The organism is Rhodopseudomonas rhenobacensis, from assembly GCF_014203125.1.
Taxonomy (GTDB): Bacteria; Pseudomonadota; Alphaproteobacteria; order Rhizobiales; family Xanthobacteraceae; genus Rhodopseudomonas_A; species Rhodopseudomonas_A rhenobacensis.
Map to the genome: position 1 here is coordinate 1 of NZ_JACHIH010000037.1, position 47,887 is coordinate 47,887.

Below are 47,887 nucleotides of genomic sequence, written 5' to 3' on the forward strand. Positions count from 1 at the left end.
GGGCGTCATCGCCGCGCGCGTGGGCCGGTGGCCACCGGCCAACGCGCTAAGCCGCTTCCATCGCACATTTTGCTCAATGGGCAGATACAAGGGGGCTCCTCAACAAGGCCGCCCTCGGTGAAAGGCCCCCTCACCCGGATCATCGCTTCGCGATGACCCGACCTCTCCCCGCAAGCGGGGAGAGGTGAGGCCGTGCCTGATGGTCGGCCACTCCTCTCGTCTTACGCCGCCGCCAGCTTCTTTGGCGGGAAGCGGCCGTAGAAGGTCTCGCCGGTCTTCGCCATGTCTTCGAGCAGCTTCGGCGGGGTGAAGCGCGAGCCGTATTTGGCCTCGAGCTTGTGGCACAGCGCCACGAACTCTTTGGTGCCCATGAAGTCGATATAGCTCAGCGTGCCGCCGGTGAACGGCGCGAAGCCGAAGCCGAGGATCGAGCCGACGTCGGCCTCGCGCGGATCGGTGATGACATGATCCTCCACGGTGCGCGCGGCTTCCACCGCCTGCACCACCAGGAAGCGCTGCTTCAATTCCTCGATGTCGACCGTATCGGGATCGAGATGCTTCGGCTGCAGGGCGGCGATGCCCTGCCACAGGCTCTTCTGGCCCTTGCCCTTTTCCGGGTAGTCGTAGAACCCCTTGGCGTTCTTGCGGCCGAACCGGCCCTGCTTCTCGACCAGTTCGATCATCAGCTTCTTCTGCTGCTGATCGACCGCCTGTTCGCCGAGATCGGCCTCGGTGGCTTTCATGATCTTCAGCACCAGATCGAGCGCCACTTCGTCGGCGAGCGACAGCGGGCCGACAGGCATGCCGGCCATCTTGGCGACGTTCTCGATCATCGCCGGCGGGATGCCTTCCATCAGCATCTCCAGGCCCTCGGCGGTGAAGCGCAGCACGCAGCGGTTGGCGAAGAAGCCGCGACTGTCGTTGACCACGATCGGGGTCTTGCTGATCTGGCGCACGTAATCCAGCGCGGTGGCCAGCGCCACGTCGCCGGTGTTCTTGCCGACGATGATCTCCACCAGCATCATCTTCTCGACCGGCGAGAAGAAATGGATGCCGATGAATTTCGACTGGTCCTGGAATTCCTCGGCCAGCGAATTGATCGGCAGCGTCGAGGTGTTGGAGGCGAAGATCGCGCCTTCTTTCAAGAGCGGCTGCGCCTTGGCGTAGGTCTCGGCCTTGACCTTGCGATCCTCGAACACCGCTTCGATGACGAGGTCGCAATCCTTGATCGCATTGTAGTCCGGGGTCGCGGTGATGCGGCCCAGAATCGCGTCGCGGTCGGCCTCCTTGGCGCGGCCCTTGGCGATCAGCCCGTCGATCACGCTCTTGCAATGCGCCTTTCCCTTGTCGGCGCTCTCCTGATCGCGGTCGATCAGCACCACCTCGATGCCGCCCTTGGCCGAGACGTAGCCGACGCTGGCGCCCATGAAGCCGGCGCCGATGATGGCGAGCTTTTTCACCTTGGTCGGCGGCACGTTTTGCGGCCGCCGCGCGCCCTTGTTCAACTCCTGCATCGAGATGAACAGGCTGCGGATCATCGCCGCGGCTTCTTTGCTCTGCAGGATATGGGCGAAGTAGCGCGATTCGACGCGCAACGCGGCGTCGATCGGCAGCAGCAGGCCCTCATAGGCGCAGCTCATGATGGCGCGCGCCGCCGGATAGTTGTCGTAGGTCTCGCGGCGATAGATCGCGTTGCCGGCCGGGAAGATCATCATGCCCTGCTTGGAAAACACCGGACCGCCGGGCAGCTTGAAGCCCTTCTCGTCCCATGGCGCCACCGCCTTGCCGCCGCCCTTGATCCAGTCCTTGGCGGCCTGGATCAAATCCGCCGCCGGCACGATGGCGTCGACGATCTTCGAGGCTTTCGCTTTGGCAAGATTGACCTGCTCGCCCTTCAGCAGCATCTGCATGGCGTCGGCCGGCTGCAGGATGCGCGGCAGCCGCTGCGTGCCGCCGCCGCCCGGGAACAGCCCGACTTTGATCTCCGGCAGGCCGAGCTTGGTCTTCGGATTGTCGGCGGCGATGCGGTGATGGCAGGCCAGCGTGACTTCGAAGCCGCCGCCGAGCGCGAGGCCGTTGATCGCGGCGACCCATGGCTTGCCGGAGGTCTCCAGCTTGCGCAGGATCTGCGACAGCTTGCGGCTCTCGTCGAACAGCATCTGCTGCGCGGCGTCTTCGCCCTTGGACTTGCGCAGCTCGGCGAAGGTCTTGTTGAGGCCTTCCAGCATCGACAGGTCGGCGCCGGCGCAGAACGCGTCCTTGCCCGAGGTGATCACCACGCCCTTGACCGCGGCGTCGGCGGTGGTCTGCTCGACGATGGCGCCGAGTTCTTCGATGCTGGTGACGTCCAGCACGTTCATCGAACGGCCGGGACTATCCCAGGTCAGCAGCGCAATGCCGTCGGCGTCGGTCTCGATCGTGAAATTCTTGAAGGCCATGTGATTAGCTCCTTCGATGCCAGCAGCTCTGCGGCGCGGCGGTTGTTTCGGTTGTAGGGTGGGCAAAGGCGCCACTTGGCGCCGTGCCCACCATCAAAGGCTTGGCATAAGGCGGTGGGCACGCTTCGCTTTGCCCACCCTACGGATTAAACCCGTTCGATAATCGTCGCGGTGCCCATGCCGCCGCCGATGCACAGCGTGACGAGAGCGGTCGACTTGTCGGTGCGCTCCAATTCGTCGAGCACGGTGCCCAGGATCATCGCGCCGGTGGCGCCGAGCGGATGGCCCAGCGCGATCGCGCCGCCATTGACGTTGATCTTGTCGTTGTCGATCTCGAACGCCTGGATGAAGCGCAGCACCACCGAGGCGAAGGCTTCGTTGAGTTCGAACAGGTCGATGTCGGCCTTGGTCATGCCGGAGCGGGCGAACAGCTTGTTGGTGACGTCGACCGGGCCGGTCAGCATCATCGCCGGCTCCGAGCCGATATTGACGAAGGCGCGGATTTTCGCGCGAGCCTTGAGGCCGTATTTCGCCCCGGCGTCCTTGCTGCCGAGCAGCACCGCGCCGGCGCCGTCGACGATCCCCGACGAGTTGCCGGCGTGGTGCACGTAGTTGATCTTCTCGATTTCCGGATGCGACTGGATCGCCACCGCGTCGAAGCCGCCCATCACGCCCATCTGCACGAAGGACGGCTGCAACTGCCCGAGCGACTGCATCGTCGTGGTCGGACGCATGTGCTCGTCTTTGGCAAGAATAGTGAGGCCGTTGATGTCCTTGACCGGCACCACCGACTTGTCGAAACGGCCTTCCTCCCAGGACTTCGCGGCGCGCTGCTGGCTCTGCACCGCGTACGCATCCACATCATCGCGGGAAAAACCGTATTTGGTGGCGATCAGATCGGCGGAGACGCCCTGCGGCATGAAGTAGGAGGGGATCGCCATTGACGGATCCATCGGCCAGGCGCCGCCCGAGGCGCCGATCCCGACGCGGCTCATCGATTCGGCGCCGCCGCCGATCACCAGCTCGTGCTGTCCGCTCATGATCTGCGCGGCGGCGAAATTCACCGCGTCGAGACCGGAGGCGCAGAACCGGCTGATCTGCACGCCCGGCACCGCTTCGCCCAGGCCCGCCTTCAAGGCTGCGAAGCGCGCGATATCGGAGCCGGCTTCGCCGACCGGATCGACCACGCCGAGGATCACGTCGTCGACGGTGTCGACTTGCAGGTTGTTGCGTTCCTTCAGCGCCTTGAGCGGCACGGTGGCGAGCGCCAGCGCGGTCACCTCGTGCAGCGCGCCGTCCGGCTTGCCGCGGCCGCGGGGGGTGCGAACGTGATCGTAGATATAGGCCTCGGGCATTGTTTTTCTCCCGTTTCGGTCGCAGCCCCGATTGAGCCCGACGAATTGCAGTTCAGTGAACTCAAGTAGCTGTCATCGCGAGTCTGGTACCGGCCTCAGCCCGAGCCGAGTGGAAGAAGGTTGCGCTGACCGCGGTGTCGAATTTGACCGAAGCGGCGCGGCATCTGCCCCTCTCCCCGCAAGCGGGGAGAGGTGAAGTCCGTGCGCGCATCGAGCGTTCGGTCGCAACTTGCATCAGTAACTCTCTAAAATGCCCGGCAGGACGTGTTACGCGTGACGCGATCAGAACGCCTCCGCGGGCAATTCCATGATGGTGGCGCAGCCGCTTTCGATCCGCGTCAGATGCAGCGCGGTTTCCGGCAGCATCCGCTCCATGAAGAACCGGCCGGTGGTGAGCTTGCTGGTCAGATAGGGCGTGGCGCCGCTCTGGGCAATCTTGTCCTGCGTCACTTTGATCATCTTCGCCCACATGTAGGCGAAGCCGACCAGGCCGAACAATTTCATGTAATCGGTGGCGCCGGCGCCGGCGTTGTCGGGCTGCGCCATCGCGTTCATCATCAGCCAGGTGGTGGCCTTCTGCAGATCGCCGAGCGCGCGCGACAGCGGCGCGACGAACGGCTGCATCGCCTCGTCGCCACCGTGCTCTTTGGCGAAGGCGGCGACCTCGGCGAAGAACGCCATCGCCGCGCGGCCGCCGTCGCGCGGCAGCTTGCGGCCGACCAGGTCGAGCGCCTGGATGCCGTTGGCGCCCTCGTAGATCATCGCGATGCGGGCGTCGCGGACGAACTGCTCCATGCCGTTGTCGGCGATATAGCCGTGGCCGCCCCAGACCTGCTGCGCCGACACCGCATTGGCAAAGCCGACGTCGGTCAACACGCCCTTCAGCACCGGCGTCATCAGGCCCATATGGTCGTCGGCGGCCTGCCGCTCCTTGGGGTCCTCGGAGCGATGCGCGACGTCGCCCTTCAGCGCGGTCCACACCACCATGGCGCGGGCGGCTTCGTTGAAGGCGCGGATGGTGAGCAGCGTGCGCCGGATGTCGGGATGCACGATGATCGGATCGGCCGGCTTGTCGGTGGCCTTCGCCCCGGTGAGCGAGCGGCCTTGCAGCCGCTCCTGGGCGTAGATCACGGCGTTCTGATACGCCACTTCGGACTGCGCCAGGCCCTGCACCGCGACGCCGAGCCGGGCCTCGTTCATCATCACGAACATGCCCTGCATGCCCTTGTTCTCTTCGCCGATCAGCCAGCCGGTGGCGTCGTCGTAGTTCATCACGCAGGTGGCATTGCCGTGAATGCCCATCTTGTGCTCGATCGCGCCGCAGGTGACGCCGTTGCGGCCGCCGAGCGAGCCGTCGGCATTGACCAGAATCTTCGGCACCACGAACAGCGAGACGCCCTTGATGCCGGCCGGCGCGCCTTCGATCCGCGCCAGCACCAGGTGGATGATGTTCTCCGACAGATCGTGTTCGCCGGCGGAGATGAAGATCTTGGTGCCGGTGATCTTGTAGCTGCCGTCGGCCTGCTTGATCGCCTTGGTGCGCAACAGCCCGAGATCGGTGCCGCATTGCGGCTCGGTCAGGTTCATGGTGCCGGTCCATTCGCCGGTCACCATCTTCGGAATGAAGATCGCCTTCTGCTCCGGGCGGCCGTGCACCAAGAGCGCCGCGGTCGCCCCCATGGTGAGGCCGTGATACATCGAGAACGCCATGTTGGCGGAGGTCAGGAATTCGGCGACGGTATGCGACAACGTCGATGGCAAGCCCTGGCCGCCAAATTCCTCGGGCGCCGACAGGCCGAGCCAGCCGCCTTCCGAGACCTGCTTGTAAGCCTCCTTGAATCCGGTCGGCGTGGTGACGCGGCCGTCATCGTGGCGGGTGCAGCCTTCCTTGTCGCCGACGCGGTTCAGGGGCTGCAGCACCTGTTCGCTGAGCTTGGCCGCCTCGTTCAGAATGGCGTCGCGGACGTCGGCCGATGCATCGCTGAACCCCGGAAGATTGTCGTAGCGGTCGATCTGAAACACGTCGTTGAGCAGGAACCCGACGTCTTCAAGCGGGGCTTTGTAGCTCGGCATGGCGTTCTCCCGGCTGGCTTGCCAACCCCTATCGGGGCTCATGCAGCACAGCGCTCGTTGCGTTCCAATGAGGGACCTTACCGGTTTCCGGAGGCCGCGTAACGCGCAAGGACGCGCCTCCTGCTGTGTGCAAATGGCACAGGCCGGGAGATGCCGTCTTGCGTTGATATGCACATTGACGCATATGCATGCTTATGCATAAAGTCAAGCCGCGGTGTGTAGCAGTGAGGGCGGGTGAATGGCGCTTGGCGACGCAATCCTCGCATGCCTGACCGAATGTCCGATGACGGGCTATGAGCTCGCCAAGACCTTCGATGCGTCGATCGGATTCTTCTGGAAGGCCGACCATCAGCAGATCTATCGCGAGCTGTCGCGGCTGCGCGACCGCGGCCATGTCCAGGGCCGCGAGGTGGTGCAGTCCGGCAAGCCCAACAAGCTGGTCTATACGCTGACGCCGGAGGGCCGCGCCGCGCTGCGGCATTGGGCCGCGCGGCCGAGCAGCCCGGCCTCGATGAAGGACGACCTGTTGGTCCGGCTCTACGCGCTCGACAGCGTCGACATCGAGCCGTTGCGCGACGACCTGATGGCGCGGATGGAGCATCACCGCGACCGCGCCGGCCGCTACGAGCGGATCCTCACCAAGCGTTTCCCGCACGACACCGCAGCGCCCGCCGATACCGGCAAATTGCTGTTGCTGCGGATGGGGCTGCGCCACGAGCGGATGGTCTCGGATTGGTGCGAAGAGGCGCTGGCGGCGCTGTCCGCGGTGTCCAGCCGCAGTAACGTCGTGCCGATCGAGGACAGCCCGCGCGACGGCAACGGCCAGACATAACTTATAACGTGAACCCATAAGTATCTGCGCGCGGTCGCCTTGTATCGCGGCACCTTCCGGGCTCGCCGGCAAAGTGTTAGCAATTTGTTAAAGCGGTCGGACCGTGATCCGGCCCGCGATTGCGGCGCGTAGCGCGGCCGAAAAGCGACCATCGGGTTAACTTTATGGCAGCGCGGCCGCATCCTTAACCGGTTCTTTACCCTAACACGAAAAAGTCCGTCCCAGGGGCAGTCAGTCCGCGTCGATTTCAGTTGTCTCGTCATGGGACGCGCGGGGAGGGCTGCAGGGCGCGGTTGAGCGCCGGTGCCGGAAGCGGATGTGAGCATGAATTCGCGCGTATCGTGGAGTGTCGAGGGGATCGAACCGTCAGTGCGCGAACGGGCGGAAGCCGCCGCGCGCCGGGCCGGGCTCTCGCTCGGCGACTGGATCAGCGCCCAGGTCGGCGACGTTCCCCCGCAGCTTCGGCCGCAGAACGCCGCGCAGCCGGCGCCGGCGTTGCCCGAGAAGGACGCCCAGGAGGTCGCCGAAATCCACCAGCGGCTGGATTCCATCACCCGGCAGATCGAACAGATTTCGCGGCCCGCCGGCCGCGGCGAACCCGGCGTGGCGCGGCAGCTCAACGACGCCATCTCGCGGCTCGACGCCCGGTTGTCGCAGATCACCGACCCGGCCCGCCGCGCCGAGCCGCAGCCGCAGCCGCAGCTCGACCGCGTCGAGCGCGCCGCGGCGGATGTCTATCGCGCCTCGCCGCCGCTCAGCCCGGCCTCGCTGGATTCCGCGATCGCCGAGATCGCCGCGCGGCAGACCCAACTCGATGCCGCCGCCAATGAGCTGACGCCGCGCCGCGCCGCGCCGCCGCTCGCGCCGGCGATGCCGACCGGACCGGCGATGGCGCCGGCGATGCCGGCCGCGCCGGATATGTCGGGGCTGGAGCGCCAGCTGCACAAGATCACCACGCAGATCGACGCCTTGACGCGGCCCGATGCGATCGAGCAGTCGATCGCCGCGTTCCGCGGCGAATTGGCCGAGATCCGCCAGACCATCACCGAGGCGATGCCGCGCCGCGCCATCGAGTCGTTGGAGAGCGAGATCCGCTCGCTGGCCAAGCGCATCGACGACAGCCGGCACAACGGCATCGACCACAATGCGCTGGCCGGGGTCGAGCGCGCGCTGGCAGAAATCCGCGACGTGCTGCGCTCGCTGACCCCGGCCGAACAGCTCGCCGGTTTCGACGAGGCGATCCGCAATCTCGGCGGCAAGATCGACATGATCGTGCGCTCGAGCGGCGATCCCTCGACGCTGCAGCAGCTCGAAGGCGCGATCGCAGCACTGCGCGCCATCGTCGCCAACGTTGCCTCCAACGAAGCGCTGGCGCGGCTCAGCGACGACGTGCAGACGCTGTCCAGCAAGGTCGACCAGCTCGCCCGCGCCGACAGCCACAGCGATTCCTTCGCCGCACTCGAGCAGCGCATCGCCGCGCTGACGCTGACGCTGGAGAACCGCGAACGCCCGGTGCAGAGCGATCCTTCCGCGCAGCTCGAAACCGCGCTACTGGCGCTGTCGGATCGGCTCGACCGGCTGCCGGTCGGCAATGACGGCGCCGCCACCTTCGCGCATCTCGAACAGCGGGTGACGTATCTGCTGGAGCGCCTCGAAGCCTCGGCCGAAACGCGCTCGCCCAATCTCGGGCGGGTGGAAGAGGGCTTGCAGGACGTGCTGCGCCAGCTCGAGCGCCAGCAGGACACCTTTGCGGCGCTGACCGCGGTCAGCCGCACCACGCCGCCCGACAACGGCCTGGCCGATACCTTGAAGCGCGAAATCTCCGATCTGCGGTTCACCCAGACGGAAGCCGACCGCCACACCCAGGATTCGCTGGAGGCGGTGCATAATACGCTCGGCCATGTGGTCGACCGCTTGGCGATGATCGAAGGCGATCTGCGTAGCGCGCGCCCGGCGCCGCCGTCGCAGCCCGCGATGCCGGCCGCCGCCCGGCTGCCGGTCGAGCCGCCGGCGCCGCAAGTGGTGCTGCCGCCGCGGCCGGAATTGCCGAACCCCGCCGCCGCCGCCGCGCATTTCGACGCCGCGCCCCGACAATTCGCCGCCGCGCCGCCGGCTGCCGAGCCCGCGGCGCCGACTCCTGCCAAGACCATCAAGGAGATTCTCAGCCCGAAGCCCGCGCGCGACAGCGCCGCGGTGGCGCCGGCGCCCGAGAAGGCCGAGCCGCCGCAGGGCGTGTCGCGGCTGTCGATCGGTCAAGAACTGCCGCCGGATCATCCGCTGGAGCCGGGCACCCGGCCGCTGCGGGCCTCGCCGTCCGAGCGGATCGCGGCGTCTGAAAGCGCGATCAGCGAAATCCCGGCGCAATCCCGCGAACAGACCAGCTCGTCGAACTTCATCGCCGCGGCCCGCCGCGCGGCGCAGGCCGCCGCGGCCGCCACGCAGACGCCCGACAAGGCGAAGCCCGCCGCCAAAGCCGCCAAAGCGCCGAAGCCGGCCAAACCCGCAACGTCGGGCGCAGCCGCGCCGGCCGAGGGCGCCTCGACGCTGGGCGCAAAAATCCGCTCGCTGCTGGTCGGCGCCAGCGTCGTGGTGATCGTGCTCGGCACCTTCAAGATGGCGATGAACCTGCTGGACGGTGGCGCACCGCAGCCCGCCGCGATCGAAAGCGCGGAGCCCGCGCCGACGCCGGCGCCGAGCTCCAGCGAAACCGCGCCGGCACCGGCCGCGCCCGCCAACCCGTCGATGACCTCGCCGACGCCGATCGGCCGGCAATCGCTGTTCGGTCCGGCGCCCGCCGCGCCGACCGACAGCCGCAGCGCCGACGCCGACATCACCGGCACGATTCCGACGCCGCCGCCGGCGATCCCGACCGCGCCGCCGAGCGGCCGCGCGGCGTCGCTGGTCGCGATCCCCGCGAACGAGAAATTGCCCGACGCGATCGGCGGACCGCAGCTGCGGATCGCCGCGCTGAAGGGCGATCCCGCCGCGGCCTACGAGATCGGCGTGCGCTACGCCGAGGGCAAGACCGTGCCGGCGAATATCGACGAGGCCGCGAAATGGTATGAGCGCGCGGCGCAAGCCGGCATCGTGCCGGCGATCTTCCGGGTCGGCACGCTGTACGAAAAGGGTCTCAGCGTGAAGCGCGATCTCGGCGCCGCGCGACGCTACTACATCCTCGCCGCCGAGCGCGGCAACGCCAAGGCGATGCACAATCTCGCGGTGCTGGAAGCCGACGGCGGCTCGCAGGGCGCCAACTACAAGAGCGCCTCGCAATGGTTCCGCAAGGCCGCCGAGCGCGGCGTCGCCGACAGCCAGTTCAACCTCGGCATCCTCTATGCCCGCGGTATCGGCGTCGAACAGAACCTCGCCGAATCCTACAAGTGGTTCAGCCTCGCCGCCGCCCAGGGCGATGCCGACGCCGGCCGCAAGCGCGACGACATCGCCAAGCGCCTCGACCCGCAATCGCTGTCGGCCGCCAAGCTGGCGATCCAGACCTTCATGCCGGAACCGCAGCCCGACGACGCGATCAACGTCGCGAGCCCGCCCGGCGGCTGGGACGGCGCCGGCAGCGCCGCCGCCAAGCCCGCGGCGGCGGCCAAGCGCGCCGCGCGTTAATCTCGTTCATTCACCAACATGAACGATGCATGAGCGGCGGGGGCGAAAAACCGCGGTCGGTCGCGCATTCTTTAATACCGCCGCCGACGAATTCGGATATGCAAAGACGCAGCGATTTCTCGCGTCAGCCACCCCTGTCCGAAGCGAACCCGCGTGCAGCTTTACCTTCCGATCGCCGACATCCCGGTCAATGTTCTGCTCATCCTGGCGATGGGCGCCGCCGTGGGTTTCGTGTCGGGCATGTTCGGGATCGGCGGCGGCTTCCTGATGACGCCGCTGTTGATCTTTGTCGGCATTTCGCCCGCGGTCGCGGTCGCCTCGGTGACCAGCCACATGGCGGCGTCGTCGCTGTCCGGCGCATTGTCATACTGGCGGCGTCGCGCCATCGATCCGGCGCTGGCCGGGGTGCTGCTGTGCGGCGGCCTGATCGGCACCGGGCTCGGGGTCTGGTTCTTCACCTTGATGCGCTCGCTCGGCCAGCTCGACCTGGTGATCGCGCTGTCCTACGTGGTGCTGTTGACCGCGGTCGGCGGGCTGATGGTGTGGGAAGGGCTTCGCGCCATCCTGCGCACCCGGCAAGGCCAGACCGTGCTGGCGACCCGCTCCGGTAGCCGCAACTGGATCCACGCGCTGCCGTTGAAGATGCGGTTCAAGCGCTCGAAAATGTATCTGTCGGTGATCCCGGTGGTGGTGATCGGGCTGGTGATCGGCTTCATCGGCGCGGTGATGGGGGTCGGCGGCGGCTTCATCCTGGTGCCGATCCTGATCTATCTGTTGCGGGTGCCGACCTCGACGGTGATCGGCACCTCGATGGTGCTGACGCTGTTCACCATGCTGATCGCCACCGTGCTGCATGCCGTCACCAACCACCAGGTCGACGCGGTGCTGGCGCTGATCCTGATGATCGGCGGCGTCACCGGCGCGCAATTCGGCGCCCGCGCCGGGCAGCGCATCCGCGGCGAACAGCTGCGGCTGCTGCTCGGGCTGCTGATCCTCGCGGTGGGCGTGCGGTTTGCGATCGAGCTCGGGATCCAGCCGCAGGACCTGTTCACCATTCGCGAAACCGGGGGCGGCGCATGACCCGGGCGGGCGCGGCGCTGATCGGGCTTGGCCTGCTGCTCGGCGTGGCGAGCATCGGCCCCGCCCGCGCCGAACAACTGATCGTGTCGATTTCCAACACCCGCATCACCGTGACGCCGAATTATGCCGGCGGCGAACTGGTGCTGTTCGGATCGATCGAGAAGGACGTCGATACGCCGGCCGACCGCGGCGTCTACGATCTGGTGGTCACGGTCTCTGGCCCGCGCGCCGACATGGTGACGCGGCGCAAGGAGCGCACGCTGGGGATCTGGGTCAACGCCGATTCCCGCGAATTCCTCATGGTGCCGGGCTATCTCGCGGTGTTCGCCAACAAGCCGCTGGAGGCGATCGCCGCGCCGGAAGTGCTGCGCCGCCAGCAGCTCGGGCTCAACAACATTCTGCTGACGCAGCGGGTCGGCCCGGATTATGCCGACGTGGTGCCCAACGACGCGTTCCGCAGCGCCTTCGTGCGGCTGCGCTCCGAACGCGGGCTGTACCGCGAGGAAACCTCGGCGGTGACGTTCCTGACGCCGACGCTGTTCCGCACCGGCATTCCGCTGCCGGCCGCGGTGCCGATCGGCAACTACAAGGTCGAGATCAAGGTGTTTGCCGACGGCGCGCTGGTGACCAAGACCGAAAGCTCGTTCGAGATCGTCAAGGTCGGCTTCGAGCAATTCGTCGCCTCCACCGCGCGGCACGACGGCCTCGCCTATGGCCTGGTCACCGCGCTGATGGCGCTGTTGACCGGCTGGATGGCCTCGGTGGTGTTCCGGCGGGATTGAGGCCTCGGCCAGACAAGGCGCGAATATCCAATCGATCCTCACGCTCTGAATCGTCATCCTGAGGTGCGAGCCCTCTTGGGCGAGCCTCGAAGGATGCGGAAACGCGTGCCGGCGGCCCATCCTTCGAGGCCCGGCTTCGCGCTTTGCGCTACGCCGGGCGCCTCGGGATGACGTGGTACTTAGATGAAATACCCCACCGCCATCGCCAGCACGCTCAGCGTCATTGCCGCGGTGGAGAGCCAGCCCAGCCAATACAGCGGCCCGCGGATCACGAAGCGCTGCATGATTTCCTTGCGGCGCGACATCAGCATCAGCAGCACCATCACCGGCACCGCCAGCACGCCGTTGATCACCGCGCTCCAGTACAGCGCCGAGATCGGATTGATCGGGGTGAAGTTCAGCGCGATGCCGACGATTCCCGCCAGCGCCAGCACGCTGTAGAACGCCACCGCCTCTTTCGGCTTGCGCGCGAGGCCGACCTTCCAGCGGCGGCCTTCGCCGATCGCGTAGGCGGCGGAGCCGGCGAGCACCGGAATCGCCAACAGCCCGGTGCCGACGATGCCGAGCGCGAAGATCGCCTCGGCGAAGGCGCCGGCGATCGGCTTCAGCGCCTCGGCCGCCTCCGCCGAAGTCTGGATGTCGGTCTTGCCGGTGGCGTGCAGCGTCGCCGCGGCGGTGATGATGATCGAGAGCGCGATCAGGTTGGAGAACGCCATGCCGATGATGGTGTCGGCGCGGATCCGCTGGAATTCGCTGCGGGCGTCGCCGGGGGTCTTGACCAGCGGCTTCTTGTCGGGATCGATGCGTTCTTCCTCGGCTTCCTGCGAGGCCTGCCAGAAGAACAGATAGGGCGAGATCGTGGTGCCGAGGATCGCCACGATGGTGGTGAGATAGTCGCGGCTCCAGGTGACGCTCGGCAGCACGATGCCCTTCAGCGCCTCGCCCCACGACACGTTGGCCACCGCCAGCGCCGCCACATAGGCGAACAGGCACAGCGTCAGCCATTTCAGCACCGCGACGTAGCGCTTGTAGTCGAAGAAGATCTGCGCTGCGACCGAGATCACCCCGAAGCCGACCACATAGGCGATGCCGGGGCCGCCGATCAAAAGCTTGGTGGCGTCCGCCATGGCGCCGAGATCGGCGGCGATGTTGATGGTGTTGGCGATGAACAACAGCATCACCACGACGCCGAGCATTTTCGACGAGTAGTAGCGGCAGACATTGCCGGCGATGCCGCGCCCGGTGACGCGGCCGACCCGGCCGGAGATTTCCTGGATCGCCACCATCAGCGGGAAGGTCAGCAGCATGGTCCAGCCGATGCCGTAGCCGAGCTGGGCGCCGGCCTGGCTGTAGGTGCCGATGCCGGAGGGATCGTCGTCCGACGCGCCGGTGATCAGCCCGGGGCCGAGCGTCTTGAAGAAGTTGCGAAAGCGGAATGTGCTGGGCTTCTGCTGGTCGAGGTTGCGCTCGAGGTCGGACTTCGCTTCGATCGTCATGCACGCTCCCAACGGCCTCAAGGCCGGTTGCTAACGTGCTGATTGCGCTCTGGTTCCGGGCCGGAAACAGGCCGAGCCGCCGCGGCCCGTCGCGCTATCGCGCGGCCGGGACTGCGCATTCTTGGGGACGTCATCGGGTTTGTCGTCGCAGCGAGATCGCCGGCGGAATCTCTTACTCTGCGGCTGCGATTTTTGCCTGCGCGAGGGGCACGGCCGCTGGCCGCGTCACCAGATAGATTCCGATCGCGACCGGGATGATCCCCAGAAGGTCGCCGGCATCGAGATGTTCGCCGAGCACGATCCAGGCGAACAGCATCGCCAAGGGCGGCATTATGAAATGCCAGGCGCTGGCCGCGGTCGCGCCGCAGACATGCAGCAGATGAAACCACAGGAAATACGCGAAGATCGATCCGCCCAGCACCAGGAAGCCGAACGCCCAGAACAGTCGCGCGCTCGGGACGATGTCGCCGACATTCGCCAGCGTGGCGGCGAACGGAATCAGCACCAGCCCGCCGGCGAGATTCTGGATGCCGTTGCCGATCCACAGGCTGCCCTTCGGCGCCAGCAGCTTGAACAGAATGGTGCCGCCGACGATCGCGGCTAGCCCAGCGAAAGTGAACAGGATGCCGCGCAGGCTGTCGGTGCCGATCGCCATCCGATGCGAGACGATGAAGCCGACGCCGACGATGCCGAGCAGCAGCCCCGCGACCTTGCGCCAGGTCAACGGCTCATTGAGCAATAGCGCCGCCAGCACCGCGGTGAACACCGGGTTGGAGCTGACGATCAGCCCGCCGAGCCCGGCGGAGGTGTTTTGCAGCCCGGTGTAACCGAGCCCCAGATACAGCGCGTTGTTGGCGATGCCGAGCACGGCGCAGACCGCGACGTCGCGCCACGATAACGTCCACGCCTCGCCGCGCAGCCGCGAAAAGCCCAGGATCAAAATCCCCGCCAGCGAGAACCGCGCCGCCAGCAGGATCAGCGGCGGACAATCGGTCACCGCGACCTTGCCGGCGATGAAGGCAAAGCTCCACAGCACGCAGAACGCCGCGATGGTCAGCGGCAGCAGGTTGAAGGCCGGGCGGGCGACGACGGGCGTGATGGACATCGGGCTCTCCTCCGGCTTGGGTCGTAACCTGCCGGATTGTCATTTGGAAATTAAACGATAGAATGGTGATCAGTGGAAAATCGAATGATGCTCCCGATGCTCGATCTCGAACTGTTGCGCAGCTTCGTCGCGGTGGTCGATGCCGGCGGCTTCACCCGCGCCGGCGAACGCGTGCACCGGACGCAATCGACGGTGAGTCAGCAGATCAAGCGGCTGGAGGACGACCTCGGCCAGCAATTGCTCGACCGATCCGGCAAGGACGTGACGCCGACCGACGCCGGCGAGCGGCTGTTGTCGTATGCGCGGCGGCTGTTGTCGCTGGCGGAGGAAGCCCGTGACGTGCTGGGGCGGCCGAGCAGCGAGGGCGCGGTGCGGCTCGGCATCAACGAGGACTTTGCCGCCTACCGGCTGACCAAATTGCTGGCGAGTTTTGCCCGGGCGCGGCCCGGGCTGCGGCTCGACGTCCGTGCCGATCAGAGCATCTATCTGCGGCGCGATCTGGAGCGCGGCGAACTCGATCTGGCCTTGTTGAAGCGCGCTGCCGGCGGCAAGGATGGCATCGGGGTTTGGCCGGAGCGGGTGCATTGGGTCGACAGCAGGAGCCATCCCTGCAACGCCAAGGCGGACTCGGTGCCGCTGATTTTCTTTCCGACCGGCTGCCTGTATCGCACCCGCGCAATCCACGCGATCGAGGCCGCCGGCCGGCGTTGGCACATGGCCTATACCAGTTCGAGCCTCGCCGGCATCCAGGCCGCGGTCGCCGCCGGCCTCGGCCTCAGCATCCTGCCGGAAATCGCGATTCAGGCCGATCATCGCACGCTCTCCGCGCGCGACGGTTTTGCTCCGATTGACAAGACCGAAGTGGCGCTGGTGGCCTCGCCCAACGCCAACCCCGCGACGCTGCGCCTCGCGCAACGGCTCGCCGAATTTTGCGACGCGCTGCAGGCCAAGGCGGCGTAAAACTGCACGCGACCTCCTTTCCTTCGATTTGAAGTCCCGCGACATCGGCAGCGCGCTCCCTCTCCCCGCTCGCGGGGAGAGGGTCGGGGTGAGGGGGCGCTCCAGTAGAAAACGAAGTTGATAGTAGGGAACAGAATTCAGCGTTTATTCCGCCGAGACGCCCCCTCACCCGGCGCTACGCGCCGACCTCTCCCCGCTTGCGGGGAGAGGTTAAGGCGGCGCAGTCAGCAGCAGCGCGAGGCGGCGATGGCGTGCAGCTTGCGGTCGCCGAGCAGATGCGCGACGAAGCCCAGCGGCGTGAAGATCTTCGCAAATGCCTCGTGGCGGATGTTGAGGCCGCCCGCATAGGCGCCGAACGCCGGCATCACCATGCGGTGGCCGTCGCTGGCAAAGCAGCGCCGCTCCATCGCCCGGCCGCGCGCCGAGACCCGCGCTTTCGGATGCAGATGGCCAGCGATTTCGCCGTCGGCGCCGCTCGGCTCGTGGCGAAACACGATCGTTCCGATGCCGACGTCGCTGGCGACCATGCCACCGAGATCGTTCGGCAGCGCGGGATCGTGATTGCCCGCGATCCAGATCCAGTCGCGCCCCGCCTGCAGCGCGCCGAGGATGTCGCGGTTGGCGTCGGACAATCGATCATGCGCGTCGCGATCGTGGAAGCTGTCGCCGAGCGCGATCACCGTCTTGGGATCGTAGCGCGCGATCACCGCGCCGAGCCGGCCGAGCGTCGCGATGGTGTCGTAAGGCGGCAGCATCACGCCGCGCATCGCAAAGCTCGAGCCTTTTTCCAGATGCAGGTCGGAGACGATCAGCAGCCGCTCATCGGCCCAGTACAACGCTCCGGACAGATCGGCGATGAGCGTGGCGTCGGCGATCGCGACGCACTGTTCGCCTTCGCTTTGCGGGGAGAGGGGTGCGGTAGCAAGATGCATCAATCGTCTTCCCGTTCAGCCCCGATCGTCTGGATTCGTAGGATGGGTTGAGCATCGCGAAACCCATCGCAAGATTCAGTGCGTCTGATGGGTTTCGCTCCGCGCAACCCATCCTACTCGCTTTTCAATTGAACGACGTGCCCCGTGGCACCCCCCACCCCGACCCTCCCCCGCAAGGGGGGAGGGAGAAGAAACTAGCCCATCGCCTCGCGCACCAGATCCTCGGCGGCTTCGGCCAGCAATTCGTCGGAGGCCTCGCCGTACACCGCTTCGCGGCCGATTTCCAGCATCACCGGCACCGCCAGCGGCGACACCCGGTCGAGTTCCTTGTGGACGATGCGGCCCTTGATTCGCTTGAGCATATCACTGAGCCGGCGGATATCGAGCAGGCCGGTCGCCGCATCGGCGCGCGCCGCGCGTAAGAGCAGATGATCCGGCTGATGCTTGCGCAGCACGTCGTAGACCAGATCGGTGGAGAACAGCACCTGCCGCTTGCTCTTTTCCTCGCCGGTGAAGCGCCGCGGGATCAGCCCGGAGATCACCGCGCAGGTCCGGAACGTGCGTTTCATCAAAGCAGATTCCGCCAGCCAGGCTTCGAGGTCGTCGCCCAGCATGTCGGGATCGAACAGCGCGTCGAGATCGAGTTGGCCGCGTCGCACCATCTGCGACAGGTCGCCGAGGCACCACACCGCCAGCGCGTATTCATTGGCGACGAAGCCGAGCGGTTTCGCGCGACTGCGTTCCAAGCGGCGGGTCAGCAACATCCCGAGCGTCTGATGCGCCAGCCGGCCCTCGAACGGGTAGCAGACCAGATAATGCTTGCCCGCGCGCGGAAAGGTCTCCACCACCAGCTCACTGACGCCGGGTACCAGCGACAACCCGGCCTGCAGCGACAGCCAGTCGTGCACCTGATCGGGCAGGCCGCTCCAGGCGCGCTTGTCGGCGAGCAGCTTGCGCACGCGTTCAGCCAGATAGGTCGAGAGCGGAAACTTGCCGCCCATGTAGGACGGCACGCGGGCGTCCTTGTCGTGCGCGCGGGAGACGTAGGCCACGTCCTCGACCAGCGACTCGTAGCGCACCACCTCGCCGCCGAACACGAAGGTGTCGCCGATCAGCAATTGCTCGATGAAATATTCCTCGATCTGGCCGAGCATCCGTCCGCCGCGGCCGAGCGCGCCGGTGTGGCCGCCGCCGCCGCGCGACGAGCGCACCAGCTTCACCTTCAGCATGGTGTCCTCGACGATGGTGCCGACGTTGAGGCGATACATCTGCCGCACCCGCGGATTGGTGACGCGCCAGCGGCCCTCTTTGTCCTGCTTGATGCGGGCGAAGCGCTCGTAGATCTTCAGCGCATAGCCGCCGGTTGCTACGAAATCGATGGTGTCGTCGAAATCGGCGCGGGCGAGCTCGGCATAGGGCGCGGCGCTGCGCACTTCTTCGTACAGCTCGTCGGCGAGGAACGGCTCGCCGCAGGCGCAGCCCAAGAGGTGCTGCGCCAGCACGTCGAGCGCGCCTAAGCGCAGCGGCGGGGTGTCCTGCGCGTTCTCGGCGACCGCGTCGATCGCCACCCGGCATTCCAGCACTTCGAAGCGATTGGCCGGCACCAGCACCGCGCGCGAGGCTTCGTTGAGGCGGTGATTGGCGCGGCCGATCCGCTGCATCAGCCGTGACGAACCCTTCGGCGCGCCGACATTGATCACCAGATCGACGTCGCCCCAGTCGACCCCGAGATCGAGCGACGAGGTGCAGACCACGCCGCGTAGTTTGCCGGCGGACATCGCGTCCTCGACCTTGCGGCGCTGCGCGACGTCGAGCGAGCCGTGATGCAGCGCGATCGCCAGATTGTCGTCGTTCATGCGCCAGAGTTCCTGGAACAGCATCTCGGCCTGGCTGCGGGTGTTGACGAACACCAGCGTGGTGGTGTTGCGCCCGATCAGATCGTAGATCTCAGCCAGCGCGTGGCGCGCCGAATGCCCGGCCCATGGCAGCCGCTCCTTGGTGTCGAGCATCTCGACGATCGGCTGCGCCGCGCCGCCGGCGATCACGATGTCGGCGGCGGCGGTTTCGCCGGGCGGCTGCGGCACCAGGAAGCGGGCGAGCTGGTCCGGCTCGGCCACCGTCGCCGACAGCCCGATGGCGCGCAGCTGCGGCGCGATCCGCCACAGCCGGGCGAGGCCGAGCGATAAGAGATCGCCGCGCTTCGAGGTCACCAGCGCGTGCAATTCGTCGAGCACGATGCGCTGCAGTGCGCCGAACAGGAACGGCGCGTCGTCCGAGGCGAGCAGCAGCGCCAGCTGCTCCGGCGTGGTCAACAGAATGTCCGGCGGATATTTGCGCTGCCTGGCGCGCCGCGACACCGGGGTGTCGCCGGTGCGGGTCTCGACCTTGATCGGCAGCCCCATCTGGGCGATCGGCGCTTCCAGGTTGCGGGCGATGTCGACCGCCAGCGCCTTCAACGGCGAGATGTAGAGGGTGTGCAGGCCGTTGCTTCCCTCGCCCCGCGCGTTCTTCCCCTCGCCCCGCTTGCGGGGAGAGGGTGGCGTCGCAAGCGCAGCTTGCGGCGCCGGGTGAGGGGGCGTCTCGTCACGTTGAGACGCCCCCTCACCCGGATGACCCGCTTCGCGCGTCATCCGACCTCTCCCCGCAAGCGGGGAGAGGTGAGGAGAAGGGCCGCTCAATTCCACCAGGGTCGGCAAAAACCCCGCCAGCGTCTTGCCGGCGCCGGTCGGCGCGATCAGCAGGGCGGAGCGCTTCGCGCGGGCCTTCTCGAGCAGCTCCAGCTGATGCGGCCGCGGCGACCAGCCGCGCGCTGCGAACCAGCGCTCAAATCGCTCGGGCAGCGAATCCGGGGAAACGGGGGCATCGGGCGGCACCACGCGAAGCTAGGCATTCGCATCGGCCAGGTCGAGGGCCGCCGAAGGCCGCCGCGCTGCGCGGTCGGAAACGGTTGAGCTTGTTGCGCAATTCGCGGCCTGCGGGAACCGATCCGCTTGAATTTGCGACGGAAAACGCCGCCGCCAGCCCTCTGCAAGGCCGCCCGGCACCCCGATTCCACGCGCCTGATCAGTCCCTTATGTCGGATTCCCGAGCGGTGTGGCTGCGCGGGCACAGACAGCGCCGGGGCGCTCGGCTAGGGTTCGGGTTCAATTCAATTGGGGTGGACCATGAAACGTATTCTCGCTGGCGTCGCGCTTATCGGAACGGCCGTGAGCGCCCAGGCAGCCGACCTGGCCACCAAGGCCCCGTATTACAAGGCGCCGATCGTCCAGGTGTACGACTGGACCGGCTTCTACGTCGGCGTCAACGCCGGCGTTGGGCTCGGCCGCGACCGCGCCATCCATGACATCGCGCCCGGCTTGACCAATACCTCCTACCTGCAGCCGTTCGGCGCGCTCGGCGGCGGCCAGATCGGCTACAACTACCAGACCAATTCGCTGTTCGGACCGCTGGTGATCGGCCTCGAAGGCGACTTCCAGGGCGCCGACCTCAGCGACAATCGCACCTCGGTGCTTGGTGGCGCGGTGAGCTACAGCCAGAAGCTGGATTGGTTCGCCACCGCCCGCGGCCGCATCGGTATCGCCCGCGGTCCGGTGCTGAACTACTTCACCGGCGGCTTCGCGGCCGGCGACGTCCGCACCACCGTGACCGAGGGCTTCACGGCGTTCGACAGCGGCAAGCGCACGCTGACCGGCTGGACCATCGGCAGCGGCGTTGAAGCGGCGCTGGGCGGCAACTGGACCGGCAAGATCGAATATCTCTACCTCGATCTCGGCAACAAGACCGACAGCTTCCTCGGCCAGACCCTGCAGACCAACGTGCGGGAGAACATCTTCCGCGTCGGCCTGAACTATCGCATCGGCGGCAACGGCCTGTACGCGCCGGCACCGGTCGCGAACTGGACCGGCTTCTATCTCGGCGGCAATTTCGGCAGCGCCTCCGCGCGCAACCGCAGCACCGCAGGCGTCGGCCCCTTCAGCGAACAGTTCAATCTCGCCCTCGACGGCTTCGTCGGCGGTGGTCAGGTCGGCTACAACTGGCAGGCCTCGAACTGGGTGTACGGCCTGGAGGCCGACTTCCAGGGTTCGACCCAGCGCGACAACGACACCGCGGTGTTCGGTGGCTTGGTTGCCTACGACGCCAAGCTGCCCTGGTTCGGCACCGTGCGCGGCCGGCTCGGCTACTCGGTCGGCTCGACCCTGTTCTACGGCACCGGCGGCTACGCCTACGGCAACGTGAAGACCACCATCGTGTCGCCGTTCGGCAGCGAATCGATCTCGAAGACCGCGAGCGGCTGGACCGCCGGCGCCGGCATCGAAACCCCGTTCACGCTGCTCGGCCTGGTCGGTCCGAACTGGACCTCGAAGACCGAATATCTCTACCTCGACCTCGGCTCGACCAGCAGCGACTTCGCGGCCGGTACGTTCCCCAACACCACCAAGGTCACCGAGCACATCTTCCGCACCGGCATCAACTATCACTTCAATTCGCCGGTGGTCGCCAAGTACTGAGCGACAGGTACTAATCGCCAAGTACTGATCGGCAATGCTGATCGCCAAGTACTGATCGCAGCGACCAACTGATCTGCAAAACCCCGGCCTCGCGGCCGGGGTTTTTGTTTGCGCCGCGCTCGTCGGCGGCGGCGCGCGCGCATTTTCGTTTGCGATGAAAGCATCCAAGCCAAATACAGTCGTCATTCCGGGGCGCGAGGCCTTTAGAGCACTTTCAGTTGGGATTGAAGCACCCAACACAAATGCTGTCGTCATTCCGGATTGCGAGTTCGTTAGAACGAGCAAGTCCGGAATCCAGTATTCCAGGGCGGTGAGCACTGGCTCCCGGGCTCACGCGCAGCTTCGCTGCTCGTGTCCCGGGATGACGGGCTGAGACTCTTCAAGCTCCTCACGCGTATTCGAAAGTCTCTATTGTTTCGCCGCGACGATCACCAGCCCCGGCACCGGCGCCCCGGCTTCGCTGCGCGCCGACGCCCGCTCCAGCTGCTTCACGACCAAGCCCGCGGCTTCGATCGCCGCGTGCAGCGTCCCGGCGGCGTGGGCGTAGCGCAGGCCGGCGCCGAGCACGACGCCGTCGCCGTCATGGGTCTCGGCGGTCAGCGCCAACAATCCGCCCGGTGCCAGCACGCGAAATACTTCGGCCAATAGCGGCGCGACGTCGTGCAGGTAGATCACCACGTCGGCGGCGAGGATCAGATCGGCGCTGCCGGCCCGCTGCCGCCGCAGCGCGTCGACGATCTCCGCCACCTCGAGCGCGGCGTAGAGCCCGGTGGCGCGCGCCCGCTCGATCATGCCCGGCGACAGATCGAAGCCGATGATGGCGTCGGTCTGCGTGGCGAAGGCACGCGCCGCGAGCCCGGTGCCGCAACCGAGATCGATGGCGCGGCGGAAATAGGCGGGCCGGCGCGTCGCGGCGCGGGTCGCCAGCACCGCCTTGAGCAACAGTGACGGGCCGCGATAGCCGAGTTCCTCGACCAGCGCCGCTTCGAAGCGTGGCGCGTATTGATCGAACAGCGTGCGCAGATAGGTGGTCGGCATCGGCGCAGGCGCGGCGGCGCCGAGCCGGATCAGCCGCAGCCCGGCGCCGTGACGGTCGGCCGGGTCGCAGTCTTGCGCTTGGCGGAACGCCGCGATCGCGCCATCGCGGTCGCCGAGCCGTTCGCGGACCTCGCCCAACGTGAACCACGCGGTGATGAAGCGCGGCGCCAGATCGGTCGCCTGGACGTAGAGGTGCTCGGCCGCCGCGAGCTCGCCGCGCAGCTCGAGATCGCGCGCGAAGTCGAACCGCCGGTCGGCGATCATGTCGCCCGATGAAATGAAGATCCGCGTCGGCATTGCAAGGAACCCATCTGCACGCCTCGAATGAGCCCGACGCCGGCCTATATAACTGGAATGCGCCCACAAGACATCCTGCTGCCGGTCGCCGCCGGCCTGTGCTGCAAGCCCGGCGGTTTCCATATCGATCCGGTGCGGCCGGTCGAGCGCGCGGTGATCACCCATGGCCATTCCGATCATGCGCGGCCGGGCCACGGCGCGGTGCTGGCGACGCACGAAACCCTCGACATGATGCGGCTGCGCTACGGCGAGAACTTTGCCGGTTCCACGCAGGCCATCCGCTACGGCGAAGAGCTCAGGCTCGGCGACGTCACGGTGACATTCCATCCCGCCGGCCACGTGCTGGGCTCGGCGCAGATCGCGGTGAGTTGCGGCGGCACCTGCATCGTGGCGTCCGGCGACTACAAGGACGCTCATGATCCGACCTGCACGCCGTTCGAGCTGGTTCCCTGTGACGTGTTCATCACCGAGGCGACCTTCGGGCTGCCGGTGTTCCGCCATGGCGACGCCGCCGGCGAAGTCGACAAGCTGCTGGCCTCGGTGAAACTGTTTCCGGAGCGCGCGCATCTGGTCGGCGCCTATTCGCTCGGCAAGGCGCAGCGCCTGATCGCGCTGCTACGCGAAGTCGGCTATGACGCGCCGATCTATCTGCACGGCGCGATGGAGAAGATCACCAATTACTACGTCGGGCGCGGCGTGCCGCTTGGCGAGCTGCGCGCGGTGAAGGGCGTCAAGAAGGCCGATCTCGCCGGCACCATCACGCTGGCGCCGCCGTCCGCCACCTCGGATATCTGGACGCGGCGGTTTCCCGATCCGGTCACCGCCTTTGCGTCGGGCTGGATGAGGGTGAGGGCGCGCGCGCGGCAGCGCGGCGTCGAACTGCCGCTGGTGATTTCCGACCATGCCGACTGGGATGGCCTCACGAAGACGATCAAGGCCACCGGCGCCGGCGAGGTCTGGGTCACCCACGGGCAGGAAGACGCCTTGGTGCATTGGTGCACCGCGCAGGGGCTGCGGGCGCGGCCGCTTGATCTGGTGGGCTATGGCGACGAGGACGGCGATGCGGCGTTGGCGTCGAGCGAGGCCGCCGAGGCATGAACCGCTTCGCCGAACTGCTCGACCGTCTGTCCTATGAGCCCGGCCGCAACAACAAGCTGCGGCTGATCACCAGCTATCTGCATCGCGCCGAGGATCCCGACCGCGGCTTCGCGCTGGCGGCGCTGACCGGCGCGCTGTCGTTCAAGCACGCCAAGCCGGGATTGATCCGCGAACTGATCGCCGCCCGCAGCGACCCGGTGCTGTTCGCATTGTCGTATGATTACGTCGGCGATCTGTCGGAAACGGTGGCGCTGATGTGGCCTTCGTCTTTACCTCTCCCCTCCGGGGAGAGGTCGACCGGCGTAGCGCAGCGAAGCCGGTCGGGTGAGGGGGACTTGCCAGATCGCACAGAGTTAACCCCCTCACCCGGCTCGCGCCTTGCGGCGCAAGCCGACCTCTCCCCGGAGGGGAGAGGTGAAGAACGCCGCCGCAACGACCCCACCCCAACCCTGACCGACGTCGTCACCACGCTCGCCACACTCGGCAAGGCCGAGCTGCCGGCACAGTTGGCGCGCTGGCTCGACGAGCTCGACGAGACCGGGCGCTGGGCGCTCTTGAAGCTCGTCACCGGCAGCCTGCGGATCGGCGTCTCGGCGCGGCTGGCGAAGACCGCGGCTGCGGCACTCGGCGACAAGGATCCGCACGACGTCGAGCTGATCTGGCCCGGCCTCGCGCCGCCCTATCTCGAACTATTCGCCTGGCTGGAAGGCCGCGCCGACAAGCCGGTCAACCGCGATCCGGCGCCGTTCCGGCCGGTGATGCTGGCGCACGCCATCGCGGACGCCGACTTCGGCAATCTCGACGCCGCCGACTACATCGCCGAATGGAAATGGGACGGCATCCGGATTCAGGCGGTCAGCGGCGCCGACCAGCACGGCCAGATCGTCTCGCGGCTGTATTCGCGGACCGGCGAGGACATCACCAACAGCTTCCCGGATCTGCTGCCGTCGCTGCGGCGGCCGGGCGCGATCGACGGCGAGCTCTTAGTATTGCGCGAGGGCCGGGTGCAGACCTTCAACGTGCTGCAGCAGCGGCTCAACCGCAAGACCGTGACGTCAAAGCTCCTCAAGGAATATCCGATCCATCTGCGCGCCTACGACCTTTTGAGCGACGGCGAAAACGATCTGCGCACGCTGCCGTTCGAAGCGCGGCGCGGGAAACTCGAAGCCTTCATCGCAGAGCTTGACGATCCGCGCATCGACCTGTCGGCGACGATCCCGTTCGACGATTGGGAGAGGCTAAGCGCCGCGCGAAAAGATCCGGTCAGCGCCGGCGCCGGGCTTGACGCCGACGCGGTCGAGGGCGTGATGTTGAAGCGCCGCGACGCGCTTTATCTGCCGGGCCGGCCGAAGGGCCAATGGTGGAAGTGGAAGCACGACCCGCACATCATCGACGCCGTGCTGATGTATGCGCAGCGCGGCCACGGCAAGCGCTCGTCGTTCTATTCCGACTACACCTTCGGGGTGTGGACGGACGGCGAGGGCGGCGACGTGCTGGTGCCGGTCGGCAAGGCGTATTTCGGCTTCACCGACGAAGAGCTGCTGCAGATCGACCGCTTCGTCCGCCGCAACACCGCGGAGAAATTCGGACCCGTCCGCCATGTGGTGCACGCGCCCGATCAGGGCCTGGTGCTGGAAGTGGCGTTCGAGGGCTTGGCGCGCTCGCCGCGGCACAAATCCGGCGTGGCGATGCGGTTTCCGCGGATCAGCCGGCTGCGCTGGGACAAGCCGCCGCGCGACGCTGACCGGCTGGAGACGCTGCAGCGGCTGCTGGATTGAGCCGCGTCTTGAGTGGGTCGCGAACGCCAACGCGATTCGCGGCGCGTTCTCCCCTCCCCTTGCGGGGAGGGAGCGGGGGTGGGGGTGCCACGATGGCAGCGCTTCCGTTGCAGACCCCCACCCCAGCCCTCCCCGCAAGGGGGAGGGAGCGTGCCGTGCTCGGGGAGGGGGCGCACCGCGCTCGACCCGAGAGCGCACCGCCCTCGGCGCGACGGCTCATCGTGTTCGCCGTGCTCGGCGCATCGTGCTCGCCGCGACGGCACGCCGGCCATTGACGCCGCCCCTCAGGTTCCCCATCTGCGTTTCACTTGTTATGATGCGCGGGTTCAGCTGCGCGCGGGAGGATCGATGCCAAACGACATGAGAGATTTGCCGGCGCGCGACGACGGGCTGACCCGGTTTCTCGGCGGCTCGCCGCTCGCGGTGGCGGGCCGGTTGGCGCTGATGTCGCTGTTGGTCGGCGTCGTGCTGGCGGCGATCGGCTTCGATCCCTGGAACATCATCACCAGCATCCGGCTGTTGTTCGTCCGCATCTGGGACCTCGGCTTCGACGCCGTCAACGGACTGTGGCGCTACTTCCTGCTCGGCGCCGTGGTGGTGATCCCGATCTGGCTGTTATCGCGATTGTTCGGCTCGCCGCGCGCTTAAGGTCGGCGCGTGTCGCCGGGCGTCAGCGTCAGCCACCGGCGGGTGTTCGCCATCGCCGGTCCGGCGATGCTGGCCAATCTCACCACGCCGCTCTTAGGCATCGTCTCCACCGCCGCGATCGGGCGGCTCGGCGATCCGCATCTGCTCGGCGGCGTCGCTTTGGCGTCGGCGGCGTTCGATTGCCTGTTCTGGCTGTTCGGCTTCCTCCGCATGGCGACGGTGGCGTTCACCGCGCAGGCGCTCGGCGCCGGCGACCGCGACGAAGTCCGCGCGGTGGGGCTGCGCGCGTTGCTGCTCGGCGGCGCCATTGGCGTCACGCTGGTCGCCTTGCAGGTGCCGCTGGCCGCGGTGATCTTCAGCCTGATGGGCGGCAGCGAGGCGGTGACCACCGCGGCGCGCGAATACTTCTTCATCCGGCTGTGGTCGGCGCCGATGATCATGGGCAACTACGTCGTGCTCGGCTGGCTGATCGGCCAGGCGCGGCCGCGGCTGGCGCTGGCGGTTCAGGTCGGCATCAACCTCGTCAATATCGGCTTCACGCTGTTCCTGGTACTTGGGATCGGCAAGGGCATCGCCGGCGCCGCGATCGCCACCGTGATCGCGGAATCCTGCGGCCTGGTCGCCGGGCTGATCATCGCCTGGTCGATCCTGGGCGGCCGGATCGGCGTGAAGCGCGAGCTGTTGTTCGATCGCGCCCGGCTGTCGCGAATGCTGGTGGTCAACCGCGACATCCTGATCCGCACCGCGGCCTTGATCGCGGCGTTCCTGTTCTTCACTTCGCAGAGCGCCCATGCCGGCGATCTCACGCTCGCCGCCAATGCGGTGCTGTACAATTTCCTGATGATCGGCTCGTTCTTCCTCGACGGCCTCGCCAACGCCGCCGAGCAGCTCTGCGGCCAGAGTTTCGGCGCCCGCGACCGCTTGGCCTTCGGCAAGGCGGTGAAGCTGGTGCTCGGCTGGAGCACGCTGTTCGGCATCGCGGTCTCCGCGCTGTTCGCGCTCACCGGCAATGCGCTGATCGACATCGTCACCACCAGCCCGGAGGTGCGCAGCGCGGCGCGGCAGTTCATGCTGCTGGCGGCGTTGGCGCCGGCCTGCGGCGTGCTGGCCTATTGCTATGACGGGATCTATATCGGCGCCTCCTGGGCGCGCGAGATGCGCAACCTGATGCTGGCGGCGTTCGCGGCGTACCTCGCCGCCTGGTATCTGCTGATCCCGCTCGGCAATGCCGGGCTGTGGATCGCCTTCCTGTTGTTCCTGCTGATCCGCGGCCTGCTGCAGGCCTGGCGTTATCCGGCTATGGTACGGGTATCGTTTCCGCCGGGAAAACCCTAGGCTGACGCCCCGGCGGTCAGGGATCAGCGGATAACCCGATGCAACTGCGTTTTGTCGGCTGCGGCGATGCGTTCGGCTCCGGCGGCCGGCTCAATACCTGTTTTCACGTCAGCGGCGAGCAGGTCAATTTCCTGATCGACTGCGGCGCCTCGTCGCTGCCGGCGCTGAAGCGCTACGGCATCCTGCGCGACGACATCGACCTCGTCCTGATCACGCATTTCCACGCCGACCATTTCGGCGGGGTGCCGTTCCTGCTGCTGGAGGCGCAGTTCGGCAAACGCAAACGGCCGCTGGTGATCGCCGGTCCGCCCGGCATCGAGCTGCGGCTGACAAGGCTGATGGAGGCGATGTTCGAGAACTCCTCCTCGACCAAGCAGCATTTCGAGCTGTCGGTGGCGGCCATTGAGCCGAACGAGACCCGCGAATTCGGCGCCGTGAAGGTCACGGCGTTTCCGGTGGTGCACGGCGATTCCGGCGGCCCGTTCCACGCCTATCGGATCGAGGCCGGGGGGCGCACGCTGGCCTATAGCGGCGACACCCAATGGACCGACACGCTGGTCGCCGCCGGCCACGACGCCGACCTGTTCATCGCCGAGGCCTATACCTACGACCGGCCGGTGAAGAACCACCTCAGCCTGAAGGTGCTGGAAACCCACCTGCCGGAAATCAATCCGCGGCGGCTGATCCTCACCCACATGAGCGACGAGATGCTGCGCAAGCTCGACACGGTGCAACACACCGCCGCCAGCGACGGCTTGATCGTCGAGCTGTAGTCCGCCTCATGGCCTGACTCGTCATCCCGAGACGCTTTTCAGCAGCGCGGATGCGCTGCGGAAAAGCCTCGAAGGATGACGCCGCGAAACGCCGAAACGTTACGCCACGCCGGCGCGCAACAAATCGTGCAGATGCACGATGCCGACCGGCTTCTTGGCTTCGGTGACGATCAGCGCGGTGATCTTCGAGGAGTTGAGGATCTCCAAGGTCTCGCTGGCCAGCAGCGACGGGCTGATGGTCTTCGGGTTCTTGGTCATCACCTCGTCGACCAGCGCGGTCATCAGGTCGGCGCGCATGTGCCGGCGCAAATCGCCGTCGGTGACGATGCCGACCACCTGGCCGCGCGGATCGGTGATGCCGACGCAGCCGAAGCCCTTCGACGACATCTCCACCAGCGCGTCCGACATCTTGGTGCCGAGCGGCTTCAGCGGGATCGCCTCGCCGCTGTGCATCAGGTCGCGGGCAAATTTCAGCATCGCGCCGAGCTTGCCGCCAGGATGCAGCACGCTGAAATCGATCGAGGTGAAGCCGCGGCCTTCCAAGAGAGCGATCGCCAGCGCGTCGCCGAGCGAAAGCAGCATCACCGAGGAGGTGGTCGGCGCCAGATTGTGCGGGCAGGCCTCGCGCGCCTTCGGCAGAATCAGCGAGACGTCGGCGGCCTGGCCGAGCGTGGACTCGCCGTCCGCCGACATCGCGATCAGCGCGATCTTGAAGCGCTTGGCGTAGGTGATCAGGTTCTTCATTTCCGGCTGCTCGCCGGACCACGACATCGCCAGGATGACGTCGTCGGCGGTGATCATGCCGAGATCGCCGTGGCTGGCCTCGGCGGCGTGGACGAAGAACGCCGGGGTGCCGGTGGAGGCGAAAGTGGCGGCGACCTTGCGGCCGATATGGCCGGACTTGCCGAGCCCGGTGACGATCAACCGGCCCTTGGCGTTGTTGATCAGATTGACGGCGGCGATGAAGGCGGGGCCGAGATCGGATTTCAGCGCCGCGGCGAGCGCGTTGACGCCGCTCTCTTCGGCCTCGAGCGTGCGCAACGCCGAGGCGATGGCGTCGGTCGCCTGATCGGTCATGGAGGACTTCGCACTCCGGGGTTTCGACATGGACATAATGCGTTCCCAGGACTGAAGCAGAAGCGCTTCGGGCGCCTGTCTAGCACGCCGCGGTCGCCGAAGCGAAACCGCGGCCTCCGGCTCTCAACCTGTCATTAACCATAATTGTTTTAACTGCCTTAACGATGCCGGTCGGAGGGGCGTGGCGAAATCCCCGCGCCAGACCCGCAAAGCATTGATCTGGTGGAGTTTTATGGTGAAGCCGGGGCCAGCAAAGGGCCGCCTGAGGTGCGCGAGAGGATGGCGCACGGCCTCGGCATGCCTGCTGCTCGGCTGGCTCGGCACCGCCGACGCCTTGGCGCAGAGCCTCACCCCGGAACTGCTCAGCCCGCAACCGGGCGGATTCGTCTCCCCGCAGAACCTGCCGCTGCGCCGCACCGCCCAGGCTGGGGACCAGCTCCGGCTGAACCAGGCCCGTTCAAACCAGCCCAATCCCGACCCCGCGCAGCCCGACGCCGAGCCGATGGCGCCGTCACGGATCGGCCGGATTCCGACCTATGGCACCCCGGCCGCCGCCGGCGCCTCCGACAGCGGCTATGATTCGCTGAACCGCCGCCGCCGGCCGCAGCGCTTCTATCCGGGCGCGCCGCGGCCGCGAAGCGTCGGCCCCGGTAGCCCGGCGGTGATCGCGCAGCCCGCGCCGCAGCGGCCGCGGCCGCCGTCGGCGACTGCGCATCGCGCGCCGATCGCGCCGTCGATGGCCGGCACCGTGGTCGGCCAGCCGACCCGCCGCGCGCTCAAGGTCGACGACGATCCGTTCGGCCCGGTCGGCGATTACGCCGGCAGCTTCCTGTTCAAATCCGCGCTGGACGTCTCAGGCGGCTATGACAGCAATCCGGGGCGGGTGTCCGGACCCGCCAAGGGCTCGGCGTTCTACGTCGTGGCCCCGGAGCTGATGGTGACCTCGGACTGGGAGCGCCACGCGCTGGTCGCCGATCTGCGCGGCTCCTACACCGGCTACGGCACCACGCTGCCGCCCGACGCCAATTCGGCCTCCTCGGCGCCGAGCAATCTCGACCGCCCGAGCTTCGACGGCCATGTCGACGGCCGGCTCGACGTGTCGCGCGACACCAGGCTGCTCGGGCAGTTGCGGATGCGGCTGTTCACCGACAATCCAGGCAGCCCGAACCTCGACTTCGGGCTGTCGAAATATCCGCTGGCGCTGAACACCGGCGCCTCGGCCGGCTTCGATCAGAGCTTCAACCGGCTGCAGGTCTCCGGCGCCGGCACCGTCGACCGCACCACCTATCAGCAGTCGCAGCTCACCGACGGCTCCAGCTTCTCGAACTCCGACCGCAATTTCAACCAGTATGGCGGCGTCGCCCGGGTCAGCTACGACCTGATGCCGGGACTGAAGCCGTTTACCGAGGTCGAATACGACAGCCGGGTGCACGACGAGGCGATCGACCGCAGCGGCTATCAGCGGGACTCAACCGGCGGCTACGTCAAGGGCGGCACCAGCTTCGAATTTACCCGGCTTTTGACCGGCGAAATGTCGATCGGCTACACCGCGCGCAGCTACAACGATCCGCGGCTGGAGAAGCTCACCGGCCTGTTGACCGCCGGCTCGCTGGTGTGGGCGGCGACGCCGCTGACCTCGTTCAAGGTGTTCGCCAACACCTCGGTCGACGAATCGACACTGGCCGGGGTGTCCGGGGTGCTGACCCGCAGCTACACCGCGGAAGTGGATCACGATTTCCGCCGCTGGCTGACCGCGATCGGCAAGTTCACCTATGGCAGCGCCGACTATCAGGGCTCGACGCGGCTCGACCATTTCGGCTCGGTGTCCGGCAACCTGGTCTACAAGCTGAACCGCTCGTTCCAGCTCAAGGCCGAGCTGCGCCACGAATGGCTGGATTCCAACCTGCCCGGCAACAGCTATTCGGCCAATGTGGTGATGCTCGGGGTGCGGCTGCAGCACTGACGGACTGCCGCCCGGGGATGAGGCCGCCATTCGGCCCCAGCGCGCACCGCATAGGCTTTCACTGAAGTCGGCTGCTCGAATTCGTCATTGCGAGGCAGGCTCACGCTGCGGCTTCAGCCCGGCCGGCGCGAGCGCGGCTGCTGGATCTTGCGGAAGCGGATGCCCTTGCCGTCGGCGAGCCGCGTGGCGATGTAGCCGGCTTCGAGGCAGGCCTCGCGCTGCGGCATCTTTTCGTCGGGCGCCCGCGCGGTGTCCCACCACGAGGCGCGGTGCGACGCCCGCGACAGCGCAAAGCCGAGAATCTCCTCGATCTGATCGAGGCTCAGCACCAGCTCGGGCAGCGTCTGCTGCTGCAGATAGTCGCGTAACGGGGCGTACGGGTTCACGTCGTTGTCCTCAATGACTTCAAGATCTTAGCATCAATCTAGCGGGCGGTGCGGGCCGCCTCGGGCGGTCCGCAAGACTTCGTTAACCGATCGAGCCCCTGGTGCAACTACTTAAGCGCTCGGCAAGGAATTGGGGCGCATTTGTTCAAACATGGAACTGCCGATTGCACTCAGATGGCTACGACGTCGCACCTTTCGCTGGCAATTGTCCTCGAAATTGCTGGTGATTTCGCTGGTCGTGACGGTGCTGGCGTTTTCCGCGGTGTGCGGCAGCGTGCTGCTCGACATGCGCCGCAGCACCGAGGAACTGGCACGCCAGACCATGGAAAATCTGTCGGCCACCATCGATGCCGACGTCAACCGCAATGTCGAATTATACGACAAGTCGCTGCAGTCGGTGGTGAAGAACCTGGCGCTGCCGGAACTCGCCGAAGTCAGCAAGCCGATCCTGCACCTGATCCTGTTCGATCGCACCACCACCGCCCCGCATTTCAGCCCGATCCAGGTGTTCGACGCCGCCGGCAACCTCAGCCTCGACGCCTCCACCCTGAAGCCCGCGCCGGAGCGCCGCGGCGACGAGGAGTTCTTCACCGCCCATCGCGACAATCCCGACGTCGGTCTCTTCATCAGCCGGCCGATGCTGCACCAGGGCGGCTATTCGATCGTGCTGAGCCGCCGCATCGCGACGCCGAACGGCGACTTCAACGGCGTGGTGGTCGGCGCTATCCGGCTCGGCTATTTTCACGACCTGTTCGGCCGGCTGCGGCTCGACGAGCTGGACGTGGTGTCGATCCTCACCCATGGCGGCGTCATCATCATGCGCCGGCCGTTCGACCTCGACGTGGTCGGCAAGGATTTCAGCCAGGTCGCCGGCGTGATCGAGACCCTGGCGCGCCGCAGCGGCTGGTTCTCCGGCACCGGCCTCGATGACGGCGTGCCGCGGATGTATGTCTGGAGCGACAGCAGCCATCCGCTGGTGGTGCTGGTCGGCAAGCCGTGGCGCAACATTCTCAGCCTGTGGCGCAAGGAAGCGATCCGGCTCGGCGCCATCCTGTTGGTGCTGGCGAGCTTCGTCGCCGGCGTCACCATCTTCCTGATCCGCGAGATCGACCGCCGCGCCCGCGCCGAGCAGCGGCTGGAGGAATTGTCGATCACCGACCCGTTGACCGGGCTCACCAACCGCCGCAAATTCGATGCCGCGATCGAGGACGAGTGGCGCCGCGCGCAGCGGCTGCAGACCCCGGTGGCGCTGTTGATGATCGATGCCGATCACTTCAAGAGCTACAATGACAGCTTCGGCCACCAGGCCGGCGACCAGATGCTGATCGGCATCGCGGTCTGCATCGCCGATTCGGTGCACCGGGTCGGCGATTGCGCGGCGCGGTTCGGCGGCGAGGAGTTCGCCGTGCTGCTGCCCGGCTTGAGCGCGATCGCCGCGCTGTCGGTCGCCGAGACCATTCGCAGCAAGGTCGAGCAATGGTCGGTTGACCAGACCGGCGTCACCATCAGCGTCGGCACCGCTAGCCTGACGCCCGGTCCGGCGACGCCATGGTCGGTGCTGGTGGAGGCGGCCGACAAGGCGCTGTATGCGGCCAAGGCCAGCGGCCGCAACCGCTCGGTGCTGTCGACCCCGGCGCGGGAATGGCCGCTGGTGGCGTAGCGCCGCGCGGCGGCGCCTTGCCGGACAGCGGCAAAGCGAACGACATCCGGCCAAAGCGACCCTCAACAATCAGTCGGTCATTCCGGGGCGCGAGCCCTTGGGCGAGCGAACCCGGAATCTTGCCCCAGGGCCTGACTCTTTCACGCGGAGCGAGATTCCGGGTTCGCTCGAGCTGACGCTCTCGCGCCCCGGAATGACGCCGTCGTTTGAGCGTGCCCCGGACGGCGCGCATCGTGCCGCCCTTGCGGCGCGATGCACGACGAGCCCGGGCCGTTACGCAACGCAGCGCTTGGAATGGTCCCGGCTCGCGACGCCGCGTGAAGCACGCGGCACCGCGTCCGGGACACGATCCCTCTTCATCAAACCGCGGAATCTGCCGCCGCGCGGCCGCCTCACTGCGCCAGATAGCGCTCCATGGTGGCGCGGAGTTCGTCGCGCAGATCCGGGCGTTGCATCGCGAAGGCGATGTTGGCGCGCAGGAAGCCGGCCTTGGAGCCGCAGTCGTGACGCTCGCCTTCGAATTCGACGCCGTAGAATTTCTGCGTCTTCGACAGCCCGATCATCGCGTCGGTGAGCTGGATCTCGCCGCCGGCGCCGCGCTCCTGGGTCTCCAGGATCTTGAAGATCTCCGGCTGCAGGATGTAGCGCCCGGAGATCGACAGCGTCGACGGCGCGGTGCCCTGCGGCGGCTTCTCAACCATGCCGTCGATTTCGAACATGTTGCCGTTGCGCGCTCCGACGCCGCAGATGCCGTAATTATGGGTGAGATGCGTCGGCACCTGCTCGACCGCGACGACATTGGCCTTGTCGCCGAGCTTCTCGGCGGCGGCGATCATCTGGGCGAGGCAGCCCGGCGAGTTCAGCACCAGTTCGTCCGGCAGGACCACCGCGAACGGTTCGTTGCCGACGATGTCGCGGGCGCACCACACCGCGTGGCCGAGGCCGTGCGGCGCCTGCTGGCGGGTGAAGCTCATCGCGCCGGCTTCCGGCTGGTCCCGCGCCAGCATCTCCATCTCGGCGGTCTTGTTGCGGCCCTTCAGCGTCGCGTCCAATTCGAACTGGCGGTCGAAATGGTCCTCGATCATGCCCTTGTTGCGGCCGGTGACGAAGATGAAGTGCTCGATGCCGGCCTCCTTGGCCTCGTCGACGACGTATTGGATCAGCGGCCGGTCGACGATGGTCAGCATTTCCTTGGGCATCGCCTTGGTGGCGGGCAGGACGCGGGTGCCGAGACCGGCGACCGGGAAGACGGCTTTACGGATTTTCATGCGAGGGGATCTCTAAGTGAGGAATCGGAAACTGAAAGCGGTTCAGCGCGGAACATAGGCCGATTGATGGAGGCGCGAATCGTCCAATCGTCGCAGCGCAACGCGTTGCCGCGCCAACTCGTTGCAGCGACGCTGCGACCGGCTGTCATTTGAACAGCGCGGTGCCCGGCACGAAGGCATCGAACGCCGCCCAGAACTGGCCGCGATAGCGGTCCTGCTCCTGCAGGATTTCGTGCTTGGCGCCGGCGATCACCAGATGCGCGCCGCCGCGCAGATGATAGGCGAACTCCTCGATCGCCGGCGTCGACACCACGGTGTCGAGGCCGGCCGCCATCATCAGGATCGGCTGCCGGATCCGCGCCGGGAAATTCGCCGCCTTGAAGCCGTGCATCGCCCGGAATGCGGTGTCGGCCCAGGCCACCGTCGGCGAGCCGATGCCGAGCGTCGGATCTTCGGCGAGGATCGCGGCGTTGCGGGCGTAGCGCACCGGATCGCTGGTCAGCTGGTTGTTGGCGAACGGACCCGTTCCGGCCAGCTGATCGTTGCCGCGCGGGACGTAATTGCCGCCCTGGCCGGCGAGCCGCAGCGTGCGCAGCAGCAGCCGCACCGGCAGCGTGGTGGCGCGGCCGGGCAGGTCGATCATCGGCGCCGACAGCACGATGCGGTCGAACCAGCGCTTGCCGGCATGCGCGATCCGCAGCAGCACCGCGCCGCCCATCGAATGCGCCAGCGCGAAATGCGGCGGCGGGCAGTCCGGCAGCACCACCTGCTGCACGAAGGCTTCGACGTCGGTCTCGAAATCGGAGAAGTCGCGGACATAGCCCTTGCGCGGATCGCGCAAGCGCCGCGACGAATGACCCTGGCCGCGCCAATCGATGATCGCCACCGCGAAGCCGCGGTCGCGCAGATCGCGCACCGTCTCGAAGTACTTCTCGATCTGTTCGCCGCGCCCGGTGAACACGCAGACCGTGCCCTTGCGGCCGGCCGGCGGCGGCCAGCGCGCGAACCGCAACTCGGCGCCGTCGGGCGTTTTGATGAAGCCGCTGACGGCGTCTTCGGGGACCGGATTGGCGGGAATCGAGACGAGCGTCATGAACCGTCCGGCTAGGGCAGAAGTGCTGGAAATCAAGGGCTTTGAGCCCGCGGGCCCAAAGCTTTTTGCAGCTCTTGAACCGAGCGACACCCCTCCCATATCATCTTCGTGCAGGCCGCTACTAGTGGTTCTGACGATCGCAAGATCGGAAGAACCCACAGGCTGCACACAGGACGACAGCCCGGCCCGATGGCGGGCGGGTTATCTCAACAGTCGCTTTTCGGAGGACTAAACCATGCGTGCATTCGATCTCACCCCGTTCTATCGCTCCACCGTCGGTTTCGACCGGCTGTTTTCGCTGCTCGACCAGGCCTCCGGCGAGGCCGCAGCTCCGGGCTATCCGCCCTATAACATCGAGCGCTCCGGCGAAAACGATTACCGCATCACGGTTGCGGTCTCCGGCTTCTCGCCGGCCGAACTCTCCATCGTCACCAAGGAAAACACCCTGACCATTCGCGGCGAGAAATCCGCGCCCGAGGCCGGCAACACCGCGGAAGTGCTGTATCGCGGCATCGCCGCCCGCGCCTTCGAGCGCGCCTTCCAGCTCGCCGACTACGTCACGGTGAAGAACGCCACGCTGGAGAACGGCCTGCTGCACGTCGATCTGGCGCGCGAGATTCCCGAGGCCAAGAAGCCGCGGACCATTCCGATCGGCATCGCGGCGCCGGCGCAGCCCCCGGTGATCGAAAACGACAACCAGAAGGCCGCGTAACGGCGCTGACGGTCCCGATCCCTCCGGAGCCGCATCCTTCGAGGCCCGAGCTTTGCTCGGGCACCTCAGGATGACGGCGCCGGGATCGGATCGGCGGTCTGCCTATCCGCACAAGCGGCGTCATCCTGAGGAACCCGGCGAAGCGCGCAGCGCGAAGCCGGGTGTCTCGAAGGATGGGCCACGGGCGTGGCCCCACCGCCTGAATTTACAAAACGCCCCGGTCCGCCGGGGCGTTTTTTGTGGCCCGCGGGTCGCGCGGACCCGTTCGAGCGACCTATTCCAGCCCCTGCACCGGTGGCATCTCCTGGGTCGGCAGGATCGACGGCGACGGCTTGGCCGCCACGGCGGCTGGCGGCGTGCTTGGCGCCGCAGGCGCTGCCTCGGCGGGTTTCGGCACCGCCGCGGTCTGCTGCGCAGGCGCAGGTGCCGGCAACGGCTGCGCGGCGATCGGTGGCGCCGGCGGCGAAACGACAGGCGGCGGCGCCGGGCGAGGCAGCGGCGGGATCGGGCTGCGGCTCGCCACCCTTGGCACCGGCAGCGGCGGGCGCGGCGGCCGCACCTCGCGGAACGACGGCACCGGCCGCGGCGCATACCAGCCGGCATTGGCGTCGGCGTCGGCCGGAATGAAGCGGACGATCCGCCCAGAGCGGGCGTCGACCAGGAGCCGCCCGGCTGCGCCGTCGAGATCGATCGCGGCGATGCTGTAGGTGAGCCCCCTCAGCCGCGGCCGGCCGACCGGCGCATAGCCGGCCTCGCGCAGCAGCGCATAGACCTCCTCCGGCGGCAGCAGCGCCGCTGCGTAGGGCACCGGCATCTCCGGCGGGATCGCCGCATAGGGGCCGTCGAAATCCGACACCAGGATCACGCCGGCCGGAATTTCCCGTGGCGGCTGCGCCTGCGCGCCGGCGGAGCCCGCGCCGAGCAGCGCTGCGGCCGAAATCGCCCATCCCATCCACCGTTTCATGGTTTTCTCCTTCGACGCGCCCCCGCGCCCGCACCAGGCCGCCTGCAAACCGACGCCGCCCCGCCTCGAAACTGCGAGCGAGTTGCAGTGGATCGCCAGGCGGCCAACCGGCTTGCAGCCTCGCCGCGGATTTCGGCGGCGCCACGGCTCAATCGCGGCGGATTTGGCGTGAATCCGCGGCGCGGCGGGCCGGCATTCTCCATCAAATGGAGGACTTTCATGCGCTTGTATGATAGAAAAAAATTTGGCAAGGTCAGGCTAGGACAGCAACGCTGTCTCAATTGCGGGTGGTAACCGGCCTGGAGATTGCAACGTCGTTTCAGACGTTGAATAAGGCTGCCGTTGTCACTGGGAAATTAGGCGCCACAGCCTGAATTTACGAAATCGTGGCTCGCGGGTGTGAGCGGTGGCCAAACGGTGCCGCGGCCGCCCAAGCTGCGCGACGAGAATGGCGAGGTCCCTCGCCGGATGAGAGGACTAAGATGAGCGGGTCGGAGTTCGAACGCGACAGCATCGCGGCGCATGCGCAGGCCGAAACGTCGTCGGAGCCGGCGCGCGAGCATAGCTGGCGTCCGCCGGCCGAGGGCCTGTACGACCTGTCGCAGGAAAAAGACGCCTGCGGCGTCGGCTTCATCGCCAACATCAAGGGCGTCAAGTCGCACCAGATCGTCTGCGACGCGATCCGCATCCTGTGCAATCTCGAGCATCGCGGCGCGGTCGGCGCCGATCCGCGCGCCGGCGACGGCGCCGGCATCTTGGTGCAGATTCCGCACGCGTTCTTCTCGCGCAAGGCCAAGGAACTCGGCTTCGCGCTGCCTGCGCCGGGCGAATACGCCGTCGGCGCGCTGTTCATGCCGCGCGAGACCGCGTGGCGCAAAGTGATCCAGGGCATCATCGCCGACCAGATCAAGGCCGAGGGGCTGAAGCTGCTCGGCTGGCGCAAGGTGCCGGTCGACAATTCCTCGCTCGGCGAGACCGTGAAGCCGACCGAACCCGCCAACATGCAGGTGTTCATCGGCCGCGGCAGCCACATCAAGACCGACGACGATTTCGAGCGCAAGTTGTACATCCTGCGCAAGTCGATCTCGCACGCGATCTATCAGCGCCGCGACCGCGGCCTCGCCGGCTACTACCCAGTGTCGATGTCGTGCCGTACCGTGATCTACAAGGGCATGTTCCTCGCCGATCAGCTCGGCAGCTACTATCCCGACCTGCATGAAGAGGATTTCGAAAGCGCGCTGGCGCTGGTGCATCAGCGGTTCTCGACCAACACCTTCCCGACCTGGTCGCTGGCGCATCCCTATCGCATGGTGGCGCACAACGGCGAGATCAACACGCTGCGCGGCAACAACAACTGGATGGCGGCGCGCCAGGCTTCGGTGCATTCGGAGCTGTACGGCAAGGACATCAGCCGGCTGTGGCCGATTTCCTATGAGGGCGCCTCCGACACCGCCTGCTTCGACAACGGCCTCGAATTCCTGGTGCAGGGCGGCTACGCGCTGCCGCACGCCGTGATGATGATGATTCCGGAAGCCTGGGCCGGCAATCCGTTGATGGATGAGCAACGCCGCGCGTTCTACGAATATCACGCCGCCATCATGGAGCCGTGGGACGGCCCGGCCGCGCTGGCCTTCACCGACGGCCGCCAGATCGGCGCCACGCTCGACCGCAACGGCCTGCGCCCGGCGCGCTACCTGTTGACCCGCGACGATCGCATCGTGATGGCGTCGGAAATGGGCGTGTTGAAGATTCCGGAAGACCAGATCGTCACCAAGTGGCGGCTGCAGCCCGGCAAGATGCTGTTGGTCGATCTCGAACAGGGCCGGCTCATTCCGGACGACGAGATCAAGGCGCAGCTCGCCGCCAGCCAGCCCTATCGCGATTGGCTCAACCGCACCCAGATCGTGCTGGAAGACCTGCCGGCCGCGCCGGTCTCGGCGCAGCGCTCCAACCTGCCGCTCTTGGATCGCCAGCAGGCGTTCGGCTACACCCAGGAAGACATCTCGATCCTGATGACGCCGATGGCCTCCACCGGCGAGGAAGCCTCGGGCTCGATGGGCAACGACACGCCGCTGTCGGCGCTGTCGGACAAGCCGAAGCAGCTGTTCACCTATTTCAAGCAGAACTTCGCCCAGGTGACCAATCCGCCGATCGATCCGATCCGCGAAGAGCTGGTGATGAGCCTGTTCTCGATCATCGGGCCGCGGCCGAACCTGTTCGACCTCGAAGGCCGCGCCGTCACCAAGCGGCTCGAAGTCCGCCAGCCGATCCTCACCGACGCCGATCTGGAAAAGATCCGCGCCATCTCCGAGATCGGCGATCCGCATTTCAAGTCGCGCACCCTCGACACCACCTTCCACGCCGGGCTCGGCGCGGCGGGCCTCGAGCACGTGCTCGACGAATTGTCGGCGCGCGCCGAAGCCGCGGTGCGTGAAGGCATCAACATCATCATCTTGAGCGACCGCGCCGCCGGCGCCGACCGGATTCCGATCCCGTCGCTGCTCGCCTGCGCCGCCGTGCATCACCATCTGATCCGCGTCGGGCTGCGTACTTCAGTCGGTCTCGTCGTCGAGTCGGGCGAACCGCGCGAAGTGCATCACTTCGCTTGTCTGGCCGGTTACGGCGCCGAAGCCATCAACCCCTATCTGGCGTTCGAGACCATCATCGCCATGAAGGACCGGCTGCCGGTCCAGCTCGAAGACTACGAGATCGTCAAGCGCTACATCAAGTCGATCGGCAAGGGCCTGTTGAAGGTGATGTCGAAGATGGGCATCTCGACCTATCAGTCCTATTGCGGCGCGCAGATCTTCGACGCGGTCGGGCTGAAGCAGGATTTCGTCTGCAAGTACTTCGCCGGCACCCACACCCGGATCGAAGGCGTCGGTCTGACCGAAATCGCCGAGGAAACCGTGCGCCGGCATTCCGACGCGTTCGGCGACGTGCAGATCTACAAGACCGCGCTCGATGTCGGCGGCGAATACGCCTTCCGCACCCGCGGCGAGGACCACGCCTGGAACGCCGAGACCGTGGCGGCGCTGCAACACGCGGTGCGCGGCAATTCGCTGGAGCGCTACAAGGCGTTCGCCAAGATCCTCAACGAGCAATCCGAGCGGCTGCTGACGCTGCGCGGGCTGTTCAAGTTCAAGACCGCCGAGGACGAAAAGCGCAAGCCGGTGCCGCTCGCCGAAGTCGAGCCGGCTTCCGAGATCGTCAAGCGTTTCGCCACCGGAGCGATGTCGTTCGGTTCGATCTCGCGCGAGGCGCATACCACGCTCGCGATCGCGATGAACCGGATCGGCGGCAAGTCCAACACCGGCGAAGGCGGCGAAGAGAGCGACCGCTTCAAGCCGATGGCCAACGGCGATTCGATGCGCTCGGCGATCAAGCAGGTCGCCTCCGGCCGGTTCGGCGTGACCACGGAGTACCTCGTCAACTCCGACATGATGCAGATCAAGATGGCGCAGGGCGCCAAGCCCGGCGAAGGCGGTCAGTTGCCCGGCCACAAGGTCGACGCCACCATCGCCAAGGTGCGGCATTCGACGCCGGGCGTAGGCCTGATCTCGCCGCCGCCGCATCACGACATCTACTCGATCGAAGATCTGGCGCAGCTGATCTACGACCTGAAGAACGTCAATCCGGCCGGCGCGGTGTCGGTCAAGCTGGTCTCCGAAATCGGCGTCGGCACGGTGGCGGCGGGCGTGGCGAAAGCGCGCGCCGACCACGTCACCATCGCGGGCTTCGACGGCGGCACCGGCGCGTCGCCCTTGACGTCGATCAAGCACGCAGGTTCGCCGTGGGAAATCGGCCTGGCTGAGACTCACCAGACCCTGGTGCGCGAGCGGCTGCGCTCGCGCATCGTCGTGCAGGTCGACGGCGGCTTCCGCACCGGGCGCGACGTGGTGATCGGCGCGATGCTCGGCGCCGACGAATTCGGCTTTGCCACCGCGCCCTTGATCGCGGCCGGCTGCATCATGATGCGCAAGTGCCATCTCAACACCTGCCCGGTCGGCGTCGCGACCCAGGACCCGGTGCTGCGCAAGCGCTTCACCGGCCAGCCCGAGCACGTCATCAACTACTTCTTCTTCGTCGCCGAAGAGGTCCGCGAGATCATGGCGCAGCTTGGCTATCGCTCGTTCAACGAGATGGTCGGCCAGACCCAGATGCTCGACCACAAGGCGCTGGTGGCGCATTGGAAGGCCAAGGGGCTCGACTTCTCCAAGCTGTTCCATCGCCAGAAGGAACTGCCGGGGCAGAAGATCTTCCACACCGAGACCCAGGACCATCACCTCGGCAAGGTGCTCGACCGCACCCTGATCGAAAAGGCGCGGCCGGCGATCGACCGCGGCGCCCCGGTGAAGTTCGAGATCGAGATCAACAACACCAACCGCTCGGCCGGCGCGATGCTGTCCGGCACCGTGGCGAAGATCTACGGCCACGCGGGATTGCCCGACGACACCATCCATGTCGCGTTCAAGGGCACCGCCGGTCAGGCGTTCGGCGCCTGGCTGGTGCGCGGCGTCACCTTCGATCTGGAAGGCGAAGCCAACGACTATGTCGGCAAGGGCCTTAGCGGCGGCCGCATCATCGTCCGCCCGCCGCATGAGTCCGGCATCGTGCCGGAGCAGTCGATCATCGTCGGCAACACGGTGATGTACGGCGCGATCGAGGGCGAGTGCTACTTCCGCGGCATCGCCGGCGAACGTTTCGCGGTGCGCAACTCGGGTGCGGTGGCCGTGGTCGAAGGCGCCGGCGATCATTGCTGCGAATACATGACCGGCGGCATCGTCGTGGTGCTCGGCAAGACCGGCCGCAACTTCGCCGCCGGCATGTCGGGCGGCGTGGCTTACGTGCTGGACGAAGACGGCATGTTCCCGAAGCTGTGCAACATGGCGATGGTCGAGCTCGAACCCGTGTTGTCGGAAGAGCTGATCAACGAAGGCACCTATCACCAGTCCGGCGATCTCGAAGCCCACGGCCGGGTCGACGTGTTCGCCGACCTGCTCAGTTCCGACGTCGAACGGCTGCACATTCTGATCAGCCGCCATGCCAAGCTCGCCGGCTCGAAGCGCGCCGCGGATATTCTTGCGAACTGGACCGACTACCTGCCCAAGTTCCGCAAGATCATGCCGGTGGAGTATCGCCGCGCGCTGCGCGAACTGAAGGCCAAGCAGGCCGAGGAGCCGAAGATCGCGATCGGCGCGTAGTTACGAGCCGCTCGAGGAATTGAAGTCCGCGGCGCGCGAGTTCGGCCACCTCTCCCATGGGGAGAGGTCGACCGGCTGAGCGCAGCGAAGCCGGTCGGGTGAGGGGTTACGGCCTAACGATAGACCGTACCCCCTCACCCCAACCCTCTCCCCATGGGAGAGGGGAGCGCGTTTCCACTGGCGCGACGCGCGCGCTAACAGTTTGGGATTCTGGTTTTCGGGGGCGTTAGGTTTCGATGGGCAAGATCACGGGTTTTCTGGAAATCGACCGGCACGACCGGCCCTACGCGCCGGTCGCCGAGCGGGTGACGAACTACAACGAGTTCGTCGTGCCTTTGAACGAGAAGGACACCCGCGACCAGGCCGCGCGCTGCATGAATTGCGGCATCCCGTATTGCCACGGCACCGGCGCGGTGGCGCCCGGCACCACCGGCTGCCCGGTCAACAACCAGATCCCGGATTTCAACGATCTGGTGTATCAGGACAATTGGCAGGAGGCGTCGCGCAACCTGCACTCCACCAACAACTTCCCGGAATTCACCGGCCGGATCTGTCCGGCGCCGTGCGAGGCGTCCTGCACGCTGAACATCGACGACAACCCGGTCACCATCAAGACCATCGAATGCGCCATCGTCGATCGCGCCTGGGAGAATGGCTGGCTGAAGCCGGAGCCGGCCGCGGTGAAGACCGGCAAGAAGGTCGCGGTGATCGGCGCCGGTCCTGCGGGCCTCGCCTGCGCGCAGCAGCTGGCGCGCGCCGGCCACGAGGTCCACGTCTATGAGAAGCTGGCGAAGGCCGGCGGCTTGCTGCGCTACGGCATTCCCGACTTCAAGATGGAAAAGCATCTGATCGACCGCCGCGTCGCGCAGATGGAAGGCGAGGGCGTCACCTTCCACTACAATTCCCCGGTCGGCGGCTCGGCCCCCGGCGCGGTCGATGCCAAGCAGATTCTCAAGGACTACGACGCGGTGGCGCTGACCGGCGGCTCGGAAGCCGCGCGCGATCTGCCGATCCCCGGCCGCGAGCTCTCCGGCATCCACTTCGCGATGGATTTCCTCACCCAGCAGAACCGCCGCGTCGCCGGCGAGCCGCTCGGCGACAAGCCGGAAATTCTCGCCACCGGCAAGCATGTCGTGGTGATCGGCGGCGGCGACACCGGCTCGGACTGCATCGGCACGTCGTTCCGCCAGGGCGCCAAGTCGGTGACCCAGATCGAGATCATGCCGGCGCCGCCGGAGCGCGAGGACAAGGCGCTGACCTGGCCGAACTGGCCGCAGAAGATGCGTACTTCGTCGAGCCAGGCCGAGGGCGCGGTGCGCGATTTCGCGGTGCTGACGCAGGCCTTCGAGGGGACCGACGGCAAAGTCGGCAAGCTGCATTGCGTCCGCGTCGACGGCAAATTTCAGCCGCTGCCCGGCACCGAATTCGAGCTGAAGGCCGATCTGGTGCTGCTGGCGATGGGCTTCGTGCATCCGGTGCATGAGGGGCTGTTGAAGTCGCTCGGCGTCGATCTCGACCCGCGCGGCAACGTCAACGCCGCCACCACCGACTTCCAGACCTCGGTGCCGAAAGTATTCGCCTCCGGCGACATGCGCCGCGGCCAATCGCTCGTCGTCTGGGCGATCCGCGAAGGCCGGCTCTGCGCCCGCGCCATCGATCAGGCCCTGATGGGCCTGACCACGCTGCCGAGGTAGTTGGTTCGTCGCCCACGCCAACGGCGTCGCGGAAATGAGACCACCTCTCCACGTCATGGCCGGGCTTGTCCCGGCCATCCACGGCAACATCGGCCGCCTTGCCTGTGTGCGTGGGTGGCCGGGACAAGCCCGGCCATGACCTGTGTCGAGCAGAGGGTTCTTCATCAACGCCGCGTCCGACCGCCCCCCTACCATCGCCGCCTTATCAGCCGCCGCGCGCTGGCGTAGTTTGCCGAATTGAGTTCGGCAGGGAGCGCACCATGACAGATCCTGATCAAGCCCCGGCCGCGGCCGACGGCCTCACCGCCACCGCCGTGCTCGACCGCATCCGCGCCGAGTTGAACGCGCCGGCGGCGGACGACATGCAGCTGTTGTTGAAGATCGCCAGGGATCTCGCCGCCCTCGACGGCCAGCGCTGGAGCCCGGCCGACGCCGCCGCCTGGACCGCGCGCCCCGAAACCTATCGCGAACTCACGCTCGCCGGGCTCGCCCGCCAGCGCGGCTTCAAGCTCGGCCTGTTGTCGGGCTTCCTCGCCGGCTTCGTCCTCACCGCCCTGTTCGCCGCGTTGCTGGCGATGCATTGGCTGGTGGTGATGCAGTGATTGTTTTTGCGGCGCGAGGCGACCAGTTGAGCCAACCACATCAGGCGCCCCATCCTGAGGAGCCCGGCGGAGCGCAGCGAAACCGGGCGTCTCGAGGATGAAGGCGATAGGTTCCGGCATCTCCGGACTTGAAAGGGAGGTAGACGCCCTTGTGGCGCATCCGGCCTTGCCAACCGCTATGTTGCATGCGGCGGGTTACGTACTCTGCACCATCTCGCCCCCCCCCACACTTGCTACAGTATGTTCGCTATTTTCTTCGGACCTTTTGATTAATAACTATTGGCTTATCATGCCATTCATCCAACGTCACAAAGCGGAAGATTTTCTCCTTCATTCGCTCGACAGAAGGGGAGGAAATCACTTTTTCAAGCTGTTGAAGACGGTCAAAGTATTGTGTCGCTACAGCCTTTGCCATCTTAACCTCTTGATGCTTGATAAGCGCCGCGACATGACCATTAGCTAGGGTAACAATCGGATACACGTCACTTTCAACGTTTGACGCATCCTGCAGTTTTAGAGCCCTAACAGCCTCGTCAATCAACGTCCTGGTGGCGGCATCATAACTAGGTCTATTTCTCGCCACCTGCAGTTGAACATCCGCCAGTGCATGTATCACAAACGGATTATCCGGATAAGCTTGCACAGAAAGCCGCAACTTGTCGATTGCTCCCCTAAGATCATCTATTTCAGCCAGGTACAAACCATATTGAAGCCAAAAGTGGCCATCGAGCTGAAAATCGACCTCGAAATCTGAATAAATCTCCCTGCCGAGTTCACAGTCGCCGCTTCGATCAGCGTGGCCAAATATGAAATCATGATTGAGAAGGAATTTGAAGAGCTGCGAATCTAGACGGTTCACACTTCGAACTATTGGAATATTGTATTTCAGATAAGTGCGAAGGAGTGACTTTAAGACAGATGAGAACTCAGTAAACGTTGCCACGTTTTCTAGAATATGTCGCACGTACAGCTCATGGCGTGCATAAAGCCTTCGATTTTCCGCAGCGTCAACTATGCCCTCCAAGGCGTCGAGGGCCGCTTCAAACGATCGCGTCTTAGATAATAACGAGTAGGCCTCGCCTGCTGCCTCTCGACTTATCCCGACCCGCGCCATAGTTGAAAGACCAACAATCAAAAGAAGTAATTTCGTATCTTGATCCGGAAGCTTCTCGAATTCGTTTGTTATTATGTCCGAGAAGTTCTCTGATTCAGTCGCCTCTCTTAGTGCGATCAATAGCTGACTGTCTGATTGCGACAACTTCTTGTATTGCTCAGAACGACTGAGCTTTCTGAATCGTGGCGACGGGACGTATTTAATTAGCCTATCTATTAGAGGATCAAAATCCTTACGTACGAAGCGTTGAAACGTGAATGGCTCTACGCCGGGCAGTCGCCGAGCAAGCCGATCGCGCCATTCGCCGGATCGAACTGTCGAGACGACCATGACATTTTGACCGGACAAGCCCTCCAAGTCCTCCCGGAATCCATCGCCGAACAGGAACAGGTCGCCAATATAGACAATTGTGCGCCTATTAGAGACCTTCCGCAGCAAACTGAACGCTCTTCGAGCTGACCGAACGTCCCCACTCAGTTCAAAGAGATCGACATCAGGATGTTCACGAACGTACCGCAAAAGCGTCATCATAACCGCAGTGGTCTTGCCGCTACCAGACTGACCAGAAACAATGAATAGGCGTTCGTCGTCGTTCACAGCGCTAGCAAACTCTTCGAACAATTTCTCCGAGGCATCTAGAATTACTGGAATCTCTGACGCTGCAACTTTCCATGTTGGCGGAAATCCTCTCAAAAATTGCCTGGCCATACGAGATTTCTCGCTTCCAGAGGTCGAGCCGATTGCCTGGCTCAACTTTGCTGGAGAGACTTGGCGCAGGAATTGCGCCACAGCGAGATCGTCCCGCGTCAAACTATCTAGAGCTTCATCAGAATAATTGTTGCTCGTCGCAAGAATTTGCTTCGGTGAACGGCCGCCGGGAAGATTTTTCGATAGCCAGACAGAGAACTCTTCGAGTGTCCCCTTAATATGCGAGATACCGCGCGCCTCTAGGCTCGCTAATTTTATCGGACTTAGATTATCAGGTGTTACTAGAAAGGCTCGCCCAAAATTAGAGTTTGCTTCCCTACGCGCGCGCTCAAGCTCAGCAGACAAGATCGGTTCATCAAGAGTCGACCCAACGAAAACGGGACAGAAGGCAAGATAGTCCTGCGCAGCCCGACCATACCAAAAGTGCTTTTCTGACTTGATCCATGTGGAATATTCATTCTCAGTCAAGATCAACCCATGCTCTGCTTTCGTAATCTCCCCGTGCAAATAAACGATATGAAGCTGCTCGGCGCCTTCCAACTCCGCGGCCTTATCAATCAACCCATTGTAAAAGCGTCGATATTGTGCTGAACGGCTCTTAACGTTGAGGAGCGCGTCATCGATGTTCCAGGTGTAGACGCGCCGCCAACTATAGGCGAAAAGCTGCTCGAGCTCGCGAGACGGCTTCACGCCGACATACTCCCGGGCAAGGAGTTCTGTCACTTGCTGCCTGCTAAGAACCGTGCTCGTCGCCGAGAGCACGTCTGTCAGCTTTTCCTTGGCGTACGGCAGCCCCGCTCGTTTCGCAATTAGTTCGGCGAGACCCAATCCAACCTTCACGGGCTCCCCACGAGAATTTTGGCTCGTTGCCGACGCCCCCGCACCAAGAATGAGTATCACTTCTCCTACCTTCATCGATGCAAGGAGATAGCTTCGGTCGCCCGGGGAAAATTGCATTTTCGGTGACTTCTCTGCGGTTGGAGCCACGACCAGTTTAACTTCTAATGTAAGTCGGCGCAGAACAACCAAGACTACTAAATGGAATGGAATTGCATTGACATTTAGTTGTAGTAGGAAGATAGTCCTGAGCGTCCTCGCTCACGAGGGGCGCTTCTCGAGGGCGCTCATGAGGCGGAGTGAGGATGCGGTGTCCTGCGTGTCGTGCCTCGCAAGCACGCGCCCGGGACGCCCCGGGTCGCCGTCAGGGCCTACTACGGGGCTCTGCCACTTGCTGGTTGGCTGGACGCGGGACAGGTGAAGGCGGGGGAAAGCCCGCCGGATCGGCGGTGCGGAGTGCAT

31 protein-coding genes are annotated in these 47,887 nt (G+C 65.9%); 17 read left to right on the forward strand and 14 right to left on the reverse strand.

The features are described from left to right. Positions 1-221: 221 nt before the first annotated feature. From HNR60_RS20955 to HNR60_RS20965, 3 genes are all read right to left on the reverse strand, one after another. Positions 222-2,438 (reverse strand): 3-hydroxyacyl-CoA dehydrogenase NAD-binding domain-containing protein, encoded by a 2,217-nt coding sequence (locus tag HNR60_RS20955; protein WP_184261724.1) that lies wholly within the window; start codon positions 2,436-2,438, stop codon positions 222-224. 146 nt (positions 2,439-2,584) lie between these two features. Beyond that, positions 2,585-3,793: an acetyl-CoA C-acetyltransferase gene (locus HNR60_RS20960; protein ID WP_184261726.1), complete on the reverse strand. Its 1,209-nt coding sequence runs from the start codon at positions 3,791-3,793 to the stop codon at positions 2,585-2,587. 282 nt (positions 3,794-4,075) lie between these two features. Beyond that, the gene (locus tag HNR60_RS20965; RefSeq protein WP_184261728.1) at positions 4,076-5,866 is read right to left on the reverse strand and encodes an acyl-CoA dehydrogenase C-terminal domain-containing protein; all 1,791 of its coding nucleotides are present in this window, start codon (positions 5,864-5,866) and stop codon (positions 4,076-4,078) included. Positions 5,867-6,104: 238 nt separating this feature from the next. On the opposite strand from HNR60_RS20965, the gene HNR60_RS20970 reads away from it, so the two are divergent. The 4 genes from HNR60_RS20970 (at position 6,105) to HNR60_RS20985 (ending at position 12,175) form a co-directional block, all read left to right on the forward strand. After that, complete coding sequence (locus tag HNR60_RS20970; protein WP_184261730.1) at positions 6,105-6,698, forward strand: PadR family transcriptional regulator; 594 nt, start codon at positions 6,105-6,107, stop codon at positions 6,696-6,698. Positions 6,699-7,022: 324 nt separating this feature from the next. Then, positions 7,023-10,313 carry a tetratricopeptide repeat protein gene (locus HNR60_RS20975; RefSeq protein ID WP_184261732.1) on the forward strand — a complete coding sequence of 1,097 codons (3,291 nt, stop codon included), beginning with the start codon at positions 7,023-7,025 and terminating at the stop codon, positions 10,311-10,313. Between the two features lie 153 nt (positions 10,314-10,466). Then, positions 10,467-11,393, forward strand: a complete 927-nt coding sequence (locus HNR60_RS20980) for a TSUP family transporter (RefSeq protein ID WP_184261734.1) — start codon at positions 10,467-10,469, stop codon at positions 11,391-11,393. After that, positions 11,390-12,175 carry a TIGR02186 family protein gene (locus tag HNR60_RS20985; protein ID WP_184261736.1) on the forward strand — a complete coding sequence of 262 codons (786 nt, stop codon included), beginning with the start codon at positions 11,390-11,392 and terminating at the stop codon, positions 12,173-12,175. Before HNR60_RS20980 ends, HNR60_RS20985 begins: the two co-directional genes overlap by 4 nt. A 179-nt stretch (positions 12,176-12,354) precedes the next feature. On the opposite strand, the gene HNR60_RS20990 is transcribed toward HNR60_RS20985, so the two are convergent. Further along, positions 12,355-13,671 carry an NRAMP family divalent metal transporter gene (locus HNR60_RS20990; protein ID WP_184261738.1) on the reverse strand — a complete coding sequence of 439 codons (1,317 nt, stop codon included), beginning with the start codon at positions 13,669-13,671 and terminating at the stop codon, positions 12,355-12,357. 172 nt (positions 13,672-13,843) lie between these two features. Beyond that, complete coding sequence (locus tag HNR60_RS20995; protein ID WP_184261740.1) at positions 13,844-14,776, reverse strand: DMT family transporter; 933 nt, start codon at positions 14,774-14,776, stop codon at positions 13,844-13,846. A gap of 96 nt (positions 14,777-14,872) precedes the next feature. On the opposite strand from HNR60_RS20995, the gene HNR60_RS21000 reads away from it, so the two are divergent. Then, positions 14,873-15,736, forward strand: a complete 864-nt coding sequence (locus tag HNR60_RS21000) for a LysR substrate-binding domain-containing protein (RefSeq protein WP_184261778.1) — start codon at positions 14,873-14,875, stop codon at positions 15,734-15,736. A gap of 224 nt (positions 15,737-15,960) precedes the next feature. On the opposite strand, the gene pdeM is transcribed toward HNR60_RS21000, so the two are convergent. Continuing rightward, complete coding sequence (gene pdeM, locus HNR60_RS21005) at positions 15,961-16,668, reverse strand: ligase-associated DNA damage response endonuclease PdeM (protein ID WP_184261742.1); 708 nt, start codon at positions 16,666-16,668, stop codon at positions 15,961-15,963. A 194-nt stretch (positions 16,669-16,862) separates the two neighbouring features. Beyond that, positions 16,863-19,541, reverse strand: coding sequence for a ligase-associated DNA damage response DEXH box helicase (locus HNR60_RS21010; RefSeq protein ID WP_347339366.1), 2,679 nt, complete (start codon positions 19,539-19,541; stop codon positions 16,863-16,865). 291 nt (positions 19,542-19,832) lie between these two features. On the opposite strand from HNR60_RS21010, the gene HNR60_RS21015 reads away from it, so the two are divergent. Further along, complete coding sequence (locus HNR60_RS21015) at positions 19,833-21,176, forward strand: outer membrane protein (protein ID WP_184261744.1); 1,344 nt, start codon at positions 19,833-19,835, stop codon at positions 21,174-21,176. Between the two features lie 408 nt (positions 21,177-21,584). Here HNR60_RS21015 and HNR60_RS21020 read toward each other — a convergent pair whose 3' ends face one another. Further along, on the reverse strand, positions 21,585-22,511 hold the full coding sequence (locus HNR60_RS21020) for a class I SAM-dependent DNA methyltransferase (protein WP_184261746.1): 927 nt from the start codon (positions 22,509-22,511) through the stop codon (positions 21,585-21,587). A 57-nt stretch (positions 22,512-22,568) separates the two neighbouring features. Between HNR60_RS21020 and HNR60_RS21025 the strand changes: the two genes are divergently transcribed. The 5 genes from HNR60_RS21025 to HNR60_RS21045 all read left to right on the forward strand — a co-directional run bounded on the left by HNR60_RS21025 (position 22,569) and on the right by HNR60_RS21045 (position 28,143). Then, complete coding sequence (locus tag HNR60_RS21025; protein WP_184261748.1) at positions 22,569-23,609, forward strand: ligase-associated DNA damage response exonuclease; 1,041 nt, start codon at positions 22,569-22,571, stop codon at positions 23,607-23,609. Further along, positions 23,606-25,387, forward strand: coding sequence for a cisplatin damage response ATP-dependent DNA ligase (locus HNR60_RS21030; RefSeq protein ID WP_184261750.1), 1,782 nt, complete (start codon positions 23,606-23,608; stop codon positions 25,385-25,387). Before HNR60_RS21025 ends, HNR60_RS21030 begins: the two co-directional genes overlap by 4 nt. A gap of 348 nt (positions 25,388-25,735) precedes the next feature. Further along, positions 25,736-26,035 carry a DUF6460 domain-containing protein gene (locus HNR60_RS21035; RefSeq protein ID WP_184261752.1) on the forward strand — a complete coding sequence of 100 codons (300 nt, stop codon included), beginning with the start codon at positions 25,736-25,738 and terminating at the stop codon, positions 26,033-26,035. Positions 26,036-26,044: 9 nt separating this feature from the next. Further along, complete coding sequence (locus HNR60_RS21040) at positions 26,045-27,370, forward strand: MATE family efflux transporter (protein WP_430695018.1); 1,326 nt, start codon at positions 26,045-26,047, stop codon at positions 27,368-27,370. Positions 27,371-27,408: 38 nt separating this feature from the next. Further along, positions 27,409-28,143, forward strand: a complete 735-nt coding sequence (locus HNR60_RS21045) for an MBL fold metallo-hydrolase (protein WP_184261754.1) — start codon at positions 27,409-27,411, stop codon at positions 28,141-28,143. Positions 28,144-28,242: 99 nt separating this feature from the next. On the opposite strand, the gene HNR60_RS21050 is transcribed toward HNR60_RS21045, so the two are convergent. Continuing rightward, positions 28,243-29,256 (reverse strand): KpsF/GutQ family sugar-phosphate isomerase, encoded by a 1,014-nt coding sequence (locus tag HNR60_RS21050; RefSeq protein ID WP_184261756.1) that lies wholly within the window; start codon positions 29,254-29,256, stop codon positions 28,243-28,245. Positions 29,257-29,452: 196 nt separating this feature from the next. Between HNR60_RS21050 and HNR60_RS21055 the strand changes: the two genes are divergently transcribed. Continuing rightward, on the forward strand, positions 29,453-31,183 hold the full coding sequence (locus HNR60_RS21055) for an outer membrane beta-barrel protein (RefSeq protein ID WP_184261784.1): 1,731 nt from the start codon (positions 29,453-29,455) through the stop codon (positions 31,181-31,183). Between the two features lie 113 nt (positions 31,184-31,296). On the opposite strand, the gene HNR60_RS21060 is transcribed toward HNR60_RS21055, so the two are convergent. Beyond that, positions 31,297-31,569 carry a hypothetical protein gene (locus tag HNR60_RS21060; protein ID WP_184261758.1) on the reverse strand — a complete coding sequence of 91 codons (273 nt, stop codon included), beginning with the start codon at positions 31,567-31,569 and terminating at the stop codon, positions 31,297-31,299. Between the two features lie 151 nt (positions 31,570-31,720). Here HNR60_RS21060 and HNR60_RS21065 point away from each other — a divergent pair, with 151 nt between their 5' ends. Beyond that, entirely contained in the window at positions 31,721-33,229 is a 1,509-nt protein-coding gene (locus tag HNR60_RS21065; protein WP_184261760.1) for a sensor domain-containing diguanylate cyclase, read from the forward strand. A gap of 392 nt (positions 33,230-33,621) precedes the next feature. On the opposite strand, the gene galU is transcribed toward HNR60_RS21065, so the two are convergent. Both galU and HNR60_RS21075 read right to left on the reverse strand, forming a co-directional pair. Then, the gene (galU, locus tag HNR60_RS21070) at positions 33,622-34,497 is read right to left on the reverse strand and encodes a UTP--glucose-1-phosphate uridylyltransferase GalU (protein WP_184261762.1); all 876 of its coding nucleotides are present in this window, start codon (positions 34,495-34,497) and stop codon (positions 33,622-33,624) included. Between the two features lie 145 nt (positions 34,498-34,642). Continuing rightward, the gene (locus HNR60_RS21075) at positions 34,643-35,590 is read right to left on the reverse strand and encodes an alpha/beta fold hydrolase (protein ID WP_184261764.1); all 948 of its coding nucleotides are present in this window, start codon (positions 35,588-35,590) and stop codon (positions 34,643-34,645) included. A gap of 235 nt (positions 35,591-35,825) precedes the next feature. Between HNR60_RS21075 and HNR60_RS21080 the strand changes: the two genes are divergently transcribed. Then, positions 35,826-36,302 (forward strand): Hsp20 family protein, encoded by a 477-nt coding sequence (locus HNR60_RS21080; RefSeq protein ID WP_184261766.1) that lies wholly within the window; start codon positions 35,826-35,828, stop codon positions 36,300-36,302. A 274-nt stretch (positions 36,303-36,576) separates the two neighbouring features. Here the strand turns inward: HNR60_RS21080 and HNR60_RS21085 are convergent, their stop codons facing one another. Further along, positions 36,577-37,266 carry a hypothetical protein gene (locus tag HNR60_RS21085; RefSeq protein WP_184261768.1) on the reverse strand — a complete coding sequence of 230 codons (690 nt, stop codon included), beginning with the start codon at positions 37,264-37,266 and terminating at the stop codon, positions 36,577-36,579. Between the two features lie 482 nt (positions 37,267-37,748). Here HNR60_RS21085 and gltB point away from each other — a divergent pair, with 482 nt between their 5' ends. From gltB to HNR60_RS21100, 3 genes are all read left to right on the forward strand, one after another. Then, positions 37,749-42,470 (forward strand): glutamate synthase large subunit, encoded by a 4,722-nt coding sequence (gene gltB / locus HNR60_RS21090; RefSeq protein WP_184261770.1) that lies wholly within the window; start codon positions 37,749-37,751, stop codon positions 42,468-42,470. A gap of 236 nt (positions 42,471-42,706) precedes the next feature. Further along, positions 42,707-44,164, forward strand: coding sequence for a glutamate synthase subunit beta (locus tag HNR60_RS21095; RefSeq protein ID WP_184261772.1), 1,458 nt, complete (start codon positions 42,707-42,709; stop codon positions 44,162-44,164). A gap of 260 nt (positions 44,165-44,424) precedes the next feature. Next, positions 44,425-44,766 (forward strand): hypothetical protein, encoded by a 342-nt coding sequence (locus tag HNR60_RS21100; RefSeq protein WP_184261775.1) that lies wholly within the window; start codon positions 44,425-44,427, stop codon positions 44,764-44,766. 247 nt (positions 44,767-45,013) lie between these two features. Here HNR60_RS21100 and HNR60_RS21105 read toward each other — a convergent pair whose 3' ends face one another. Then, positions 45,014-47,545 (reverse strand): P-loop NTPase, encoded by a 2,532-nt coding sequence (locus HNR60_RS21105; RefSeq protein WP_184261776.1) that lies wholly within the window; start codon positions 47,543-47,545, stop codon positions 45,014-45,016. Between the last annotated feature and the right edge of the window lie 342 nt (positions 47,546-47,887).

Bases quoted from the DNA above. Each gene is read 5' to 3' on its own strand.
- HNR60_RS20955 (WP_184261724.1), bottom strand. From the start codon at position 2,438: ATGGCCTTCAAGAATTTCACGATCGAGACCGACGCCGACGGCATTGCG.
- HNR60_RS20960 (WP_184261726.1), bottom strand. From the start codon at position 3,793: ATGCCCGAGGCCTATATCTACGATCACGTTCGCACCCCCCGCGGCCGC.
- HNR60_RS20965 (WP_184261728.1), bottom strand. From the start codon at position 5,866: ATGCCGAGCTACAAAGCCCCGCTTGAAGACGTCGGGTTCCTGCTCAAC.
- HNR60_RS20970 (WP_184261730.1), top strand. From the start codon at position 6,105: ATGGCGCTTGGCGACGCAATCCTCGCATGCCTGACCGAATGTCCGATG.
- HNR60_RS20975 (WP_184261732.1), top strand. From the start codon at position 7,023: ATGAATTCGCGCGTATCGTGGAGTGTCGAGGGGATCGAACCGTCAGTG.
- HNR60_RS20985 (WP_184261736.1), top strand. From the start codon at position 11,390: ATGACCCGGGCGGGCGCGGCGCTGATCGGGCTTGGCCTGCTGCTCGGC.
- HNR60_RS20990 (WP_184261738.1), bottom strand. From the start codon at position 13,671: ATGACGATCGAAGCGAAGTCCGACCTCGAGCGCAACCTCGACCAGCAG.
- HNR60_RS20995 (WP_184261740.1), bottom strand. From the start codon at position 14,776: ATGTCCATCACGCCCGTCGTCGCCCGCCCGGCCTTCAACCTGCTGCCG.
- HNR60_RS21000 (WP_184261778.1), top strand. From the start codon at position 14,873: ATGCTCGATCTCGAACTGTTGCGCAGCTTCGTCGCGGTGGTCGATGCC.
- pdeM (WP_184261742.1), bottom strand. From the start codon at position 16,668: ATGCATCTTGCTACCGCACCCCTCTCCCCGCAAAGCGAAGGCGAACAG.
- HNR60_RS21015 (WP_184261744.1), top strand. From the start codon at position 19,833: ATGAAACGTATTCTCGCTGGCGTCGCGCTTATCGGAACGGCCGTGAGC.
- HNR60_RS21020 (WP_184261746.1), bottom strand. From the start codon at position 22,511: ATGCCGACGCGGATCTTCATTTCATCGGGCGACATGATCGCCGACCGG.
- HNR60_RS21025 (WP_184261748.1), top strand. From the start codon at position 22,569: ATGCGCCCACAAGACATCCTGCTGCCGGTCGCCGCCGGCCTGTGCTGC.
- HNR60_RS21030 (WP_184261750.1), top strand. From the start codon at position 23,606: ATGAACCGCTTCGCCGAACTGCTCGACCGTCTGTCCTATGAGCCCGGC.
- HNR60_RS21035 (WP_184261752.1), top strand. From the start codon at position 25,736: ATGCCAAACGACATGAGAGATTTGCCGGCGCGCGACGACGGGCTGACC.
- HNR60_RS21045 (WP_184261754.1), top strand. From the start codon at position 27,409: ATGCAACTGCGTTTTGTCGGCTGCGGCGATGCGTTCGGCTCCGGCGGC.
- HNR60_RS21050 (WP_184261756.1), bottom strand. From the start codon at position 29,256: ATGTCCATGTCGAAACCCCGGAGTGCGAAGTCCTCCATGACCGATCAG.
- HNR60_RS21055 (WP_184261784.1), top strand. From the start codon at position 29,453: ATGGTGAAGCCGGGGCCAGCAAAGGGCCGCCTGAGGTGCGCGAGAGGA.
- HNR60_RS21065 (WP_184261760.1), top strand. From the start codon at position 31,721: ATGGAACTGCCGATTGCACTCAGATGGCTACGACGTCGCACCTTTCGC.
- galU (WP_184261762.1), bottom strand. From the start codon at position 34,497: ATGAAAATCCGTAAAGCCGTCTTCCCGGTCGCCGGTCTCGGCACCCGC.
- HNR60_RS21075 (WP_184261764.1), bottom strand. From the start codon at position 35,590: ATGACGCTCGTCTCGATTCCCGCCAATCCGGTCCCCGAAGACGCCGTC.
- HNR60_RS21080 (WP_184261766.1), top strand. From the start codon at position 35,826: ATGCGTGCATTCGATCTCACCCCGTTCTATCGCTCCACCGTCGGTTTC.
- HNR60_RS21085 (WP_184261768.1), bottom strand. From the start codon at position 37,266: ATGAAACGGTGGATGGGATGGGCGATTTCGGCCGCAGCGCTGCTCGGC.
- gltB (WP_184261770.1), top strand. From the start codon at position 37,749: ATGAGCGGGTCGGAGTTCGAACGCGACAGCATCGCGGCGCATGCGCAG.
- HNR60_RS21095 (WP_184261772.1), top strand. From the start codon at position 42,707: ATGGGCAAGATCACGGGTTTTCTGGAAATCGACCGGCACGACCGGCCC.
- HNR60_RS21100 (WP_184261775.1), top strand. From the start codon at position 44,425: ATGACAGATCCTGATCAAGCCCCGGCCGCGGCCGACGGCCTCACCGCC.
- HNR60_RS21105 (WP_184261776.1), bottom strand. From the start codon at position 47,545: ATGCAATTTTCCCCGGGCGACCGAAGCTATCTCCTTGCATCGATGAAG.